Genomic DNA, 53,365 nt, shown 5'->3' with positions numbered 1-53,365 from the left:
GGCATTTTCGCCTTGTTTGTCTCTAGCTCGCGAGCCTTTGAACAGGCTCTAAGGGTCAAGCGTTCGTTGAGCCCTATTCAACGCCTTTTGAATTAGCCTCACAAGGCTGATCCTTCCGACTTGGCGTTCCCGCCTGGAGCTTTCCATGACTGAAACCCTACGCATCCTGGGTATCGATACCCCCGTTTCCCGCATCGCCCTTGGCACCTGGGCCATCGGTGGCTGGATGTGGGGCGGTACCGACGAAGCCCGCTCCATCGAGACTATCCGTGGCGCCGTGCAGGGCGGCATCAACCTGATCGACACGGCGCCGGTGTACGGCTTTGGCCGTTCCGAGGAAATCGTCGGCAAGGCCCTGGAAGGCATTCGCGACCAGGCGGTGATCGCCACCAAGGTGGCCCTGGAGTGGCCCAACGAAGAGGTGCGCCGCAATGCCAGCGCGGCCCGCATTCGCCAGGAGGTGGAAGACTCCCTGCGGCGTCTGCGTACCGATCGCATCGACCTCTATCAGGTGCACTGGCCCGATCCCCAGGTGCCCCACGAGGAAACCGCGCGCGAACTGGAGCGCCTGCGGCAGGCGGGCAAGATCCTCGCCATCGGTGTGAGCAATTATTCGCCCGAGCAACTGGAGGCCTTCCGCCAGTTCGCCAACCCCTCCACGGTGCAGCCGCCCTACAACCTCTTCGAACGCGCCATCGAGGCCGACGTGCTGCCCTACGCCCAGCGCCATGGCCTGGTGGTGCTAGCCTATGGCGCGCTGTGCCGCGGCCTGCTGTCCGGGCGCATGAATGCCCAGACGCGCTTCGACGGCGACGACCTGCGCCAGGGCGATCCCAAGTTCCAGGCGCCGCGCTTCGCCCAGTATCTGGCCGCGGTGGAGGCCCTGACCGCCTTTGCCCGCGAGCGCCATGGCAAGTCCATGCTGGCCCTGGCGGTGCGCTGGATCCTCGACCAGGGGCCGACCATCGCCCTCTGGGGCGCGCGCAAGCCTGAGCAACTGCAGGGCCTCGACGAAGCCTTCGGTTGGCAGCTGTCCGCCGAGGACCTGACCGCCATCGACGCCATCCTCGCCGAGCACGTCAAGGATCCGGTGGGGCCGGAATTCATGGCGCCGCCCCTGCGGTGATCGGTGCGGGCAGGGCACCCTGGCCCCACCCCGTTGCCTAATGTACTCAGCCACAAGAGGTGAGCATCATGGCCAAGCGCGACGATCTCGACCACAAGCCGGAAAACGCCGGCAAGGTCGGCGAGACCCACAAGGAACTCAATCAGGGCGGTGAAGAACAGCGCCCGCAGAACGACAAGCGCCCCGAGCAACCCAAGGAAAATCCCGATCCGGGTTACTGACAGGGGCACAAAAAGCAAAGGCGCCCGGGTGCAGACCCGGGCGCCTTTGCTGTCTATGGCCGGGGTCATCGGATGACCCCGGCAGTCTTGCCAGTCAGAAGCTGCGTGGTGGGGTGGCCATGCCGCTCTCGTCACCTACCGCTCCAGGGGTGCTGCCTGTGGCCGCGGTACGGCCGACATTCATGCCCGCGGTCGCCTGGGTGGACCCCAGGGTACTGCCAGTGCCTGCGGCGGGTGAGCCGGCCATCGACTCGACCCCGGCATCGGGATCGTTACCCAGGTTGCTGGACGAAACCCCTGCACCGCCTTGCTGGCGCCTCTCGGGACTGGCCTGGTGCGCCTCCTTCGCCACGTCCTGTCCCGCCGCCTTGAACTGCTCGTAGCCACTGCTGGCCGCCTGCTTGGCCTTGGTGGTGAGCTTGTCGCTGTGCTTGCCCAGCGCGCGATCCTCGGTCTCGGTACGCGGCAGCGAGGCCCCCAGCAGGGCGCCAAGGGCGATGCCCAGCGCACCGACCACCAGTGGCTGTTCGCGTAGCAGGGTCTCGAAGGTACCCTTGAGCTGTTGCGCCTGGTCGGCCAGGGCGTCCTTGGCGTGAGCCGCGCTATCGCTCAGCCGCTCCCCTGTCTCGGAGGCCTTGGCCGATACGCTCTCGCCCAGGCCAGTCACCTTGTCGCGCACGTCGTGACTGCCACGATTCAGGGAATCGCGGGTATGGCCCGCGCTATTGGCGACCGAGTCCAGCGCACCGGACAGCTTGTCCTTGAGCGGGGTGCCCGTGGTGGCCGGCGCCGGTGTGCGATTCTGCCCCAGCGCCAGCCACAGCAGGCCTACGGAGGTCAGCACCGCCGGAACCGGATTGGCCTTGAGGGTGTTGCTCAGGTTGTGGGCGAATTCACCGCCATGGCCCTTGGTGTAGGACAGCGCCTGGTCGAACAGCTGGCCGGGTGACAATTGGCTTTCCAGGGCCCCTACCAGGTTTTCGATGCGCTCGCGCTTTTGGTCGATCTCGCGTTCGAGCTCGTCGGGATTCTTTCTGGATTCTTGATCGATCTGATCGGTGATGCTCATTGTGCGGCCCTCCGTACGGCGTCCTTGTCCTTCTGCAGGCTGTTGACGGTGCGATCAGGGGTGAAATGGGACGGCTCGAACTGCTTCTTGCCCGACTGCAGCATGATGAAGCCGATCACCATGACCACGGCGCCCACCAGCAGGGCGGCGGCCCAGGGGGTAAGGTACTGGGAGAGGAAATAGACGATGCCCATGAGCAGCACGATGAAGCCGGCCAGCAGCACGATGGCGCCGGCCGCGACTCCGGCCACACCGGCCTTGGTGGTGCGCAGCGACTCGCCCAGCTCGGCCTTGGCCAGCGCCAGTTCCTTGGTGAACAGCGCCGGTACCTCGTGGACCAGCTGCTTGACCAGGCCGACGACCGAGGTATCGCCCTCGGCGGGACGCGGAGTGGGATTCTCATTGATCATGGCTGCTTGTCTCCGCTCAGGGTGGGACGGTCCAGATGGCTGGACGAGATGCCGGTGTTCAGGCTGCTGTCGGTACGCGCCGGGTTGATCGCCGCACCGCCGAGGGGATCGCCACTGCCGGTGGTGGTCGGCGCATGGAGGTCGGGACCCTTGGGAATGTTGTTGGTGTGGATGACGTCGGCTCCGGCCGCCGGCTCCACCAGTTCGTTTTCCGCCGCGACCGCGGGCGTGGTCAGCGAGGGCATCTCGTCGGGGCCGCTGACGCGGGAATGGCTGCCGGTGTCCGGCTGGGTGGAGGCCTTGAGAAAACGCGACAGGCCGAAGCCGATGGCGATGCTGCCGGTCAGGAACAGGGCCGGATTGTCGCGCGCCAGGGTGCCGGCCTGGTGCAGCAACTGCTCGGCGCTTTTGCCACGCAGATCCTCGGCCAGGCCGGTCAGGCTCTGCGCCATGTCGCTGACATAGTGCGCCAGGCCCAGGGTGTCCTTGTCTTCCAGTTCGTCTGCGGCCGCCTGGGCGCTTTGCGCAAGGGCACCGAGCTGGTCGGCAGCGGTGTCCCGATAGTGTTCGAAGTGGGCAGCGCCTTCTTGCTTGGCGTCTTGCACCGTGTCCTTGGCGACCTCCTTGAGGTCGTGCAGATGGGTCTCTGCCGAGTTGCCGTCCTTGGTCTGCGAGGATTGTCCCTGAGCGGGATTGAGGGGCGTCGTCATACGCGGGTACCTGTGTGCAGAACCTTGTCGTGGCCGGCAGAGAGTTCTCGGCGACCGTTCGTGTGCCTTGCCTTTTAGGTGACCGGGCGCAATGAGCAGCAGTTCTCACGCGGCGTCGGTTTGGCGGCAAAGCAGACAAACGGTTTTACCTACAGGGGTAGCTACAAGCGCAACGGCCGCGGCAGGAGAAGGCCTCTGGGGCGGGCAATGAAACGCAGTCGCAACAGGGGCAACCATTCGTCATGCCCAGGGTGGCGATAGGCAAATTCGATGAACGATTTTTCGTCCGGTGCGGTCGATTTCTGCAGACGTTGATGTTCGCGACAACCAGGCGAACCCCTTTTTCTCTTCACGTCCTGACAGGAGATCTCTCATGGCCGTTGCCAATGCCAAGCAAGAACTCAAGACCGTTTCCAGCGTCAAGCAGAAGGCCCACCAGGGCGAAGACGCCACCCTGCAGAACCAGCAGGCCGTAGGCGAAGCCCTGGCCGTGCTGCTGTCCGATGTCTTCGCGCTGTACATCAAGACTAAGAACTACCACTGGCACATGAAGGGTTCGCATTTCCGCGACTACCACCTGCTGCTGGACGAGCAGGCTGCCCAGCTGTACGGCATCACCGACCTGATCGCCGAGCGTGCCCGTAAGATCGGCCAGCCCACCGTGCGCTCCCTGGAGCAGATGGTGCAACTCAAGCGCCTGGCCAGCAGCGATGCCACCGATCTGTCGGCGGACCAGATGCTGACCGAGCTGCACGACGACAACCAGTCGCTGGCCGCCTACATGCGTACCACCCACACCCTGACCGACGACGCCAATGACGTCTCCACCACCAGCCTGCTGGAAGAGTGGATCGACCAGGCCGAAGAACGCGCCTGGTTCCTGGGTCAGACCGTCGGCAAATAAGCCGCGGCCGCTACCTGAAAGCCCGTCTCCGGACGGGCTTTTTCATGGGCGCTCACCAGGGGTTTGGGATCTGACTGGTACTGCCGTGGCGTGCAGCCGAACTCCCGGCGAAACACCGCGTGCAGGTACTGCGCCGAGGTGAAACCGCAACGTCGGGCGACCTCGGCCAGGCTCGGGGCCTCTTCCTGCAGCGCCACGGCCGCGGCGGCCAGCTTGAAGCCGAGAATCTCGTCGTGGACGCTGCGCCCCAGTTCGCGGCGAAAGGACGTCTCCAGGGCCGAGCGGGAGATGCCGACATAGCTGGCCACCTGCTCGGTCTTGATGCCCTGGCAGGCGTACTGGCGGATGAAGTGCAGGGCGCGCATCACCTGGGGATGCCGCACCGGCTGGTGGCGACTGGAGGCCTGGACGTTGATGCCCTCCGGCGGGATCAGCACCCGAGGCGCCCCCAGTTCGACGCCGTGCAGGCGCTGGTGCAGCAGTCGCGCCGCCTCCCGGCCGATGGCCTCGGTCCCCTGGATCACCGAGGTCAGGGGGACGCGGGTCAGGGTGCGCGCCAGTGGATCGTTGTCGATGCCCACCAGCGCCACCTGTTCCGGCACCGGGATGCCGGCCGTGAAGCAGGCCTGCAGGAGTTGCCGCGCCCGGGCGTCGGTGACGGCGAGGATGCCCACCGGTTTGGGCAGGGCTTCCAGCCAGGCGATCAGCTGTTCCACCGCCGTATCCCACAGCGGCGCGCTGGTCTCTAGGCCGCGATAGATCTCCACCGGCAGGCCGTCGCGGCGAAGCAGGGCGGCAAAGGCCGCCTCGCGCTCGCCGGCCCAGCGATTGGTGTCGGCGGCGGGCAGGCTGAAGCAGGCGAAGCGGGTCAGCCCGGATTCGATCAGGTGGTCATAGGCCAGGCGCACCAGGGCGGCGTTGTCGGTGGCCACGTAGGGAATGCCGGGCGGGTAGTCGGTCGGGGCCGCGTAGGAGCCGCCGACGGCCACCACCGGCAGCGCGCTGTGGGTCAGGGCGGCGCTCACCGCCGGGTCGTCGAAGTCGGCGATGATGCCGTCGCCCTGCCAGCGCTCGATGCCCTTGAGCCGACAGAGGAAGTCCTCTTCGAGGAACAGATCCCAGCGCGCCCGGGTGCCGCTCAGGTAGTTGCCGATGCCGGTGAGGATGCCTCTGTCGTAGATCTTGCTGCCGTTGAACAGCAGGGCGACGCGGTGGACGGGCGGCTGGCTGGGCATGGCGGGGTTCCGGCAGGAGGCGCGGGCGGGGCTCCAGACTACGACCGGCGAGCCCACCTCTCAAGCGGCAAAATCGCACCTGGCTCTGGTGATTTTCACAATAGGCAGCCCGGGTGGCGGCGCTACCATCGACGCAAACCGGTACGCCGTATCGGGTGCGACAGATAAGAACAAGGACAACGCCATGGCTTATTTCCCCAATGTCGAGAAGGTCCGCTACGCCGGGCCCGACAGCGATTCTCCGCTTGCCTTCCGCCACTACGAAGCCGACCGACTGGTCATGGGCAAGCCCATGCGCGAGCACCTGCGCATGGCGGTCTGCTACTGGCACACCTTCGTCTGGCCGGGTAGCGATGTCTTCGGTCAGGGCACCTTCCAGCGGCCCTGGCAGGCAGCGGGTTCGCCCCTGGAGCAGGCCCGCGCCAAGGCCACCGCCGCCTTCGAGTTCTTCAGCAAGCTGGGCGTGGACTACTACTGCTTCCACGACACCGACGTCGCCCCCGAAGGCGCCAATTTCACCGAGTACCGCGAGAACTTCGCCCGCCTGGTGGACGATCTGGAACGCCACCAGAGCGAGTCCGGCCTCAAGCTGCTGTGGGGCACCGCCAACTGCTTCAGCCACCCGCGCTATGCCGCCGGCGCCGCCAGCAACCCCGATCCGGAAGTCTTCGCCTGCGCCGCCACCCAGGTCTGCACGGCGATGAACGCCACCCACCGCCTGGGCGGCGAGAATTATGTGCTGTGGGGCGGCCGCGAAGGCTACGAGACCCTGCTCAACACCGACCTTAAGCGCGAGCGCGAGCAACTCGGCCGCTTCATGCGCATGGTGGTGGAGCACAAGCACCGCATCGGCTTCCAGGGCGATCTGCTGATCGAGCCCAAGCCCCAGGAGCCCACCAAGCACCAGTACGACTATGACGTGGCCACCGTCTTCGGCTTCCTGCAGCAGTTTGGGCTGGAGAAGGAGATCAAGGTCAACATCGAGGCCAACCACGCGACCCTCGCCGGGCACAGCTTCCAGCACGAGATCGCCAGCGCCGTGGCCCTCGCCGTGTTCGGCAGCATCGACGCCAACCGCGGCGATCCGCAGAACGGCTGGGACACCGACCAGTTCCCCAACAGCGTCGAGGAGATGACCCTGGCGATCTACGAGATCCTCAAGGGCGGCGGCTTTACCCGCGGCGGCTTCAACTTCGACGCCAAGGTGCGGCGCCAGAGCCTGGACGACGTCGACCTGTTCCATGGCCACGTGGCGGCCATGGACGCCCTGGCGCTGTCGCTGGAACGCGCCGCGGCGCTCTTGCAGGACGATCCCCTGGGCAAGTTCAAGGCCGAGCGTTATGCCGGCTGGGATCAGACCCTGGGTCAGCGCATCCTCGGTGGCCAGCTGAGCCTGGAACAACTGGCCGAACACACCTTCAGCCAGGGTCTGGCGCCCCAGCCGGTGAGCGGTCGCCAGGAGCTGCTCGAAGGCGTGGTCAACCGTTACCTGTACCGCTAGCGATCGCGAGCGGGTCGGCAGAAAAGCCCGCCCGACCCGCTTGTGCAAGTGCGCTGAATCGTTACACTCAAATCCGTTCTCTCGCTCCACAACAACAATAACCAAGGACGCCACCATGACTTTCAAGACGACCCTGCTCGCCGGTCTGCTCGCCCTGTGCACCACCGGTTTCGCCCAGGCCGACGCCCAGCATCCCAAGATCGGTTTCTCCATCGACGACCTGCGCCTGGAGCGCTGGGCCCGTGACCGCGACTACTTCGTCGCCGCCGCCGAGCAACTTGGCGCCAAGGTCTATGTGCAATCCGCCGACGCCAACGAGCAGCGCCAGCTGTCGCAGATCGAGAACCTGATCTCCCGCGGCGTGGATGCCATCGTCATCGTGCCGTTCAACGCCACGGTGCTGAACAACGTGGTGGCCGAGGCCAAGAAGGCCGGGGTCAAGGTGATCTCCTACGACCGGCTGATCCTCAACGCCGACATCGACGCCTATATCTCCTTCGATAACGAGAAGGTCGGCGAGATGCAGGCCGGTGGCGTGCTCAAGGCCCAGCCCAAGGGCAACTTCTTCCTGCTCGGCGGCGCGCCCACCGACAACAACGCCAAGATCCTTCGCCAGGGCCAGATGAAGGTCCTGCAGCCGGCCATCGACAAGGGCGACGTCAAGATCGTCGGCCAGCAGTGGGTCAAGGAGTGGAACCCGACCGAGGCCCTGGCCATCGTCGAGAACGCCCTGACCGCCAACGACAACAAGATCGACGGCATCGTCGCCTCCAACGACGCCACCGCCGGCGGCGCCATCCAGGCCCTGGCCGCGCAGAAGCTGGCCGGCAAGGTCGCCGTGTCCGGTCAGGACGCCGACCTCGCCGCCATCAAGCGGGTGATCGCCGGGACCCAGACCATGACCGTCTACAAGCCGCTCAAGCTGATCGCCTCCGAGGCGGCCAAGCTGTCGGTGCAACTGGTGCGCAACGAGAAGCCGGCCTTCAACTCCAGCTACGACAACGGCACCAAGAAGGTCGACACCCTGCTGCTCACCCCCACCGAGCTGACCAAGGCCAACGTCGACCTGCTGGTCAAGGACGGCTTCTACACCCAGGCCCAGATCGACGGCAAATAACCACTGGCCACCGGCTGGCCGTCTGACGCCTGGCGTCGGGCGGCCCCTGGGCAAGGAGCGGCCATGGCCGACTATCTGCTGGAAATGCACGGCATCGCCAAGAGCTTTGGCGGGGTGCGGGCGCTGGACGGCATCGATCTCAAGGTGCGTCCGGGCGAATGCGTAGGGCTGTGCGGCGAGAACGGCGCCGGCAAGTCCACCCTGATGAAGGTCCTGTCGGCGGTCTATCCCCACGGCACCTGGGAAGGCGAGATCCGCTGGGACGGGCGTCCGCTGGAAGCCCAGTCCATCGCCGAATCCGAGGCGGCCGGCATCGTCATCATCCACCAGGAACTGACCCTGGTACCCGATCTGTCCGTGGCCGAGAACATCTTCATGGGCCACGAACCGCGCCGCTTCGGCGGGCGGCTGGACTACCCGACCATGCTGCAGCGCTCGGCCGAGCTGATGCGCCGGCTCAAGGTGCCGGACATGAACGTGGCCCTGCCGGTGTCCCAGTACGGCGGCGGTCTGCAGCAACTGGTGGAGATCGCCAAGGCGCTGAACAAGAACGCCCGGCTACTGATCCTCGACGAACCGACCTCGGCGCTCACCACCTCCGAGATCGCCGTGCTGCTGGACATCATCCGCGACCTCAAGGCCCAGGGCGTGGCCTGCGTCTACATCTCGCACAAGCTCGACGAGGTGGCGGCCATCTGCGACACCATCACGGTGATCCGCGACGGCAAGCACATCGCCACCACCCCCATGGCCGAGATGGACATCGACCGCATCATCACCCAGATGGTCGGCCGCGCCATGACCAATCTCTATCCGCAGATCCCCCACCAGATCGGCGAGGTGATCTTCGAGGCGCGCCGCTTCACCTGCCTGGACGTCGACAATCCCCAGCGCAAGCGCGTCGACGACGTCTCCTTCGCCGTGCGCGCCGGCGAGATCCTCGGCATCGCCGGGCTAGTGGGCGCCGGGCGCACCGAACTGGTCTCGGCCATCTTCGGTGCCTACGACGGCCGCTACGAGGGCGAGGTCTGGCTCAATGGCCAGCGCATCGACACCCGCACCCCGCTGAAATCCATCCGCGCCGGCCTCTGCCTGGTACCGGAGGATCGCAAGCGCCAGGGCATCATCCCCGACCTGGGCGTGGGCTCGAACATCACCCTCACGGTGCTGGACAGATTCGCCCACCTGAGTCGCATCGACAGCGAGGCGGAACTGTCCTGCATCGACACCGAGATTGCCCGGCTGCAACTCAAGACCAGCAGCCCCTTCCTGCCCATCACCGGCCTCTCCGGCGGCAACCAGCAGAAGGCGGTGCTCGCCAAGATGCTGCTGGCGCGACCCAAGGTGCTGATCCTCGACGAGCCCACCCGCGGCGTCGACGTCGGCGCCAAGTTCGAGATCTACCGGCTGATCGGCCTGCTCGCGGCGGAGGGCGTGGCCATCGTCATGGTCTCCTCGGAGCTGGCCGAGGTGCTCGGCGTCTCCGACCGGGTACTGGTGCTCGGCGAAGGCCGGCTGCGCGGCGATTTCCCCAATGAGAATCTGACCCAGGAGCGGGTACTGGCCGCGGCCCTGGGCACCACCGAACGGGCGGTCGCCCAAGCCCGGGAGCACTTCTGATGCACGCCGTGAAACAGCTGTTCACCCGTTACAAGATGCTCGCCCTGCTGATCGCCGTGGCCCTGATCTGGCTGTTCTTCAGCTGGCAGACCGAAGGCGGCTTCGTTACCCCGCGCAACCTCTCCAACCTGCTGCGGCAGATGTCCATCACCGGCATTCTCGCCTGCGGCATGGTGCTGGTGATCATCGCCGGCGAGATCGACCTCTCGGTGGGCTCGCAACTCGGCCTGCTCGGCGGGGTGGCGGCGATCCTCGACGTCACCTACCACGTGCCCCTGCCGATCACCCTGCTGGCGGTGGCCGCCGGCGGTCTGCTGATCGGCCTGATCAACGGCTACCTCAGTGCCTATCGGGGGATACCGTCGTTCATCGTCGGCCTCGGCGGCATGCTGGCCTTTCGCGGGGTGCTGCTCGGTCTCACCGGCGGCGTCACCGTGGCCCCGGTGTCGCCGGAGCTGGTCTACCTCGGCCAGGGCTATCTGCCGCCGGTGGTGGGCAGCGTCCTGGGCGTGCTGCTGTTCGCGGTGGCCGTGGTGCTGACCTGGCGCCAGCGCAGCAAGCGCAAGACCCTCGGCCTCGCCCTGGCGCCGCTGTGGCGCGACGTGCTGCGGGTGGTGGTGATCGGCGTGGTGCTGGTGGCCTTCATCCAGACCCTCAACCGCTACGATGGCATCCCGGTGCCGGTGCTGATCCTGCTGGTGCTGCTCGGGGTGTTCAGCTACATCACCAGCCAGACGGTATTCGGCCGGCGCATCTATGCGGTGGGCAGCAACCTGGAAGCCACGCGGCTGTCGGGTATCAACGTCCAGGCGATCAAGCTCGGCATCTTCGGCCTGATGGGCGTGATGTGCGCCCTGGCCGGTCTGGTCAACACCGCCCGCCTGGCCGCCGGCTCGCCCTCGGCCGGCACCATGGGCGAACTGGACGCCATCGCCGCCTGCTTCATCGGTGGCACCTCCATGCGCGGCGGCTCGGGCACCGTCTACGGCGCCCTGCTCGGCGCCCTGGTGATCGCCAGCCTGGACAACGGCATGTCCATGCTCGACGTGGACAGCTACTGGCAGATGATCGTCAAGGGCAGCATCCTGGTCCTGGCGGTCTGGGTCGACGTCAGCACCCGCACCAGCCGGCGCTGAGCGGCATGGCCAGGGGTGGATGAGATTGCGCCGTCATCCACCCCTGGCCAGAGCCCCCACCTTACTCCGAGTGACCCCCTCTCCCTCTGGGAGAGGGCCGGGGTGAGGGCGACTCAGCCAACGCTCAATCCCCCTGGCCAACTCCTCTCAGCTCTCGAACCGCTGCACCCGCGGACCCCGCTGGCGCAGGTCGGCGAGGCTTGCCGGGCTGAGGGTGCCGAGCGCCCGGTCGAGATCGCGCTGCAGATCCTTGATCACCGTGGCCAGGGTGGCCGTGCATTCCAGGCTGCACAGGGGAATCGCCTTGGTGACCGTGACCGCGCGGGCCGTGTCGGTGACGGTGAACAGCAGGGTGCGATCGGCGCGCCGCGGGACGGCCAGGCAGGAGTGCGGACTGAAGGCGGTGATCAACATGTCGATGGCGTCTTGCATGGGCCGTTCATCCTTGGCGTGACCGGAGAAGCGTCCGCGTCAGACGCCCCCGGGCGCTGAAAGGTTCATTCCAGAGCGCTGGCGTGGGTATGAAGCTGTCCTGCGCGCGGGATCGCTCGGCGGCGGAACGCCTGCCGGCTGTCCCTCGGCCGCGACCGGCAGTCCCCACCGGGAGGATTCCAGGCGCAGCCCGGCCCGGCTGCTGTGGACACGCGGGACGCCGCGCCATCCATCCCGCGCCTTTGACGCCCGCGCCGGGCTGCGGCAGAGTGCGCGCCCTTTTGGTGGTGCGGAGTCGGCGATGAATGCGGTGGTGGTGGCGGTAGGACTCATGCTGATGCTGAGTCTGGCCCGGGTGCATGTGGTGGTGGCGATGATCGCCGGGGCGGTGGCCGGTGGCCTGGTCGGCGGCCTGGGCCTGGAAGGCACCCTGCTGGCCTTCAACGCCGGCCTGGGCAATGGCGCCAAGGTGGCGCTCTCCTATGCGCTGCTGGGCGCCTTCGCCGTGGCCATCAGCCAGTCGGGGCTGGCGCACATGCTGGCCGATCGCGCCCTGGCGCTGATGGAGCGGCAGGCCAGCCAGGGCGGCCGCTCGCTGCGCTGGGCGCTGCTCGGCCTGCTGCTGGCGGTGTCCATCGCCTCGCAGAACATCCTGCCCATCCACATCGCCTTCATCCCGCTGCTGGTGCCGCCGCTGCTCTATGTGCTGACGCGCCTGGAGCTGGATCGCCGGCGGCTGTCCTGCGTCATGACCTTCGGCTTGATCGCCCCCTACATGTTCCTGCCGGTGGGCTTCGGCAGCCTCTATCTGCACGACATCCTGCTGGCCAGCGTGGCCCGCGCTGGCGTCGACGTCAGCGGCGTGGACCCCAGTCGCGCCATGCTGCTGCCGGCCCTGGGCATGGTGGTCGGCCTGCTGCTGGCGGTCTCTGTCAGTTATCGCCGGCCGCGCCGCTACGACCTCAACCTGGTGGCGCGCACCGAGCGGGCCGACCGCCCCTACAACGGCCGCACCCTGCTGGTGGCGCTGGTCGCCGTGATCGCCGCCTTTGGCGTGCAGCTCTGGCTGGACTCCATGATCCTCGGTGCCCTGGTCGGCTTCGTGGTCTTCACCGCCACCGGCGTGGTGCGCTGGCGCGAGGCGGACGACCTGTTCAGCGAAGGCGCGAAGATGATGGCGGTGATCGGCTTCATCATGCTCACCGCCGGCGGCTTCGCCGAGGTGCTGACCGCCACCGGCCAGATCAAGGACCTGGCCGCCACCGCCGCCGGCCTGATCGGTGACAACCGCGCCCTGGGCGCGCTGCTGCTCCTGTTGCTGGGCATGCTGGTGACCCTGGGCATCGGCTCGTCCTTTTCCAGCGTGCCCATCCTCGCCGCCATCCTGGGGCCGCTGTGCCTGCACCTGGGCTTTTCGCCGCTGGCCATCGTCTGCCTGATCGGCACCGCCGGCGCCCTGGGCGACTCGGGTTCGCCAGCCTCGGATTCCACCCTGGGCCCCACCTCGGGGCTCAACGTGGACGGCCAGCACAGCCATATCTGGGACACCGTGGTGCCGTCCTTCCTGCATTTCAGCCTGCCGATGCTGCTGTTCGGCTGGGCGGCGGTGCTGCTGCTGTAACCGGCGATTGCCGGCCGGGCGCAAAGCCCCGGCCGGGCGGGTCCAAGGCCTACAGCCCAGGAGCCGCCCCATGTCCAGCCCCACCTTCAGTGTCGAACCCCTCACCGCCGCCGACCTGCCGGCCACCACCGAGGTGGTGCGCCTGGCGTTCGCCACCTGGATGGGCGCCGCCGAACCGGGCGAATTCTGGAATGACCGCGACTATGTGCGCAGTCGCTTCGCCGCGCCCCACACCGCCTGGTTCAAGGCCCTCGACGGCGAGCGCCTGGTCGGCGCCGTCTGCGTCACCCGCTGGGGGCGTCACGGCATCCTCGGGCCGCTGGCGGTGCACCCGGACTACTGGGACGCCAAGGTGGCCAAGGCGCTGATGGGCGCCGCGGTCGAGCAGCTCGACGCCTGGCAGCTGGTGCATGCCGGACTCTTCACCTTTCCCGACAGTCCGCGGCACCTGGGGCTCTACCAGGGCTTCGGCTTCTGGCCGCAGACCCTGACCGCGGTGATGGGGCGGCCGCTGCAGGCGCAGCCGGCGACGCCGGCGCTGCGCCTTTCCCTGGCGGCCGAGCCCGACCGGCTGCTGGCCGCCTGCGCCGAACTGGGCCGGGCCAATGCGCCAGGGCTGGATGTCTCCGCCGAGATGGCCGCGGTACGTGAACAGCAGCTCGGCGAGAGTCTGCTGCTGCAGGACGCGCAGGGCCGGGCGGAGGGCTTCGCCGTCTGCCATTTCGGGCCCCACAGCGAGGCGGGCACCGGGGTCTGCTATGTGAAGTGCGCGGCGGTCCTGCCCGGTACGGGGGCGGAGGCGCGCTTCGCCCGGCTGATCGCCGCCTGCGATGTCCTGGCCCGGGACCATGGCCAGCAGCGCCTGCTGGCCGGCGTCAACACCGCCCGCCTGGGGGCCTACCGCTGGCTGCTGGCGGAAGGGTTTCGCAGCGAGATCCTGGGCATCACCCTGCACCGGGGCGAAGCCCATTACGATCATCCCGAGGTCTGGCTGCTGGACGACTGGCGCTAGCCGAACGGCAGCGCGGCGGTCGTGAAAAAAGGCTCTGGGCTGGGCTAAAGAGCGAAGCGGCGAGGCCGATACAGGGACTCGGATCGCGCGCAGCCCTTGCCGCGGCTGCTCCCTCTGAGGATTCGATCATGGCCTTGCTCAAGCACTACTCGATCATGCGCGCGCTGGATGTCCTGGCCGCGGCGACGGAGACCGCCACCCCTCTGGCCGAGAGCGGCAGCTTCCAGGGCGATCCTGCCCTGGCACGCCTGGCCAAGGGGCTGCAGGCGCTGCTGATACAGCAGCGGGAATTGCAGCAGCAGGTGCAGACGCTGAGTCAGGACAATGCCACCCTGACAGCGCGCATGGCCGAAAGCGAGACGCTGGCCAAGCGCCTGGGGACCCGCTTCGAGCTGGTCAGCCAGGGTTCCAGCGAAGGCCTCTGGGACATGGAGGTGGTGGCCGGCGATCCGGTCAATCCGCGCAACGCCTTCTGGTGGTCGGATCAGTTCCGCGCCATGCTCGGCTTTCGCGATGAACGCGATTTTCCCAGCGAACTCGGCAGCTGGGCCAAGCGCCTGCATCCGGAGGACAGCGCCTGGGTGCTGGACGCCTTTGCCGCCCACATGAAGGATCGCAGCGGTCAGACCCCCTTCGACGTCCAGTACCGCATCGCCCTGAAGTCCGGCGAATACCGCTGGATGCGCGCCACCGGCGCCACCCTGCGCGACGAGCGCGGCGTACCGCTGCGGGTGGCTGGCTCCCTGCGCGACATCCATGACCAGCGCCTGCGCGATCAGGAACTGGACGTCACACTGACCCGTTTCGAGTTGGCGCGGGAGATGCTCAACGACGGCCTCTGGGACATGGAGGTGATCGCCGGCGATCCGCTCAATCCCAGGAATCCCTTCTGGTGGTCGCCGCAATTTCGCCACCTACTCGGTTACGAGACCGTCCAGGAATTTCCCGATGTGCTGGACAGCTGGGCCTCGCGCCTCTACCCGGAAGACCGCGAGCGGGTACTGGAGGCCTTCGGTGCCCACATCAATGACCGCAGCGGCCGCACCGGCTTCGATATCACCTATCGCCTGGTGCTGAAGAACAACGAGGTGCGCTGGTTCCGCGCCCGTGGCCAGACCCGGCGCACCGCCGATGGCACCCCGCTGCGGGTTGTGGGGGCATTGGCCGATGTCCATGCCCTGCACGAGCAGGAATCCCTACGCGGCAACCAGGAAGACCAGCACCGCACCATGGAAGAGAACCTGCAGAAGGTGACTGAGATCGTCGGCTCCATCCAGGGCATCGCCGCCCAGACCAACCTGCTGGCGCTCAATGCCGCCATCGAGGCCGCCCGCGCCGGTGAAGCCGGCCGTGGCTTCGCCGTGGTGGCGGACGAGGTACGCAAGCTGGCCACGCGCACCTCGGAGGCCACCCAGCGGGCGGCCGACATGATCCGCAAGTAAGAGCGCCTGGCTTCAGGCGTCGCCCGCGGTCGCCTTCTTGCGCGACCGGCTGCACGGCTTGGGGGCCGGCGGGGCGACGCTGCTCTGGAGGCCGCCGACCTGGTTCAGGTTGTCGTCGGGCTGGTCTTCCAGTTCCCGGTTGGCCTGAAACCAGTGCTCGAAATCCTGGCCATGGGGACGACCTTCGCGCTCCCAGATTTCATAGGCGCGCTGGCGGATGCGTTCTTCCAGTGTCATACCGGTAACTCCAAAGGGGCAGGGGAGAGCGGCCGGCAGCTCCGGCGCTCTTCCTGACTAGGCCCGGGGCGACCGCGAAAAGTTTCTCCGGCGCTCCGGTCAGCCAGGCCTCGTTACCGCTTGCAGGGCTCTGGCACGCCGCTTCGGCGGCTGGGACCGTTCGTCGGTGTCCGGCTAGCCGTGCCAGGCGCGGCGATAGGCACCCGGTGCCACCCCGTAGGCCTGCTTGAGCTGGCGCGTGAGATGGCTCTGGTCGGCGAAGCCCAGTTGCAGGGCCACTTCCAGCGGGGCCCAGCCGGCCCGCAGCAGGCCCTGGGCACGGGTCAGGCGCTGCTGCTTGAGCCAGGCGTGGGGCGGCAGGCCCGTCGCCCGGCGGAACACCCGCAGGAAATGAAAGGGCGACAGCCCCACGGCCTGGGCCAGTTCTTCGAGGCTGGGCGGTTGCTGCAACCGCTGGCCGAGCAGTTCGCGGGCGCGCTGCACCGCCGGGGGTTCGCGGCCCGGCTGCGGGATGGCTCCCAGGCAGGCGTGGCGGCCGAACAGCAACAGCAGCGCCTCACGCCAGGCGGTCTGCTGCTCCAGCGCCTCGGCGCCATGGTCGGCCAACCGATGCAGCTGGCTGAAGGCCGCACCTACCTGGGGATCATGCAGCACGCTGGTGGCGAAGGCCGGAGTAGCGTCCAGCGGGCGTCCCAGTTCGGCGAAGACCGGCGTCAGCTGCGCCAGCGTCGGATAGAAGCCGCGGTACTGCCAGCCTTCCTCGACCGCCGTCGCGCCGGTGTGCAACTCGTCCGGATTGATCAGCACCATGCTGCCGGCCGCGGCGAGGTGCTCGGCACCGCGGTGGCGAAAGCGCTGGGCGCCGCGCTCGATCACGGTGAACACATAGCCTTCGTGCACATGGGGCGCGAAGCGCTGGCGGCGATAGCGGGCGTGCAGCAGCTCGACGCCGCCCAGCCCGCGGGCCGACCAGAGGCGGGCATTTTCCTGTTGTCCGTTCATGGCTCTCTCGTGGCACCGATCGGGTCCACCCTGGCGCTAGAGGAGCCAGCGTAGCAGGTAGAACACGCCCATGCTGAGGATCACCGTGGTCAGCACCCGCCGCGTCCAGAGCATCAGCCCCACGGCGGTCAGGGCCGCCAGCGGGTAGGGATCGACCAGGGTGGCGGCCAGCGAGGTTTCGCCGGAGAACAGGATGGGGCCGCAGATGGCGGTGAGCATCCCGGGCACGGCGAATTCCAGGAAGGTGCGCAGATTGCGTCCCAGGCGCAGCGGCAGGCGCGGTTCGAGAAAGAGATAGCGATTGCAGAAGACCAGGACGGCCATGCCGAGCACGGTGGCAAGGATCATGGCAGGCGCTCCCGCAGGCGGCGCACCCCGAAGCCCACACTCATTCCCGCCAGGCCGCCCAGCACCAGGGCGCCCTGCCATTGCAGGTGATGCAGCCATACCGACACCAGCAGCGCGATGAGCACGCAGGCCACGGTGGCCAGGTCGCGTACCAGGGGCACCACCAGGGCAATGAAGGTGGCGGCGATGGAGAAGTCCAGGCCCAGGGCGCCCAGATTGGGCAGCACCCGCCCCAGCAGCAGCCCGGCCAGGGTAAAGAGATTCCACAGCAGATAGAAACTCAGGCCCATGCCCAGGGCACGCCAGCGGTCGAAGCCGGCCGGTTGCTCGGCATGGTTCAGGGCGAAGAATTCGTCGGTGAGCAGAAAGCCGAAACCCAGCCGCCAGGGTAGCGGCTGAGGCGCCAGGACACGTCTCAGGTGCAGGCCATAGAGCAGGTGCTGGGAGGTCAGCAGCAGGGTGGTCAGCAGGATGGCGGCGAGACCCGCGCCGGCCTTGAGCATGCCCAGGGCCACCAGTTGCGCCGCCCCGGCGAACACCAGCAGGGAAAAGGCCTGGCCTTCCAGCACGCTGAGTCCGGTCTCGATGGCCAGGGCGCCGACCAGGATGCCCCAGGGCGCGCAGGCCAGCGACAGCGGCATGATCTGCCAGGCGCCCTGGAGAAAGGCGCGGCGGCGGGAAGCGGTCATCGGCAGGGCTCCGGAAGGCAGGGGATGCCCAGGGTGCCGCACCGCGTCGCCGCCGTCTTGAACGTTCTTGCGCTGTGGCGCCCTCAGCCTTCCAGCAGGGCGAACAGCTCCAGATACTGCCGGGTCAGCTTGTGGCCTGGGTCGAGATGGATCAGCGGACGATGCTGCTGGTGGGATTCGCGCATCTTCACCGAAGACATCAGCGGCGCCGCCAGCACCGGCAGGTCGCGCGCCTGGAGTTCCTCGATCAGCTGGCGCGGGGTGCTGGCCTGGGCGTGGTACTGGTTGATGATGATGCCCTCGACCGTGAGCTTCTCGTTGTAGTCCTCGCGGATCTCCTCCAGCTCCTCGATCAGGTCGTACAGCGCCTGCTGGGCGAAGACATCGCAGTCGAAGGGGATCAGGCAGCGGTCGGCGGCGATCAGCGCCGAGATGCTGTAGAAGTTCAGCGCCGGCGGGGTATCCAGGTAGATGCGGTCATAGTCTTCGCCGAGCTTGTCGAGGTACTTGGCGAGCTTCTGGATCTTGTACTTGGCTTCGAGCTTGAACTGCAGCTCGCTTAGCTCGCCGGAGGCGGCGATCAGGTCCAGATTCGGCCAGGCGGTGGCGTGGATGTTGGCCTGGGCCTTCTTGCCGCCACTCAGGGTCTGCTTGAAGAAGTCGGCGATGCCGTGGGGCAGGTCGTCGCCCACCTGACCGGTGAGGTACTGGCTGGAGTTGGCCTGGGGATCGAGGTCCACCAGCAGGGTGCGATAGCCCTCGTGGGCGCTGATGGCCGCCAGGTTGCAGGCGATGCTGGACTTGCCGACACCGCCCTTCTTGTTGAAGACCACGCGGCGCAGGGCATGACCAGAGGGAGAGCTGTGTGCGTTCATTGAGTCGTCCCGACAGAGAGAAGAGGCCAGAGGTGCAAAGGTGTGGCTGTGGCGTTTCGCTTATACCGAAAGGCCAGGCGCGGACGATGACGAATTTATGGCCGTTGCATGACATTCATATGACGAGCCTAGCGCAGCGGTGGAACCTTGGCGTCTGCCCGGCCTTCGAACTCGGCAAGCTCCCGTCGAGAATCCGCCATGAATGCCCGCCAACTCCCTGCCTTGATGCTGCTCGCCTGCGCCCTGCTGACCCAGGCCGCCAACGACACCCGGTCGCCGGTCCCGGTGCCGGGAGCCCCCGCTCAGACCGATACCCGGGTGCTCGAAGCCGGCGCCGACGTGCTGCAGCGCAAGCCGCCCATCGCCGCCCTCAACACCTATCTGGACGGCTTCCATTTCTACAACGGCCACCCCGCTAGCCAGATGGAAGCTCACCACTATTGCAGCGTCCTGGGCGAAGAGATGTTCCAGTGCGTGATCTACGACGGCAATGTCGCCGATGCCAAGCTGATGGGCGTCGAGTACATCATCAGCGAACGGCTGTTCAAGACCCTGCCCGCGGCCGAGCAGGCGCTCTGGCACAGCCATGTGCACGAGGTGAAATCGGGTCAGCTGGTCGCGCCCGGCGTGCCCCAGGTGGCCGAGCACCGGCTGATGGACAAGCTGGTGCATACCTACGGCAAGACCTGGCACACCTGGCATACCGATCAGGACCTGCAGCTGCCGCTGGGCGTGCCCCAGCTGATGATGGGCTTCACCGCCGATGGCCAGCTCGATCCCAAGCTGCTCGCCGAGCGTGACCGCCGCCTGGGTGTCTCCTCCACCGAGACCAAGGCCGCCCGCGCCGATCTGCCCACGCCCACGGTCGTCCCCGGCGCCGATGCCTGGCAGCAGGGCAGGGTCATCCAGCTGCAGGACCCCACCGGCCAGCTGCACAAGCACGCCGGCGAGCACACCGAGAAAGGCGTCAACGCCAGTTCGAACAAGCCCTGAGGCCCGCCATCAGGGCGCGCCCGCCAGACGCTCGGGCCCACGCGCTGCCGTCCCACAGGCATGGCAGAAGTGCGCGAAGGCACTCTTGCGGGTCTGGCAGGCGCCGCAGTGGTCGTGCAGGCCGATGCCGCAATGGGGGCAGAAGTCGATCCCCGGGTCCTTGAGGTCCACCGGTCGCTCGCAACCCGGACAGACGCCCTTGGCCAGCCGCGCCAGGGCGGTGTCGTAGTGCAGCTCTTCGCGTCTGACGGTGTCCGGCTGGGCTTCCTTGAGCGCCAGACGGGCGCGATAGTCCTGCAGGGCACGGATGGCGTAGCGTCCACCCAGTACGGTCAGCAGGATACCAACCAGATAGCGCACATAGCCGCCATAGCTGGGTAGATAGGGCACCAGCTCGACGAAGAAGGCGAACAGCGCGAAGAAGATGAAGCCCCAGACGAAGGGCCACCAGGTGCTCTTGCGTTGGCGGACGAACAGCCAGGCTGCCACCGCCAGCAGGGGCAGGGTCAGCGCCAGGCGATAGAGGAAGACCCGCAGCTCGGCCTGCTGGCGCGCCTCCAGCCAGGCCGACTGCGCCGACTCACCGAGGGTGGCCAGGCTGCGCTGCGCATCGTCGGCGCGCTGCTCGGCATCCAGCAGCGCCTGCTGCTGGCGTTCCACCTCCTGCTCCGCCACCCGCTCGCCGGCCTTGAGTTCGTCCAGGGCGCGGCTGCGGGCGATCAGTTCGGCATCCTGCTCGGGGCGCTGGGTGGTCTGGCGGGTCGCCAGCCAGTTGTCGAAGGTTTCACGATTGGCCTGGTAGCTGCTCGCGGCCGCGGTCTGCCGCAGTTGCGCCTGTTCCAGAGCGTCGCTGGCCTGACGACTGGCCAGCTGGGCCTGGCGCTGGTCTTCCCGGGCCGCGGCGGTGGCGGCGGGGTCCATGAAGTCTTCCAGACGCTGCTGCTGCTCCACCTGGGGCAGATCGCCGACCAGGGTGCCGCCCAGGCCGATGAGAAAGCCGGCGAATACCAGCGCCAGCAGCCAGAGGCCGCGGTTGAACCATTTTTCCGAGAGTCGCAGCGATTTGCCCATGGGTCCGTCCTGGTCGAAAGAAGGCTCAGCTTAGCCGCTCCCGCGGCGCTCCGTTCAGGCCAGCTTGATCGCCACCACCCCGGCGACGATGGCCAGGCCGGCGCAGATGCGGCCCAGCGGCAGGCTTTCATGCAGCCAGAAGACCCCAATCAGCAGGGCGAACAGCACGCTGGTCTCGCGCAGCGCCGAGACCAGGCCGATGGGCGCCTGGGTGGTGGCGACGATTACCAGGCTGTAGGCCAGCATCGACATGACCCCGCCCGCCAGCCCGGCGCGCCAGTGCGGACCGAGCCCGGCGAAGGCCGCGGCGCCGCGGCTCAGCCGCAGGACCAGCGCCGCCACCACGCCGTTGACCGCGAACAGCCAGAGGGCATAGGCCACGGCATTGCCACTGGCGCGGGCGCCGAGGGCATCGGCCAGGGTGTAGGCGGCGATGAAGCTGCCGGTGGTGAAGGCGCAGACCAGCAGCGCCAGGCTGGGTGGCGTGCCGCGCCGAGCGCCGAGCAGCGCCATCAGGGCGAGCCCGGTCACCAGCAGGCCGAGGCCGAGCAGGGCGGGTGGCGAAAGCCTTTCGCCGAGGGCGAGAAAGGCCACCAGGCTGACCAGCAACGGCGCGCTGCCGCGAGAGAGGGGATAGACCTGGCCGAGATCGCCATAGCGATAGGCGCGGGCGAGAAAGACGTTGTAGCCGATGTGCAGCAGGGCGGAGAGGGCGATCCAGGGCCAGGCCGCGGCGGGCGGCAAGGCGACGAAGGGCAGCGCCAGCAGGGCGGCAAGGCCGGCGCCGATCTGGATCAGACTGGCAGTGAGAAAGCGATCGAGGCCGATCTTGAGCAGGGCGTTCCAGCCGGCGTGCAACAGGGCGGCGAGCAATACCAGGGCGAACAGGGGCGTGGTCACGAGGCCTCCGGCCAGGCGGGTCCATCAGTCTAGCCCAGGGCGCCTTCTGGGGCGCTGCCCTTGGCGTCGGGCCGCCGTACGCCGCACACTGATGGCCGTCTCTTTTCGCTCAGCCAGGATGGCTGCCATGCCTACTGCTTCCTCACTTCCATCGACCGCTTTGCCGGTAACACCACGGCATGGCGCGGTCGGCCTGGCGCTGGTCGCCGGTCTGTCGCTGCTGGCCGGCATGACCGATGCCATCGGCTTTCTCGCCACCGGCGACTTCGTTTCCTTCATGAGCGGCAATACCACCCGTATGGCTGCCGATGTGGCGGCAGGCCGCTGGGCTGCCGCGGGGCACCTGGCGCTGGCCATCGGCACCTTCGTGCTGGGCAATGCCGGCGGTGTGCTGTTGCAGCGGCTGACCCGCCAGCGCGCCTGCCTGCTGCTCGGCCTGCTGGCCCTGCTGCTGGCGCTGGCGGCCAGCCTGCCCCTGGGCCACCTGGCGCTGCTGACCGGGGTGTTCGCCATGGGCATGGTCAATGCGGTGGTGGAGCAGGTCTATGGCCTGCCCATCGGCCTCACCTATGTCACCGGCGCCCTGTCGCGTTTCGGACGCGGCCTGGGTCACTGGCTGCTGGGCGAACGCCGCCGCGGCTGGCGCATCCAGCTGGTGCCCTGGCTGGGCATGCTGCTCGGCGGGGTGCTCGGTGCTGCGCTGGAGGCGGGACTGGGCCTGGCGGCCTGGTACGCCAGCGCGGCCCTGGCCGCCATCCTGGCGGTGATCTTTCGCCTGATCCCGCGAGCCTGGCAACGGGGTTATCTGGCGTCATGAGCGCCGCGACCCAGACCCTGGGCGTCAGCCCCCGCGATCCCGAACTCGGTCAGGCCAAGGTGCGCCTGGCCTTCATCCTGCCCGCCTCGGCCTACATCATCGGCGCCTGGGCCTGGGGGCTGTTCGACACGTCCATCCTGCTGGCCAACCTGCTGTGCTACGCCCTGTTCGCCGTGGCGGCCGTCGGCCTGTTCCTCGAGATCCGCCGGCGACCGGGAGTGAGGCCCTGGCGGCGCCTGCTGGCCATGAGCCTGGACTTCAGCGCCATCACCTTTTCCTCCATCACCAGCGGCGAGGCCCTGCTGCCACTGTTCGGCGTGCTGCTCTGGGTCACGGTGGGCAACGGCCTGCGCTATGGGCGCGGCTACCTGCTGCTGGCCACCGGGCTATCGCTGACCGCCCTGACCGCCATCATCGCCGGGATGCTCTTCCTGCAGCGCTATCCCACGGTGGCCCTGATGATGCTGGTGACCGCGCTGCTGGTGCCCGGGTACGTGTATTTTCTGCTGACCCGCATCCAGGATTCGCTGCACGAGACCCAGGCGGCCAACCTGGCCAAGGCGCGCTTCCTGGCCCAGGCCAGCCACGACCTGCGCCAGCCGATCCATTCCATCGGCCTGTTCACCGCCTGCCTGCGCGATGGCCAGCTGAGCGCCGATCAGGAGCGGCTGGTCGACAACATCGACCGCTCGCTGCTCGGCGTCGAGCAGCTGTTCCGTTCGCTGCTGGACATCTACACCCTCGATCAGAAGCAGGTCAGTCCGCGGCGCACGGTGGTCGATCTGGATACCCTGTTCGGCGATCTGGTGCGGCAGAACGCCGAGGCGGCGCGCTGGGCCGGGGTGGATATCCGCTGGCGCGCCTGTGGCCTGCAGGTCTACAGCGACCCGGCGCTGCTGCTCACCTCGCTGCAGAATCTGCTGTCCAACGCCCTCAAGTACGCGCCCGGCAAGCCCCTGCTGCTGGCGGTGCGCCGCCAGCAGGGCCGGCTCGCCCTGGTGGTCTACGACCAGGGGCCGGGCATCGCCGCCGAGCACCTGCCGCACCTGTTCGAGGAATTCTATCGGGTGCGCGAGACGCGCGATCGCGATATCGAGGGCGTCGGCCTGGGGCTGTCCATCGTGCAACGCATCGCCACCCTGCTCGAGTTGCGGCTGACCATCCGTTCGTACCCCGGCCGCGGTACCGCGGTCGCGCTCCAGGACCTGCCGCTGGCCACCCTGCCGCTGGAGGCGCGCCCACGGCCGGTGAGCGGCCCCCAGCACCTGCTCGCCGGCTGGCGGATCCTGCTCATCGAAGACGACGCCAACGTGCTGCTGGCCACCGCGACCCTGTTGCGCAGCTGGGGCTGCGAGGTCACCACTGCCACCAGCATCCCCTCCGGCGCCGTGAGTTGCGACTTGGTGATCACCGATTTCGATCTGGATCGCAGCGCCTCGGGTGCCGATTGCATCGCCTATCTCAATCGGCTGCAGGGTCGGCGCATCCCGGCCATCGTGGTGACCGGCCATGACATTCCCCAGGTCCAGCAGGCGCTGGGCGACGCCGAGATCCCGGTGCTGGCCAAGCCGGTGCGACCGGCGGAATTGCGCGCCCTGCTACTGGCTTTTCGCGTCGCGGCTAGCTGAGTGAGCGCTGGGCGCCGAGGCCGGCTTTGGCGCCGAAGGCGGCCGCCGCTGCGCGGCTGCTGACGCCCAGGGTGCGCAGCAGGGCGGAGACATGGATGCGCACGGTAAAGGGCGAGATGACCAGGATCCGGGCGATCTCCTTGTTGCTCAGGCCCTGGGTGATCAGGCCGAGCACCTCCAGTTGCCGCGGCGTCAGCGCCTGCACCCGGTTATCAGGCGTCAGGTTGACCGGGGCCAGGCTCGGCATGGCATAGCGCACCACAGGTTGTCCGGCAAGGCAGTCGGCGATCGCCTCGGCCATGGCCGCCGGCGGTAGCGCCTTGCCGATGAAGCCGTCCACGCCCGCCGCCAGGATATGTTCGATCACCGTGGCGTCTTCCAGCATCGAGACCACGATCAGGGTGCTGCGCTTGAATTCCTGGCGCAGGGCGCGCAGCGAAAAGCTCAGGTCCTGGCCAGGATAGAGCAGGTCCAGCAGCAGCCCGCTTGGCGGCTCGCCCTGGCGCGCCAGTTCCAGGACCTGTTGCAGGCTGTCGGCCTGATCCACCCGCGCCTGAGGCTGCAGCTGGCGCAGGATGCGCACCAGGCCTTCACGAAACAGCGGATGGTCGTCGGCGACGATGAAACGTTGCATCTCTGGCTATCCTGGGGCCCGGAACACCGGTCGCAACGCCGGGTTGGCCCAAAGCCTTTAGTCTAGCGCAGCGGTCAGAAGTGGACCACTTGGTAAAACGCTTGCGCCGCCGCGGCGCTCAGCCGTTTTGCGCCAGGCCGCGCCGCGCGGCCAGCGGCTCCGGCGCAGCCTCCGCAGCGCCCGCGCCCAGCTGCTACCGCATCAGCCACTCGAAGGCACCGGTCAGCAGCAGCGCCGCACAGGCCAGTCCGAATGCCAGGCCCCACCATACGCCCTGGGGGCCAATACCCAGCTGCAGGCCCAGCAGCCAGGCACCACTGGCGCCGATCAGGCAGTAGCAGAGCAATCCGCCGTAGAAGCCCAGACGTGCCTGGCGGATACCCCGCAGCGCACCCTGGGCGATGCTCTGGGTACCATCGAAGAGGACGAACACCGCCGCGATCAGCACCAGCTGGCGTGCCAGTTCCGCCACCGGGCTCTGCGCATCCGCCAGGAACAGCCTTACCAGCCAGCCGGGAAAGCTCCAGAACAGCAGGGCGATGCCCAGCATCACCAGGGCGCCGCCGCCAATAGCCAGTCGCCCCACCAGCAGGGCCTCGCGCGGCCGCCCGGCGCCCTGGTGCTGGCCGATGCGGATGCTGGTGGCGTAGGAGAGGCCGGCGGGCAACATGAACACCAGGTACACCAGCTGATTGGCGATCTGATGGGCCGCCAGGGCGGTGGCGCCCAGGGCGCCCATGCACAGCGCCGCCGACAGGAACAGGCAGGCTTCCACCGCGTAGGTGCCACTGATCGCCAGGCCCTGGCCGAGGGTATCGATCAGGGCACGACGATCCGGACGGTGCAGATAGCGACGCAGAGGATAGGCGGCGTAGGACGGATGGCGGGCGATATACAACGCCAGGCCCAGGGCCGCGCCATTCATCACCACCGCCGTCACCGCGCCGATGCCTGGCAGCCCGGGTTGCGGCAGGCCGCCCCAGCCGTGCAGCAGCGCCAGGTTGAAGAGGGCATTGAGCAGCGCCGCGCCGAGCACGATGGTCAGCACCGGTCCGGGGCGGTCCAGAGCACTGGTGAAGCCGCGCAGGGTCATGAACAGCAGATGGCCGGGCAGGGCGAAGGCCAGGCAGCGCAGGAAGATGCCGGCCGCCTGACGACTTTCTTCCGGCTGGCCGGCCAGGGCCAGCAGCGGTTCGATATGCCACAGCAGGGTGCCGGCCAGCAGCGCCAGCACCCCGGCGATCCAGATCCCGGCCGCGGTGACTGCTGCCACCCCTGCGGTATCCCCCGCACCCCGGCGCAAGGCCGCCAGATTGGCCACCGCGGTGATCACGCCCACGCAGATTACCGAGACGAAGGAGTAGACCGCCGCTCCCAGGCCGCCACCGGCCAGGGCTGCCGGGCCCAGGCGGCCCATCATCAGGGTGTCGGTAAAGACCATGGCCACATAGGCCAGCTGCGCACCGATCAGGGGCAGGGCGAGACGCAACAGCGCGAGCAGTTCGTGACGCGGCAGGGACATGGATGAATCTCGCTGAGCAGGTGGCCGATGTTTGACAAGAACTCATTGTTGGATGCAGGCGCGCCGCCCACAATCGGAAAATAGCCATGCCATCCATGAGTCAGAGTCATGCCCGACGTCTCCTCGCGGCTGCCGCCGCTGTATGCCCTGCGCGCCTTCGAGGCCGCCGCTCGCCATGGCTCCTTCACCCGCGCGGCCCAGGAGTTGTCACTGACCCAGAGTGCGGTCAGTCGCCATGTACGGACGCTGGAAGAGACCTTTGGCTGCCGCCTGTTCGAGCGCGCCGGGCGTCAGCTGGCGCTGACCGAGCCCGGCAAGCTGCTCTTGCCGGGGCTGAGCGAGGGCTTCGAGGCCCTGGCGCGGGCCTGTGGCAATCTCGCCGTGGCCGAGGGCACCCTGAGACTCAAGGCGCCCACCACCCTGTCGCTGCGCTGGCTGCTGGCGCGTCTGGCGCGCTTTCGCCAGCTCAGTCCGCAACTGGACATCCAGCTCACCAGTGTCTGGATGGCCAGCGACCGGGTCGACTTCGTCCATGAGCCCTTCGACTGTGCGGTGCTGCTTGGCGACGGCCGCTTCCCGGCGGACTGGGAGGTGGTGCCGCTGTTCGAGGAGTGGCTGGTGCCGGTCTGCTCGCCGGCTGCCGCCCGCGAGGGCGTCTGGGACCTGGCGCGGCTGCAAGGGGAAGAGCTGCTGCATCCTACCTTCGACCGCCGCGACTGGCGCCGCTGGCTGCAGGCCATGGGCCTGATCCAGGCGGTGCCCCTGAGTGGTGGCCAGGTGTTCGACACCCTGGAGCTGGGCATGGCCGCGGCGGCGCGTGGCTACGGGGTTTCCATCGGCGATCTGGTGATGCTCGCCGAAGACGTGGCGGCCGGGCTCATCGCCTTGCCCTGGCCCGAGGCGGTGGCCAGCGGCGATGCCTATTACCTGGTCTGGCCACGCAATCGCCGGGGGCAGGCGCGCCTGCGCCAGCTGGCTGACTTCCTGCAGCGGGAAGTGGCGTCCCAGAGCCTTCCCGAGGTCGTTCGCCATAAATAAGGCGCCAGACTGCTGTCATTCGCTTTAGTTCATCGTACCTCTGCCGATAAAATAAAAGTTAACCGCTAAGAAGACCGCCCTAGAGCGGTCGGTCCCTGATACCGCCCCTTGCCCTCAAATTCGTACTGCCCTACAGGGATGTAGGCGCTTTGGAGCCCCCTATGGTCATTTCCCCGCGTCGTAGTATCGCCCGACAACTTGCCTTGGCCCTCAGTCTGGTACTGATTGTCGTGATCGCCGGCAGCTGTCTGTTCGCCCTGCATGCCTTGAGCGTGTCCATCGAAGGCACCCAGCGCAAGCACCTGGGCAGCGAGGCCCGGCTGCTCGCCGATCAGCAGCAGACCTTTCTCAGCACCCTGAAGATCAGTACCCAGCGGCTGGCCAACCTGTTCGAGCGCCGCTTCGATGGCGGCCTGAGCCTGGCCGGCGAGCGCCTGCCCCTGGGCAGCGCCACGGCCCCCGCCCTGCTGTTCGCCGGTCAGGCACTGAACAGCGACTTCAGCCAGGTCGACGACTTCACCCGGCTGACCGGTGGCGTCGCCACCATCTTCGTCCGCGATGGCGACGACTTTACCCGGATCACCACCTCGCTGAAGAAGCAGGACGGCAGCCGCGCCATCGGTACCCAGCTCGATCGCAAGCACCCGGCCTATTCCGGATTGCTGCAGGGTCAGAACTACGTCGGGCGCGCCCAGCTGTTCGGACGCTCCTACATGACCCAGTACACCCCGGTCCGCGACGGCGCCGGCAAGGTCATCGCCGTGCTCTTCGTCGGCTTCGATTACACCGACGCCCAGGCCCAGCAACTGGCCCAGCTGACCCAGCTGCGCATCGGCGAAACCGGCTCCCTGGCCCTGCTCGACGAGCAGGGCAACTGGCTGGTGCCGCCGGCCAATGCGAAAAAGAATGACGAACTGCTCGCCGCGCTCAAGAGCGATCCCCAGCAGCGCGAGCACAGCTGGCAGGACGGCAATGAAGACTTCCTCAGCGTCAGCGCGCCGGTCGCCGGCGAAGGCTGGACCGTGGTCGCCACCCTGCCCAAGGCCGAGCTGGACGCCCCGGTGCACGCCGTCGGCCTGCGCCTGGCCATCGGCAGCCTGATCGCTCTGGTGCTGGCGGTGGTCGCCTCGGTCGTGCTGCTGCGACACAAGCTGAGGCCGCTGGGCCAACTGGTGGAGCGGGCCCAGGCCCTGGGTCGCGGGCAGCTCAGCGTGCGCGTCGAGGCGCGTAGCCAGGACGAGATCGGCGAACTCGCCCAGAGCTTCAACCAGATGGCCGATGCCCTGGCCTCCACCGTCGAGCAGGTCCGTGGCTCTTCGCGCGCGGTCACCGAGCGGTCCCAGCAACTGAGCCAGCTCTCCGACCAGACCCTGAGACGCTCCGCCGAGCAGTCCAGCCAGATCGACAGCATGGCTAGCGCCGTGGAGGAATTCAGCGCCACCGCCCAGAACATCGCCGACGGCATGCAGCGCACCGAGCGCCTGGTGCAGGAAAACGCCCAGCAGACTCGCACCGGGACCCAGGCCATGCAGGGCGCCTCGGGCGCCCTGGAACAGATCGCCGATTCCCTGGCCAGCACCGCCGAACTCATCAAGGGCCTGGACGGCCGCTCCCAGCAGATTGGCGGCATCATCGGCGTCATCAGCGGGATCGCCGAACAGACCAACCTGCTGGCGCTCAACGCGGCCATCGAAGCGGCCCGGGCCGGCGAGCAGGGCCGCGGCTTCGCCGTGGTCGCCGACGAAGTCCGGCAACTGGCCGGTCGCACCAGCGAGGCCACCCGCGAGATCTCGCAGATGATCGGCGCGGTGCAGGGCGAGACTCAGCGTGCCATGGGCGCCATCGACGAAGGCAATCGCCTGATGGAGCAGGGTCTGGCGCGCAACGCCGACGTGGCCCAGGCACTGCGCAGCATCGACCAGCAGGTCGCCGAGGCGGTGGAGCAATTCTCCGGCATCGCCCAGGCCACCGCCGAGCAGAGCACCACCGCCACCGCCCTGAGTCGCAACATCCAGGCGATCGCCGTGGACAACGCCGCCCAGCGCGATGCCGCCGAGGTGCTGGCCGGTACCGCTGGCGAGCTGCGTCATCTGGCGGAAGACCTGAGTGCCGAGGTCGGTCGGTTCAGCTGACCGGCGCGTTCCGGCAGCAGCGAAAGGGAGGCTCAGGCCTCCCTTTTTCATTCCTGCGCACCTTGGCCCTTGCCTGGCTGCAATACTCTGACTACTGTATGCAAATACAGTATAAGAGGAGGGGTGTCATGGGCGTATCCAACGAGGCGGTGCAGGCCGTCGAACGCATGCTGACCACGCTGCGGGCGGAGCGGGACGATTATCGCGAGCTGGCCCACCAGTGGCGGGCCATGTGCTTCGAGCTGGCCCAGGAAAACCAGGCGCTGCGAGATCGCCTGCAGGAGCCGCCGCGACACTACGGCCCGCCTGCCGGCGTCTAGTGACTCGCCCGATACTGCAGCGCTTCCGCCAGCTGCGGCCGCTGGATCTCGGCCTGGCCGGCGAGATCGGCCAGGGTGCGGGCTACCTTGATCACCCGGTGCAGGGCGCGCAGGGACAGATTCAGGCGTTCGCCCGCGCCTTCCAGCCAGCGCTGATCGGCCTCGCTCAGGGCGCAGACCTGGTGCAGTTGATCCAGGCCGAGCAGGGCGTTGGGTTGCCCCGGGCGCGCCAGCTGGAGGGCCCGGGCTTCGGCCACCTGGCGCGCGGCCTCCGCCGTGGTGAGTTCACTGGCCGCTGAGGCGCCCAGCCGCAGGTGCTCGCGGGCTACCGTCAGGTGCAGGTCGATACGGTCCAGCAGCGGACCGGACAGCTTGCCGCGATAGCGCTGGATCTGCTCCGGGCTGCAGCGACAGCGGCCGCTGGGATCACCCAGGTAGCCGCAGGGACAGGGATTCATCGCCGCCACCAGCTGGAAGCGGGCCGGAAAGCGCACCCGTTCCCGCGCCCGGGCGATGACGATTTCGCCGCTCTCCAGGGGCTCGCGCAGCACCTCCAGCACCTTGCGATCGAATTCCGGCAACTCGTCGAGAAACAGCACGCCGCGGTGGGCCAGGGTGATCTCGCCTGGACCGGGTCGGCTGCCGCCGCCCACCAGCGCCGGCCCGGACGCCGAATGATGCGGCTGGCGAAAGGGTCGCTGCGGCCAGTGTTCCAGCGGCTCGGGGCCGGCCACCGAATGGATGGCGGCCACCTGCAGCGCCTCTTCTTCGTCCAGCGGTGGCAGCAGTCCCGGCAGGCGGCTGGCGAGCAGGGTCTTGCCGGTTCCCGGCGGACCGGCCAGCAGGAGGTTGTGGGCACCCGCCGCGGCCACCACCAGGGCGCGCTTGGCCGCCTGCTGGCCCTGGACCTCGGCGAGATCGGGATAGGGCAACGGGGTGCGCAGCAGGCCGCTGGGCTGGTAGGGGGCCAGCACGGCCTGGCCACTCAGGTGACCGGCGAATTCCAGCAGGTGATCGACCGCCAGCACCCTGAGGCCACTGGCCAGGCAGGCTTCCTCGGCATTGGCGCGGGGTACCACCAGGATGCGGCCGGCGGCTCGGGCCGCCAGCGCTGCAGGCAGCACGCCGCGCACCGGCCGTACCGCGCCCGACAGGGCCAGCTCACCCAGGCATTCATAGCCGTCGAGGCCCGGCGTCGGTAGCTGTCCGCTGGCGGCGAGGATGCCGATGGCCAGGGCGAGGTCGAAGCGGCCGCCGTCCTTAGGCAGGTCGGCGGGCGCGAGATTGAGGGTGATGCGGCGACTGGGGAATTCGAAGCCGGCATTGAGGATGGCGCTGCGCACCCGATCCTTGGCTTCGCGGACGGCGGTTTCCGGCAGGCCGACCAGGGTGAGGGCGGGCAGGCCATTGGCCAGGTGCGCCTCGACCAATACCGGCGGCGCTTCCACACCCACCTGGGCGCGGGTATGAACGAGGGCAAGCGACATGATCTCTCCTTGATCGTGATTCGCCGGACTCAGGGCTGCACCATCCTGGCGCGCCCTTGGGGATCAATCGGCGGGCGCGACGTCCGTGGCCGGAGTGACCGGCGGCTTGACCTCGGCGGTCTGCGGCTTTTCCAGCTCGGTCAGGCGTGCCTCGAGGGCCTCCAGGCGCGCACGGGTGCGGGCCAGCACGGCCATCTGGGCGTCGAATTCGTCACGGCTGACCACATCGAGCTTGCTCAGGGCGCCCTGCAGCAGTGCCTTGAACTGACTTTCGATCTCGGCCTTGGGCAGCGGCGAGTCCTGACCGAACAGCCGGCTGGCCTGCTGAGTCAGGGAATCGAACAGCGAACGGGTGGTAGACATGGTTTATCCCCTGCAATGGATCACGGCCCGAGTGTAGCACAGCGGGTGTGCCGCCCCCGGTCGCGCCTCTGCACCGCTTTGGTGCCAGTCCCGGGCCAGAGCTGTTCGCTGTTGGTGCAAAGTCTTGCCCGCAGGACTGGGCGTTGCCCCTTCAGGAGGCGCGCCAGGCGGGCTGGCGCTCGAAATCCGTACGCCTTCACAAACCTGGCAAGCTTTCTGCTACTGCCGATGCAGAGACGGGCGTCAGAGGGCGCCTGGGGTGGAGGCGCCCTCTGGCCGCTTCTGCCGTGACCGCGGCGATTACCACGCCAACGGTTAAACAGACGGTCACTGCGCTAGACTTGGACCGGGGTTTGTTTTCCTGGGGCCAGTCAACTCAATCGGGAGAAGTTCATGAAACTAGTCACCGCCATCATCAAGCCGTTCAAGCTCGACGACGTGCGTGAGTCGCTGTCCGAGATCGGTGTGCAAGGCATCACCGTTACCGAGGTCAAGGGCTTTGGCCGTCAGAAAGGCCATACCGAGCTCTATCGCGGCGCCGAATACGTCGTCGACTTCCTGCCCAAGGTCAAGATCGACGTCGCCATCGCCGACGACCAACTCGACCGCGTCATCGAGGCCATCACCAAGGCCGCCAACACCGGCAAGATCGGTGACGGCAAGATCTTCGTGGTGAATCTCGAGCAAGCCATCCGCATCCGCACCGGCGAAACCGACACAGACGCCATCTGACGCGCTAACCGACCGCCCAACCCCACACGAGCCCCAGGAGAAACAACGATGACTCTGCGCACCTACGCAGGGCTAGGAGCCCTCATGTCTTTCGTAGCGCTGCCGGGCCTGGCAATGGCCCAGGAAGCGGCTGCGGCACCAGCCATCAACAGCGGGGATACGGCCTGGATGCTGGTCTCGACGGCCCTGGTGCTGTTCATGACCATCCCGGGTCTCGCGCTGTTCTATGGCGGCATGGTGCGTGCCAAGAACGTCCTCTCGGTGATGATGCAGTGCTTCGCCATCACCGGTCTCATCAGCATCCTGTGGATGGTCTACGGCTACAGCCTGGCCTTCGACACCACCGGCATGGAGAAGGGCGTCACCAACTTCAATTCCTTCATCGGCGGTCTGGGCAAGGCCTTCCTGTCCAGTCTGCAGCATGATGCCGTGACCTCGGCCACCGCCCTGTTCCCGGAAAGCGTCTTCGTCACCTTCCAGATGACCTTCGCCATCATCACCCCGGCGCTGATCGTCGGTGCCTTCGCCGAGCGCATGAAGTTCTCCGCCATGCTGGTCTTCACCGGCCTGTGGTTCACCTTCGTCTACGCGCCCATCGCCCACATGGTCTGGAGCGGTGACGGCGGCCTGATGTGGGACTGGGGCGTACTGGACTTCGCGGGCGGCACCGTGGTGCACATCAACGCCGGTGTGGCCGGTCTGGTCGCGGCCCTGGTCCTGGGCAAGCGCAAGGGCTATCCCACCACTCCCATGGCTCCGCACAACCTGGGCTATACCCTGGTCGGTGCCGCCATGCTGTGGGTCGGCTGGTTCGGCTTCAACGCCGGTTCCGCCGCCGCTGCCAACGGCACCGCCGGCATGGCCATGCTGACCACCCAGATCGCCACCGCCGCTGCCGCCCTGGGCTGGATGTTCGCCGAGTGGATCACCCACGGTAAGCCGAGCGCCCTGGGCATCGCCTCCGGCGTGGTCGCCGGTCTGGTCGCCATCACCCCGGCCGCCGGTACCGCCGGTCCCATGGGCGCCCTGATCATCGGCCTGGCCGCTGGCGTGATCTGCTTCTTCACCGCCACCAGCCTCAAGCGCAAGCTGGGCTACGACGACTCCCTGGACGCCTTCGGTGTGCACGGCATCGGCGGCATCGTCGGCGCCCTGCTGACCGGTGTCTTCGCCGCCCCGTCCCTGGGTGGCTTCGGCACCGTCACCGATATCGGCGCCCAGCTGTTCATCCAGTTCAAGGGCGTGGCCTTCACCATCGTCTACACCGGTATCGTCACCTTCGTGATCCTCAAGGTGCTGGACGTGGTCATGGGTCTGAGAGTCAACGAGGAAGAGGAAACCGTGGGTCTGGACCTCACCCTGCACAACGAGCGTGGCTACAACCTGTAAGCCGCCGCTCTGGAAAAAGGCGCCGCGAGGCGCCTTTTTCATGTCCGCCATACGGCTGGAACAACCGCCATCCTGCTGTGTCTAGACTGCACGCCAGCGGTGTGCAATCACCGCTTTGCTTTTCCGATCGTCGCGCTAGAATGCGCGCCCAGTCAGTCGGCGGGGGTTGTTCATGTGGCTGCAGCGGAGCTTTTCCCTGCGCGCGCGGGCGCGTGGTTTCCATCTCGTCACCGCTGAGGTGCTGGAGCAACTGCCCGAGCTTGGCGAGTGCCGGATCGGCCTGCTGCACCTCTGGCTGCAGCACACCTCGGCCTCGCTGACCATCAATGAGAATGCCGATGGAGCGGTGCGGCGCGACTTCGAGCGGTTCTTCAATCAGCTGGTGCCCCAGGGGCAGGCCGGTTATGAACACGACTACGAAGGGCCGGACGACCTGCCCGCGCATTTCAAGAGCAGTCTGCTCGGCTGCAGCCTGAGTCTACCGGTCCAGGCGGGGCGCCTGGCCTTGGGACCCTGGCAGGGCATCTATCTGGGCGAGCATCGTGACCAGGGTGGCGCACGGCGCCTGATCGCGACACTGCAAGGGGAATAGCCAGGAATTTTTTTTAGGAGACCGCGTCAAAACGCGCGGTCCGATTTTGCCAAAGTCTGTGGAGGCGGTTTATGAGCGACGAAGATATGGAGCAGGACGACCTGGAGACAGGCGCGGAAGAAGAGGGCGATAACGAAGACTTCGCTGCCGCAACCGACGACGCCGAGCAAGAGGAGAGCGGGGAAAGCGAAGCGCCCGCGTCCGGGAGCAAGGCCAAGAAGAAGCGTGAAGTCGAGCCCGAGGAACTGCCTTCGGTGGAAGCCAAGCAGCGCGAGCGGGATGCGTTGGAAAAGGCCATGCAGGACTTCCTGGCCCGTGGTGGCCGGGTCCAGGAGATCGACGCCAATGTAGTCGCCGATCCGCCCAAGAAGCCCGACAGCAAATATGGCAGTCGTCCTATCTAGGACCTTGCCATACCGCCTTCGAAACCCCGCCCCGGCGGGGTTTCGTCTATCTGGCGATTACAGCAGGACCATCACCATGATGAAGCCGGTGAAGGCCGCAGCCATGGTCGCAAGGCAAGCCATGCAGATTACATCATCTCTCTCATACATGTTGGCAGCGCCCTAAAGCCTAATGGGTGATGGCATTCTGCTCCTATGGCAAACATCTCCCTGTGTGGCTCATCGCAAAAGGCCACCATCTCGCCACCGTGATGCCAAGCAGTTCACCAATGGCGGGGCGGGCCGTAATAGGGTCGGGGCTCATAGGCCGGCTGGTAGGGGTAGTAGCCCCGCGGTACCGGTCGCCAGTGGGGGGCGCCATAACCCGGTTGTGGGTAGGGCTGGTAATAGCTGTAGGGATAGCGATCCCTGCGGTAATAGGGGTGATGCCGGTGATGCCGCCGAAATTCGCCTGCCGGCAGAAATTCGCCGCCCTCGGCGACCATCACGGGGCGGCCCGTCCAGGGTTGCCCCTGGTCGGGACCCTCGTAGGCGGCTGCCAGGCCGCTGGCGGTCAGGGTGGCGGTCAACAGCAGAATCAGCGACGCTCGCGATGCCATGGTGCTCTCCTCGCGGCGCTCGATAGGCCGCGTCACCATGAAACACCTTTGGCGGTCAGCGGACGTCAGGCGAGGTAAAGGTCCGGTAAGGCCGACCGCCGGCTCAGGCCCAGTCCAGGCCCTGCATGCCCACGGCGACAATGAGCGCCATGGCCAAGAGACCGATGCCGCACATCAGGATGGTCAGCTCCAGCTGATCCAGACGCCGCTTCATCCCTGCCACCAGTGCCATAAGGTAAAGCCGATCAGCGCCATGACCAGGCCGAGAAACAAGCGGTTCAGCCAGAGGCTGACGCCGTTCAGGAGTCTGAGCCAGAAGGGTACGGCGGGTTCGGCGGCAAGCGGACCGGGCTGAGCGACGGCTTCCTGGGCGAGAACGCCCGGCAGGGTGGGAGCGACAAGGGGGATCGAGGGGATGGGCATGCAGTGAGCGCCTCCGTGCGCCTTATGCGAGGTCTGGCTGCGCCCGATGGCCAGCCAAGGTCGAGCGGCGTCCTGAACAGGCTGCCACTTCTGCGCTCGATCATCGCCGAAATCCTCTATCGCCGGGGGACGACCTGGTGAAAAGGTCGGGCGGATCGCACTCTTTACCGCAAATGGCAGAGCACCTGAGGCCATGATGGCGACTCCTGGGAGACGCAGATCCCTGCGAGACTTGAGCGCCTGATCGGACCGGCGCAGTCTGGACGACCTTAGCGCGCCCTGGCGCGAGGCCCAGCGAGAAAACGTCATGCTCAATCTGTTTCGCGACCTGCCCGATGCCTCCGCGGCGGAGGTGTTCACTTCCCTGCTGGAGCGACCTGGCTGCCGCATCGAGCGGATCGTCTCCCGGGGCCAGACGACGCCGGCGGAGGCGCCCTGGCGGCAGGCCCATGAAGAATGGGTGCTGCTGCTGAAGGGCACTGCCCGGGTCGCTCTGGAGGGGCGAGAGGTGGTGCTCGAACCGGGCGACACGCTGTTCATCCCGGCTGATACCGAGCACTGGGTGACCTATACCGATCCTGCGGTCGCCACGGTGTGGCTGGCGATCCATCTTGGCGCGGTGGACGGGACCCCGGCACCGGCTTGAGCAAGGCGGCGCCCAAGTGCTCTGGCTGCCGGCGGACAACTATCGCAGGCACAAAAAAACCGGCGCTAGGCCGGTTTCTCTGATTTCCAGATCCTGCAGGATCCGGAAGCTTGTCTTGGTGCCAGGGACGGAATCGAAAAAAGGTCTCTAGTTGCCGAATTATCAAGCCTAAAGGGCAGCGAGAAAGCTAGCGTACCCCTATTCGTACCCCTAAAAATCAAACCACCCCAATGCCTGCGGCTTAGTGATTTCAAGTGAGGTCGAGCGAACTACCATCTGTCGGCATATGCGGTTCTGATCGTCCTCGAAATGTAGCTGTTCAATCCACGGCCACTCAGCGCTCGGCTCTTAAGTTCCTGGACTGCCGCTGCCCCTGGTCGAACGCTGTTATACAGATAGTAGAGGTGGCGACCGCTCCTGAATTTGACCGTTATAGAGTCCGGCCCGATCTCAAACGCCTCTACTCCCGATTCGCCGCTCAGATTTTGATATGCCTGGAACGCCATTACCTTCTCCTTGGTAGATCGGCTTTTGCCGACTGGATCACGCTACGATTTGGCTCCCAGCGCGTCCAAAAGGCTGAGGATAAGCGGCGTTAAAAGCCTGACTTTTGGCGTGACATGTCATGTTTCGCTTATCAGTGCCGCGCCTCGCCTAACATCTCGCCGTTTGCGGCCGTCTCGAATGTGCCGCGCCATTTCTCCACAAGCACCGGCTGCGGCTCAGGGGCCCAGCGCACGAGGTCAATCACGACAGGGTGATGCCCACCTACAGCACGGATCAGGTCAGCAGGCTGCAAGCCCAGACCGGCGCAGAAGTCAGTCCAGGCCCGGGCGGCCGCGGCGGCTTCTGCTCGTACCTGCTGGGCGGACTCTGGGTTGCCCGCACATAGGTGGTGCCAAGTCAGGGCTAGGCCACGCAGCTCCAGCTCGTACTGGCTGGCAATGCGCAGCACCATCCGGGAGAGGTTCAGGTACTCAGGATCGGCGCTGGTTGTTGTGCGCCTGGGCGCCAAGTCGATCAGATGGCGAACTTCGACGAAGCTGCCAACGGCCGTAGCCTTGACCGTGCGCTGCATCCGCTCCATCGGTGTGAGAAGGGAATAGTCTTTGGGACTGATCATGCCTTGTCCTCCGCATAGATGCCGTCGCTCAGTACAGCACTACTGACGATCATCTGGCCATAGAGCAGCGGCACCGGATTGCCTTGCGCCCGGGTATTTACCGGGGCCATTAAAGCTGTAGCTAGGCGAGTTGTCGGCGCTATCGCTATTGCTCAAGCCGGTGGGCTGCTTGGTCACCATCTGGGGGATGCCACCGATCGCTAGCGAGATGCCGACCGTGCCGACAGCTGCCCAGGCCGCACCACCAGCATAGCCCGCTGTGCCGAACAGGCTTCCCGATCCGGCAGCGCCAGCCGCCAGACCTCTGGAGAAATAGGACGCGGCAGCGATGAGCGCCACGCCGATTACCGTCTGCAGGCCGCCAGAGCGCTTTTTGCCTTCGATCACAGGCGCGATGCAGATCTCCGCGCGACCTGGCGGGTGCCCGAGTTCGTCCTGGCCGATGTTTTCGCCGGCCGTGGAAGATGGCGAAGACCATGCCTTGATCCCGGGCGCCGTAGAAGAACTGCTCAAAGGCTAGCAACTGGACAGATAACGCTCGAATCGCCTCGGCCGCGCTATTCACGACTAGGCGATGCACACGGCCAAACCTGGCGCCGAGGGTGCCATATAGCCGGATAACGCGAATGCGCCCAACGGTTTGATACATTGAGATCTCCTTGCCGGCACTGCTGGTCGTTCTCATTTTTCGCGGGTAGCGTGCAGACAAAATCTGTAATTTCGCGGGCGCGAAAAAACGATGGAGCGGACGGTGTCCTAAAGGCGGCGCCAAAGGTTTCGCTATGCCCCCTCCCATATCGACGTTCGTCTACCTCAAGAGCATACCGATCGTTGCCGATAAGGAGAGAACGCATCCAGGGAGGAACCACCATGCGCGCTCAGCTTCTCGCCATCGCCTTCTCACTCTCCGCGCTGGCAGCTCCAGCCTTCGCCCTACAGGGTGTCGTCAGCGACGATCAGGTCGCCCAGCAGATCATTAAAGAGTCGATCGCCAACTATCCAGGGCCGTGCGCCTGCCCGTACAACCACGCACGCAACGGGAGCAGTTGCGGCCGTCGTAGCGCCTATAGTCGAGCTGGCGGCTATGACACGGTGTGCTATCGGGAGGACGTGAGCGCAGATGACATCGCGGCTTACCGAGAGCAGCACGGTCTTGCCGCAAAGCAGGTGGCCAAGAAGCGCAGCCAATGAGCGGACCAGAACACCAGGGGAATGACTCGGAGGTTATGCTCCTGCTCTCCCAGGCGAAGGTGCTCGCCAGGCGTTACAAGGAGCTAACAGGTAAGCCGCTGGGGATTACTGGCGAGGTTGCCGAGTACGAGGCAGCCCGGCTACTAGGAGTCGAGCTGCATTTGGCTCGTCAGGCCGGCTATGACGCAACGGAGATCCGTGACGGTTCTCCTACGCGCATCCAGATCAAAGGGCGCCAGGTCACGCCGGGCAACCGCAGGGCGGGACGGTTAGGCTCCATCGATCTACGCCAGAACTTTGATTCAGTGCTGCTGGTGCTGCTGGATGACGACTTCAGTGCTTATGAGATGCATGAGGCCATCAGAGATGACGTAGAGGCCGCGCTAGCTCGCCCTGGCTCCAAAGCACGCAATGAGCGTGGATCTCTTGCTATCGCGCAGTTCAAGGCTATCTCGATCCTGCGCTGGTGCAGATAGCAGGTCAGCTCAACCAGCGCCATGCAGCTCGCCAGCGGCCCATCGGTGTTCGAAATCCCGCTTCGCCCTGATGACCTTGTTTTGACACTCCACCATGTGGCGATCGTCACGCCAAACGTCACAGTCCTGCGACTGGTGGAAGAACGCACTCCAAGCAGCTTCCTTCTTCTGCCATTCCTCAGTGCGGCGCATGGAGTCCGCAGCTCGGCGGTCAGCCTCCTCGCGCCTGAACTGAGCTTGAGCCTGGCTTGCTGCCTGCAACTGTGCCTGCTGTTAAAGTGACTGCTGCTGAACTTGGGCCATGGTCTTTTGCACCTGCGCTAGCTGATGCTGGGTAAAGTCCTCGACCACCATTATGCGAAGCTTGTAGACCACAAGCGCCGTTATTGCAGCGCCTACCAAACCGAGGGCCCAGGATCGAAAGGTGCGGGGGCGGCGTCGTGCCATGTGTTTTTCCCTTTGTGTCAGACATCGATTGAAGTGGCGCCGACCAGCTTAGCCATATAAGCAAGCGCAGTAATTGCGCATAGCGCGAAAAACAGGTTGCGGACGGTGAACATCCTTAACAAGGTTTTCCGCTGCTTAGATGTGCCAGTGAACATACCGTCGAAATCCGGACTGTCGTGAGTTGAGCTTTGAATCGAACAAAGCGGGTCAGCAAGTGGCTGGCAGATTATTGCTTTCCCTAGCTGCGCTGACAGGATGGAGAGGAAGGCCGCGACCAATGGCGCAGTTACGGCCTCAGGCGGCATTGCGCTGGGATGCAGGGTGTGAAGTCTCTGCCGATACTGAAAGGACCTGCAACCCAAAGGATGGAACCATGGAGTTTGAAGAGAAGTTGGCTAGCCTAGCCGCCAAAATTCGGCAACAGAAAGCGGCGATTCAGACAGAGGAAGCGACTAAGACGGCCTTCGTCATGCCGTTCATTCAAAGTGTTCTTGGTTATGATGTGTTCGATCCGCTCGAAGTCGTACCTGAGTTCATTTGTGACGTTGGCACAAAGAAAGGCGAAAAAATCGACTATGCCATCTTCAAAGATGGACAAGTACAAATTCTTATCGAGAGCAAGAAGGTCGGCGAGCCTCTTAATATCAATCATGCTAGTCAGCTCTTTCGCTATTTTCATGTAACAACCGCGAGAATCTCGATACTGACTAACGGTCAGGTTTATCGATTTTTCACCGATCTCGAAGCCGCGAACAAAATGGACGATAAGCCGTTCCTCGAGTTCGACATGCTAGATATCGACGATCATGTGGTACCCGAACTCCAAAAGCTTACCAAGTCAGCGTTTGACGTAGAGTCAATTATCAGTGCCGCTGGCGAGCTGAAGTACGTCGGCCAAATCAAACGTGAGCTTCAGGCGCAGTTTCAACAGCCGGATGAGGATTTCGTCCGCTTCTTTGCCTCACGCGTGTATGAAGGCACCATCACCCAGAAAGTAAGGGAGCAATTTGCTCAGCTAACGCGCAAAGCTACCGTGCAGTTTCTAAGTGATCAGGTGAATGATCGGCTCAAATCGGCGATCACTGGGAGTGCTCAGCCGGTAATAGTTAGTCAAGTGGTAGCTGCCGGCGTCACTCCAGGGAGTGAGTCCCAAGTCGACGTGGTGGAGAAAGACTTGGTTGTTACAACTGCAGATGAGATCGAAGGCTTTAACGTAGTGAAAGCCATCATTAGGTCTGTCGTTGACGTGAAACGAATCACTGCCCGAGATACACAAAGTTATTTTGGTATCTTGCTCGATGATAACAATCGGAAGCCAATAGCACGGCTTCATTTCAATCGGCCCCAGAAGTACATTGGTACTTTTGATGAGGCGAAGAAAGAAACGCGTCATCCGATTGAGTCTGTGGACGATATATTTGAGCTGGCAGATTTGCTCAAAGCTACCGCCTTGACTTACGCCGGCTAGACCGTTGGCAGAAGGAGCGTCTTATGAGGCTCCTTTTTTATTAGTAGTCTTCAGGGTCTTTAATCATTTGCGGCAGCGTCTGCCTTGTACTCGCTAAAGGCTTTAGGTAAATCTCGACAGAATGCTGAGGGCGATGCGGTGCCGCGAAACGCGGCAGGCTTTCAAGGCCTAACGCATCGCTATGGTGGCCTGGCGCGGTGATGATCCCAGCGCCTATCTAGGGGCGGCCGCGAGGCCAGTATCGACGAGCGAGGCCCCGCCTGGCTGGAACAGGACAGGGCCTCATGCCTGCCACCGACTCTGCTGCTGTGGAGGTCTGAGCCGCGCAAACTGTCGGGGTTGGTTCGATGCACTTCCGTGAGGGGCACTCGCCGACTAATCCCCCTACCTGATTACCTCGCTACAGGTTGGGTCAGGCACCCTCCATGAAGTTAGCACGGGTACGGATCAGCTTCAGCAGCAGTTAACGCAGCCACCATTGCCACGGCAAATGATTAGGGCATGCCCTAGACCCCCGTCTTGGGTCCTTCCCACTCCCTCGGCCCGGTTGGGGGTAATTCGGGCCCCGACACATACCTACGTGTGACCATTTTTCAGAGGTTGGTTGTTGTTTTATCGTCCGGCTGTAACCCGCATGGCTGCTAGGTTCTTTGCTGGAAATACACCAGCCCGAACAGTTGACCGATCGGCCCACTAGGCGCAGGACGATCCTGCCGCTAAAGATCCTTTTGCGGAGACCGATGTAGAGCTTATTCACCCAGAGGCATTTCGGCTGTGCAAGAAGACTATCAAGCGTTACAGGTCGCTTATCGACTACTGCAGGAGAACAGTGAAGCCATCAGGGCGATTTCAGCTAGATCGCCTGGCACTGCTCCCCTAAATGACCAATTGCTGACACTCAATGAGGCATTGTCTGAGCTCCTTGCCGAGATGGCGTTTCTTCTAGAGCGAGGCTCATTAAGCGTAGATGCGTTTGCTGAACAAGTTGGAAAGATACTCGGGCCACTGGCTGAAGCTAATCGGGCTTACTCGGCATTACGGCCACCAACTGAGAAATGATACCAGCGCCTCCTCGGCAGGAATGGATGATAGGTCCAGTAGGCCGAGGATAATCCCATCGCCACCGGGTACCGCTTCCGGTTGGCACTGGGAGCGAAGGCCTGTGCTGGCGCGGGTTTACGCCCAAAGCGGAACCGGAACCGGAAGTGCTCGGAAAAGGCTCGTGAATAGCGAAAGGATGGGGCCCGAATCACCCCCAACGGGCCCTGCCCCAGGAAGGACCCGTTGGGGGGGTACCCTGGCGCTTGAGGCGGTCAGGTCCGTCTTGGATGACCCGCTACAGCATCAACCAGAGCAGATCTGATACCAATGATCGAGCAGGATGGAGACAGTATGGCCAGTAGCAACATCGAGCGATTCGACCAACTCGTCGGCGAAGTTTTTGCCTCTCTGTACGACTCGTTTCCGGTTAGCAAAAAGCTTCATGCCGCAGACTTCGCAAGAGCAATAGCGGGCTCAAGTGACAGCGATGATGAAGAGCTGGACAGAGTATTCGAGATTGATGATTTCTTCGAAGCATCGATAAGCTGGCTTCGTCAGAGCGGCTATATCTACTTCGATGGTCAGCAATCGTGTCCCACGGCCTTCTATGGATGTGTGTTGACTGCCAAAACGCTTGCTGTATTGAAAAAGGAGCCAAGTAGCTTGGCAGCGGGTACCAGCCTAGGTTCCGCGCTCAAAAAGGCCACTACGGATGGAGTCTCTGCCACGATAAAGACATTGACGTCTGAAGCGCTCGAAAGGGGAGCCCGCCTGGCATACGCAAGTGTTGTGGCCTGGGCGGGCTCGTAGAGTATGGCTTAGGCAGTGAGCTCAATCGCCAGCAGACCCGCCCAGCAGGTTGAGCAGCACTGCGTCCACATCGGGCAGACGATAGTCCCCGTGCTGCTGGACTAAGTAGAGCAGCACGGCCTTGGCCTCCTCGCGGTTGCGCGGGCGGATCTCGCCCAGCAGGTCGCGGACGAACCATTCCCTAGCGGTGCTCTCGAACGGGCCGTCGCCCCAATCGATGACGGCGTGTCGCAGCCAGTACAGGCGGGACCAGAAGTCCAGCTCGTGCAGGCAGTCGGTCAGGGTGTAGGGCATCAGCTCCGGCCTGGACCGGAATCGGCCGGAAACCTCGGCCTTGTCGTACTTCACCATGTCGCCGGTGATGCCGTGCAGGGCCTCCTCACAGAACTGCTCAGCGTCGGTCAGGGCCTCGACCTGATCGCCGAACCTGGCGCGGGCCTCAAGCTGCTTCGCCCGGCGATCCTTGGCGGTGCGGGCCAGGCCGTCCAGATTGGCAAAGTTGAACGACGACAGAGCAGCGAACAGGTTGCCCGGGTGGGTGCGCTGCAACCAGGCGGTGTAGCGCTGCTCTATTTCGGCAAGCGGGGTAGCAATGCAGGTCGCCGCTTCTAGCGCTCGATCGATCAGCGCCGGCTCGCCCGTGTTGATGACCTCGCGCAGCCACAGCAGGGCGTCGACCTCGGTGTCACCCGTCACCCGCTGCTGCCTGGGCATCTCCGGCACCATAGGCAGCGTCTCCCGGCTCTCCTGCATAGGCGGCAGGGTGAATAGCGTCCGGTGCCGTTCATTGTCGCGGAAGGCACCCGAGCGAGATACCAGCGTCTTGACCGTGCCCAGGGGCAGGCCGGTCAGGTCTGCCACCTGGCGCAGCGAGTGACGCCGGCGCAGATCGAGCACCTGGGCACGCTGCTCATCTGAAACCCGTTGTTTCGTCATGGCCGCACCTCCGCGCCCGGCCAGCGAGCGCTAGCATCGGCCAGCGCCTCGGCATGGGTGATCGGCTCGCCAATCATGGTGAAAGGTCGGTAGCCAGGTACCAGCACCGTCCAGGCGCAGCGGCGCTCCACCCCATCGTTTGCCGCCAGTTCGGCCAGCAGCGCCAGCCGATGGGTCTTCACGTACTTGCGAACGTCGTCGGTGATCATGGCTTTGGGGCCAATGACGACCCTCATGCCCACCCGGCGAACGCTCAGCCCTTGATCGCGGAGGTAATCGACTGCTGCCATCACAGCCCCTCCTCATCGTCGGTGATGGGGCGCTGGCCGGCGGCGCTATCCATTGCGAAGGCCGCCAAGTTTTCACGAAGACCGCCGTCCATTTCGCTGGCGGCCTTCGGAGATTCTTGGCGGTCTTCAGGGCTGCTCACTCGTGCCCCATTTTCTAACTCGTGCCCATTTTTCTTACTCGTGCCCACGCCTAGGGATGGGCACGAGTAAGGTTCGGCGGGCACGAGTAAACTTTCGGGCACGAACGATTGGCTGCTGATTGCCGTGTCTTCAATTTGCTCAGCGCCTCCGAAGGTGCTCAACTTTTCTCGAAGATGCTCACTCTTTCCCCTGAGCACCTTCGGTGGCTCCTTGAGCGCCTTCGGGGGTTCGTGAGCAACTTCGGTCCCGAGCTGCCACACCCAGGGTATCGACCGGGCCTTGCTGCAAGCGCTTGAGGGAGCGGCGACGCTGAGCGCCATTGCTGGTATCGTGCAGGTGCGAATTGTTGGGGCTGCTCTCTTGGGGGTGGCCTTTTTTTTCGTCCATTAGGCGGCCACTCCCTGCGCTGCATCGCGTTCGGCGACCTTACGCTGCAACCAGGCCTCCACCTCGGCCACGACGTAATAGGCGGCTGCCTGGCGGCTGTCGCTGTCTTTGATGGGCTTGGGAAAGGAGGGGTCGCGCTTCTTGAGCTTGTCCAGGCCGCCCGAGGTAATCCCAAGCTGCTGGCAGAGCTTCACCTTACGGATAAGGCCCTGGGTAAGGATTGATTCGTGGTGCATGTGTATGGCTCCGATTGGGTGCGGAGCCAAGGCTATGCAGTCGAAACTACTGGGTGAATATCCATGTGCGGGCAGACGGTACAGGCTACGCGCAGGAGGTACACCCTGCCGGCAGAAGGCTTATCCTTCGCTGATCCACTTGTTGAGCGTCCTTTCGGTCACGCTGTACCGGCGATGATTGGCCCGAGCAAATGCGGCCTTACTGCTGTACTTGGCAGAGTTCGCTTTCCAATCTGCTATTGCGTTGCGCTTTGATTTGTTCGTCTCTTGATGCCTAGCGGCCGCAGCCCGTTTTGCGTAATCACTTCTTAGCTCTGTCTCTGATGACATCAGTAGGCGGTTGGCCTGTTGTAGTTGGTCATTTTGCTGTTGCAAATACGTAGCCGTGGCTTCCGCTTTAAGGCCCATTGTCGCTAGCTGATGCTGGCTTTCCCTGAGAAACCTATAAGCCTCATCTCTTCGCTCTTGCTCAATATGGAAATTGATTCGCGAAACAATCTCCATTGCATCAATGGATGCGCAGACCAATAGATGCATTTTTGACAAGTCATCTATCGAATCACACTCTTCGTGGTACCAGTGCTCGGCGATTTGAAGCTCAGAAATAGCGAGCGCTGCTAGCAGCTCGACAGTCGTGGTCTCTATTGGGAATGCCTTCGGCAGGAATATCTCAATTGCCGCTTCAAGAGCTTCAAGTGACGTGGTTGTCTCTCGTGTCGGAAACTGTATCTGATCCCTTATTTTGTCGGGCAGGTCAGAATCAATGAGCGTCGAGAGCTGCGCATACGTTTCTGGCCCATCGCCGACTAGATTCAATATCTCTTTCTTGTCTGATATTGCTTCGTATATCCAGTCTTCTCGAGATCTCGCAAAATAATCACTCAGCATTAAGTCGACCTTCTGAATGATCGCTTCCTGCTCCTCATTCGACCTTCCTGATAAGTGGGCTGTGGCCCTCTTATGTATCTCTTTCATCCGCCAAATCGGAAGTGTATCGGGGAGCTCATCCCACGCCAGATCAAGAGGTGAAGTCATTGTGCCGCCCTCCGCAATCCCACGATGTTCTCCCCGGCCGGTCTGGCGTACTCGAACGGCGTCACTGGCGCTGCCCGGTTAGCGTCCATGAAATTGCCCCACCAGTTCAGCATCAGCCGGCGCTCTTCCAGGTGTTCAGCCCGGTGGATGTAGGCAGCCCGCACGCTGTTGCGCTCCTTGTGGCTCATCTGGCGCTCTACGGCGTCCTCAGACCATAGGCCCGACTCCACCAGGGCAGAGCAGGCCATCGTGCGGAAGCCATGGCCGCACACGTCGTTCTGGGTGTCGTAGCCCATGCGCCGGAGGGCGGCGTTAACCGTGTTCTCGCTCATCGGCTTGCTGGCGTAGGCGTCACTGGGAAAGACCAGCTCGCCTTGGCCGGTTATGGCGTGGATCTGCTCCAGCGTGGCGATCGCTTGGGGCGAGAGCGGCACCAGGTGGTCGTCCCGCATCTTGCTTCCTCGGGTGGAGTGCTTGACACCCTCTAGGGCCTCCCGCTCGCCTGGGATGATCCACAGCGCCCGCTTGAGGTCGAACTCCGCCCAGCGGGCAAAGCGCAGCTCGCTCGACCGGACGAACACCTGCAGGGTGAGCAGCAGCGCCAGGCGGGTCAGTGGCCTGCCAGAGTACTGCTCAATGCGGCCTGCTAGCTCGCCCAGGCGATCCAGGGGCAGGGCGGGGCGATGCTTCGTCTTGCGCGTGGAGATAGTTCCGCCGAGGTCCTGGGCCGGGTTGTCATCGAGCTTGCCGGTCTGGGTGGCGTGACGCATCACAGAACACAGCCGTTGCTTGAGGCGGGCGGCCATGTCCAAGGCGTCGCGGGCCTCGATGGCGTGTAGGGGCGCCAGCAGGTCGCGGGTCTTCAGCTGCTCGATAGGGCGTTTGCCCAGCATGGGGAACAGATCCGCCTGCATTTCGCGTAGCACGCGCTCTGCATGGCCGGCAGACCACTTGCCGCGCTTTACTTGGGAGGCGTGCCACTCGCGGGCGATTACCTCGAAGGTGGTCGCGTTCTGCGACTTGGCTTCCTCGAGCTTGGCGTGCTCGGCAGGGTCGACGCTCTGGGCGAGGAGGTTGCGGGCGTCCTGGCGGGCCTGCCGGGCCTTTGCCAGGGTGATGCCCTTGCGACCGTACTCGCCCACGGTGAGCGTGTTCTCCTGGCCGTTAGGGCGGTTGTACTTGATCCGCCAGACCTTGCTACCGGAAGGGCGCACCAGCAGGTAAAGACCTTGGCCATCGGCCAGCTTGTAAGGCTTGTCTTTGGCCTTGGCGGCCTCGCACTTGGAATCGCTCAGAGGCGTGATGGGGCGTGCCATAGCGTCACTTTTAGGGGTACGGGCTAAATCGAATCGGGTCGTACCCCCATTCATACCCCTAAAGCCCGGGTTTGTATATCGCTATACGGAACCATACGGGCACAAAAAAACCGGCTCAAGGGCCGGTTTCTCTGGGTTCCGAGGTCATATGGGACCATTCGGATTTGTGTTCTTGGTGCCCAGGGACGGAATCGAACCGCCGACACGGGGATTTTCAATCCCCTGCTCTACCAACTGAGCTACCTGGGCAACGGGGCGCATTAAAAGCGTTTCTCGGCCTTGTGTCAACAGTGAGCCCGAAAATATTTAGATTTTTCGGGCGCTTAGGCCTGTTCAACACCTCGCGAGCTAGCCACAAACAAGGCGAAGGTGGCTGAGGAAGCGGATCGGACTCGCGTTCGGGTTTACAGAGGGTAAATGAGGATTCCGACCGGGCTGGCGACCCAGGTGATCTTCAACGCCGCTTGGCCGACGCGCAGCAGGCTTTGAATAGGCTCCAGGTCGTCGACTCAGGCGCTGGGAGGTACGTAACCCTCGGCCTGGGCGTAGTCTTCACCGGACAGGAACTTGTCCATCTCGGCCTGCAGGAACTTGCGATCCTCGGCGTTCATCATGTTCAACCGGCGCTCGTTGATGAGCATGGTCTGGTGCTTCTGCCACTCTTCCCAGGCCTGCTTGGAGACGTGCTGATAGATGTCTTCGCCCTTGGCGCCGGGATAGGGCGGGCGATCGAGGGCGGGCAGCTCCTCCTTGTGCTTGCGGCACATCACGGTGCGGGTCATGCGGGTTCTCCTTTGAGCGCCTGCTCGGCGCGCTTGAGCAGTTTCTGCACCGGGGCGGCAAGGCCCAGGCGCGGCGGGGAGGCGAGGTTATACCAAAGCCAGTCGCCCTCGGCCACGCGGTGCTGGCGGTGGTCCACCTGGACCAGCCAGGGTTCGATGGCCAGCTGGAAGTGGCTGAAGGTGTGCACCAGGCCGGGCAGCGCCTGACGTTCGTCGATGACCAGGCCCTGGCGCTCGGCGAGGGCTTCGAGTTCGGCCGCATCGGTCACCTCCGGCGGACCCCAGAGACCGCCCCAGAGACCGGTCGAGGGGCGGCGCTGCAGGAGCACGGCATTGGCGTCGTTGACGAACAGTGGCATCAGCGTCTGTCGTTGTGGCAGGGTCTTGCGCGGCTTGGGCGTGGGAAAGGCGGTTTCCTGGCCCAGCAGATGGGCGCGGCAGCCCGGCTTGACCGGACACAGCAGGCAGCTGGGCTTGCTGCGGGTGCAGAGGGTGGCGCCCAGGTCCATCATCGCCTGGGTATAGGGGCCGACCCGTTCGCGAGGCATCAGGCGGTCGGCCACTTCCCACAGGCGGCGGGCCACGGCGGGTTCGCCGGGATAGCCGGCGATGGCGGTGTAGCGGGCCAGGACGCGTTTGACGTTGCCGTCGAGGATCGGCGCGCGGATGTTCATGCTCAGGCTGGCGATGGCGCCGGCGGTGGAGCGCCCGATGCCGGGCAACTCGGCCAGGGCTTCGACGCTACGGGGGAATTCGCCGCCATGGCGCTCCACCACGGTCTTGGCCGCCTTGTGCAGGTTGCGCGCGCGGCTGTAGTAGCCGAGCCCGGTCCAGAGATGCAGGACCTCGTCTTCCGGTGCGGCAGCCAGGGCCTCGACGGTGGGCAGCGCCTGCATGAAGCGATCGAAATAGCCCAGGACGGTGGCGACCTGGGTCTGCTGGAGCATGATCTCCGAGACCCAGACGCGATAGGGCGTCACGCCCTGTTGCCAGGGCAGGTCCTTGCGACCGTGCAGGTCGTACCAGGCCAGCACGGCGGTACCAAAGTCGTCATCAGTCATCGACGTTGCAGCAGCCCTCGGATGGCGTTCTGGATGTCGGGGCTGATCTTATCACCGAGCTTCTCTTCGATTTTTTCGTTCAGACGATTGCCAGCGGCGCGGGCGACGATCTGGCCCATGGCCTCGCGATCCAGGCGACAGGCCTTGGCGCCCAGCTCCAGGGGACCGCGGCACTGCAGCGGCCACTCGATATCCGCATAGCGCTCGCCGACCTGGCAGCCAGGGTCGGAAGCGGCGTTGGTGTCGCCCTGCACGGTGATGCCCAGCCGGTAGTCCAGGCCGAGGGTGCGCAGGTCGATGTCACCCGCGCCCTTCACCGCAAGGCCGGGCACGCTGACGCTGAGGTCCTGGTTGCGGGCCACGCCGTTGACGATGCTGAGGCTGCCGCTCAACTGGCGGAAGGGGGTGTTCTGGCCGCCGTGGGGCAGCTCCAGCGGCTTGCGGTTGAGCAGGGCGATGCCCTGGCACAGCTGGCTTTCGACATTGGCGTCGATCAGCTGGCCGTTGCGCAGGGCGAAGCGTGCGGTACCGCCCAGGTTGTCGATCAGGGTGCGCTGGCTGGCGCCCGAGCTGCGCAGGTCGGCGTCCAGATCGAGCTGGCCTTCCACCGGCGGCTTCTGGCCCTGGGCCTGGAGGATGCGCTCCACCGGTACGCCCTTGATGCGCTCGCGGGCGGTCAGTTGCGGCTGGGCGCCGCGCACGTCGAGGGCACCGCCGGCTTCGAAGCGACCACCGAACAGCTCGCCTTCCAGGGCACTGAGTTGCAGTTGGCCGTCAGCGGCCCTGGCCTTGAGGCTGGCGCCCTCGAAGGGCAGGCGATTGAGGGTCAGGTGCTGCAGGCCGAGGTCGACCTCGGCGTCCAGGCTGCGCAGGCGCTCAACCGGCAGTAGGGTTTCCTGGCTCCAGGCGTGCTGGGTCGGCGCCTCGGGCAGTGGCGAGTTGCCCTGGGTGGCGATGGCATCGACCTGGGCGACCTCTTCCTGGCGTGCGCCATTGGCCTGGCGGGCCGCGGCGGCCTTGGCCGGCAGGTAGCGATCCAGGTCCAGGCGATCGCCGCTGAGCTGGACGCGCAAGGCGCGGCGGGCGATGTCGGCGATGGCGACGCGGCCCTTGAGGATGCTGTCGTCCAGCTGGAAGTTGAAGTCGTCCAGCGCCAGGGCGTTGCGGCTGGCCTGCACCTGGGCATTCATCTCGAAGCGCTGCAGGGTCTTGGCATCGGCCATGGCCGGCAATTCGATGCCGATACTGTCGAGGAAGGCGCGCAGGTCGAGGCGAGCGATGGAGACGCGCCCGGCCAGCTGCGGATCGCTCTCCAGGCCGGTCAGCTTGAGATCGCCCAGAGCCTTGAGGTCGTTGGCGGTGAGCTTGAGGCTGGTCCACTCGGCGGTCTGGGCGCGGCGGTCGACGGCCAGCTGGCCGCTGGCGGAATAGTTGACCAGCTTGCCGTTGAAGGGCTCGCCACTGGCGTCGCCGGTCAGCTGGAGATTGTCCAGGGCGTACTGCTGGCTGGCCGGATCGAAGCGGAAATCGCCCTTGAGCTGCACGGTGGCGTTGACCGGCGGCTGGGTGGTGCTGGCGGCGCCGGCCAGCTTGATGGGAATGGGCGTGCCGGCGTAGATGGCCCCGGTCTCCAGGTCGATACCCTCGAAGGCATAGCGGGCGCCGTTGCGGGCATCGCTGTATTCGATCCGGGAATTGCGCACGGTCAGGCTCTCGACATTGAGCTTGAGCGGCTGGCGTCCCGTGGTCGACTCGCCCGGGGTGCCCGTGGCGGTATCAGCCGGCGCGGCGCCCGGGTCCGCCTTGGGCGTCGGGCGGCCGATCTCGGCCCAGTTGGTGCGGCCCTGGTCATCGCGGCTGGCGGTGAGGTCCAGGCCGTCGATCTTGATGTCGCTCATCTCCAGGTCGCGACGCAGCAGCAGCGGCAGCAGGCGGACCGAGAGAATCAGCCGCTGCACCTGCGCCAGCTGGCGATCGGGGGTGGCGGCGCTGGCCAGGGTGGCATCGTGCAGTTCGACGCCCAGCCAGGGGAACAGACTCCAGCCGATATCTCCCTTGAGCTGCAGGTCGACGTTGGCCTTGTCGCGCGCCAGCTGGCGGATCTCGTCCTTGTAGTCGTTGGGATCGACCAGGTGGGTGAGGGCAAAGCCTACGGCGACCAGCAGCAACAGCAGGCCGACGAGGACGATACCCAGCACTTTGGCGAAAGCTTTCATGACGAGGAAATTCCTGTTCCGAGGGGCGATGGCGCGACTGGCCAGTATAGGGGCTCGGTCGCGCCCGATGACATCGAGGTGTCGGCGCTGTGACAGCCGTGGTACTCGCCCGTTTCGTCGGATGGCTGATGCCGCCCGTACCCTGGCAAATGAGCAGGGCTGGCAGTTGGCTGGGGTGCGCTTTAATGTCGCGCACCTCTGGTCGGTTGGCGCCGTTTCTTTGACTCGTTTACGGGGAAGCGTGCAGGGAATGTCCACCGGCCTGGACGCAATACACTAGAAAAGGGCTGAACCCATGAGCACTACTCTCACTGCTGGCGGTGTCGCTTCGGCACGTCCGGCTTTCCTTTCCAAGGAGCGCATCGTCGCCCGGCCCGGTTTCAACCGCTGGCTGGTCCCGCCGGCCGCCCTGGCCATCCACCTGTGCATCGGCATGGCCTACGGCTTCTCGGTCTTCTGGCTGCCGCTGTCCAAGGCGATCGGCATCACCGCCGCCGTGGCCTGCCCGGTCGAGATGGGCTTCTTCGAGCAGATCTTCAGTGCCACCTGTGACTGGAAGATCTCTCAGCTCGGCTGGATCTATACCCTGTTCTTCATCTTCCTTGGCTGCTCGGCCGCCGTGTTCGGTGGCTGGCTGGAACACGCCGGTCCGCGCAAGGCCGGGGTCGTCTCGGCCCTGTGCTGGTGCGGTGGTCTGCTGATCTCCGCACTGGGCATCTACACCCACCAGATCTGGATGCTGTGGCTGGGTTCGGGCGTGATCGGCGGTATCGGCCTGGGCCTGGGCTACATTTCGCCAGTGTCGACCCTGATCAAGTGGTTCCCGGACAAGCGCGGCATGGCGACCGGCATGGCCATCATGGGCTTCGGTGGTGGCGCCATGGTGGGTGCACCCCTGGCCGACGCCCTCATGCGTCACTTCGCGTCGGCCACCGAAATCGGTGTCTGGCAGACCTTCCTGGTCATGGCGGTGATCTACTTCGTGTTCATGCTGAGCGGCGCCCTGGGCTACCGCGTACCGCCGACCGGCTGGAAGCCCGCGGGCTGGACGCCGTCCACCAAGAAGGCCGGCAGCAACATGATCACCAATCGCCACGTCCACGTGAGCAAGATCTGGGGCATCCCGCAATTCTGGCTGGTCTGGGCCGTGCTCTGCCTGAACGTGACCGCCGGCATCGGCATCATCGGCATGGCCTCGCCGCTGCTGCAGGAAGTCTTCGGTGGCCGTTTGCTGGGCAATGGCCTGACCTATGGTGAACTCAGCGCCGATCAGCTCAAGCAGATCGCCGCCATCGCCGCCGGCTTCACCGGTCTGCTGAGCCTGTTCAACATCGGTGGTCGCTTCTTCTGGGCATCCTTCTCCGATTACATCGGCCGCAAGATGACCTACTTCGTCTTCTTCACCCTGGGCTTCGTGCTCTATGCCATCGTGCCCTGGACCGGTCACCTGGGCAGCGTGGCGCTGTTCGTCTTCGCCTTCTGCCTGATCCTGTCCATGTACGGCGGCGGTTTCGCCACCGTGCCGGCCTACCTCGCCGACCTGTTCGGTACCCAGATGGTCGGTGCCATCCACGGTCGCCTGCTCACCGCCTGGGCTGCCGCCGGCGTCTTCGGTCCGGTGCTGGTTAACTATCTGCGCGAGTACCAGCTGAGCATGGGCATCCCCCGCGCCCAGGTGTACGACATCACCCTGTACATCCTGGCCGGTCTGCTGGTGCTGGGCTTCATCTGCAACCTGCTGGTGCGTCCGGTCGCCGACAAGCACTTCATGACCGAGGCCGAACTCGCCGTCGAGCGCGCCAATGGCCACGACAGCAACGCCGGCAGCGCCCAGGTGCTGGAGTGGAGCGCCGATCCCAAGACCAAGCCGCTGGCCATCGCCGCCTGGCTGGCCGTGGGCCTCCCGCTGGCCTGGGGCATCTGGATCACCCTGCAAAAGACCGCCGCCCTGTTCAGCTGAGTCGCAGCCGAACCAGGCGCTAACCGGGCGTCCCCAGGCGGGCGCCCCGCGC

General features: G+C 65.4%; 56 protein-coding genes, 1 tRNA gene and 1 pseudogene. 27 read left to right on the top strand and 31 right to left on the bottom strand.

Annotated elements, in window-relative coordinates:
• The first annotated feature begins 145 nt into the window (after positions 1 to 145).
• On the top strand, positions 146 to 1,126 hold the full coding sequence (locus GSQ95_RS18360; RefSeq protein WP_158890579.1) for an aldo/keto reductase: 981 nt from the start codon (positions 146 to 148) through the stop codon (positions 1,124 to 1,126).
• Between the two features lie 68 nt (positions 1,127 to 1,194).
• Positions 1,195 to 1,347: a hypothetical protein gene (locus GSQ95_RS26170; RefSeq protein WP_017639863.1), complete on the top strand. Its 153-nt coding sequence runs from the start codon at positions 1,195 to 1,197 to the stop codon at positions 1,345 to 1,347.
• A 94-nt stretch (positions 1,348 to 1,441) separates the two neighbouring features.
• Here GSQ95_RS26170 and GSQ95_RS18355 read toward each other — a convergent pair whose 3' ends face one another.
• Genes GSQ95_RS18355 through GSQ95_RS18345 form a run of 3 tightly spaced genes read right to left on the bottom strand, consistent with a single transcriptional unit; the run spans position 1,442 to position 3,536 of the window.
• The gene (locus GSQ95_RS18355; protein ID WP_158890581.1) at positions 1,442 to 2,416 is read right to left on the bottom strand and encodes a DUF3618 domain-containing protein; all 975 of its coding nucleotides are present in this window, start codon (positions 2,414 to 2,416) and stop codon (positions 1,442 to 1,444) included.
• A complete protein-coding gene (locus tag GSQ95_RS18350) occupies positions 2,413 to 2,826 on the bottom strand; it encodes a phage holin family protein (RefSeq protein ID WP_158890583.1) in 414 nt (137 codons plus the stop codon). Before GSQ95_RS18350 ends, GSQ95_RS18355 begins: the two co-directional genes overlap by 4 nt.
• A complete protein-coding gene (locus GSQ95_RS18345; RefSeq protein WP_256664643.1) occupies positions 2,823 to 3,536 on the bottom strand; it encodes a hypothetical protein in 714 nt (237 codons plus the stop codon). Before GSQ95_RS18345 ends, GSQ95_RS18350 begins: the two co-directional genes overlap by 4 nt.
• Before the next feature lie 373 nt (positions 3,537 to 3,909).
• Here GSQ95_RS18345 and GSQ95_RS18340 point away from each other — a divergent pair, with 373 nt between their 5' ends.
• Entirely contained in the window at positions 3,910 to 4,440 is a 531-nt protein-coding gene (locus tag GSQ95_RS18340) for a Dps family protein (protein WP_158890586.1), read from the top strand.
• Here the strand turns inward: GSQ95_RS18340 and GSQ95_RS18335 are convergent.
• Entirely contained in the window at positions 4,422 to 5,675 is a 1,254-nt protein-coding gene (locus GSQ95_RS18335) for a DNA-binding transcriptional regulator (protein WP_158890588.1), read from the bottom strand. The two genes, GSQ95_RS18340 and GSQ95_RS18335, sit on opposite strands and share 19 nt — an antisense overlap.
• 184 nt (positions 5,676 to 5,859) lie before the next feature.
• Between GSQ95_RS18335 and xylA the strand changes: the two genes are divergently transcribed.
• The 4 genes from xylA to GSQ95_RS18315 all read left to right on the top strand — a co-directional run bounded on the left by xylA (position 5,860) and on the right by GSQ95_RS18315 (position 11,049).
• Positions 5,860 to 7,176: a xylose isomerase gene (gene xylA / locus GSQ95_RS18330; RefSeq protein ID WP_158890590.1), complete on the top strand. Its 1,317-nt coding sequence runs from the start codon at positions 5,860 to 5,862 to the stop codon at positions 7,174 to 7,176.
• Positions 7,177 to 7,291: 115 nt separating this feature from the next.
• On the top strand, positions 7,292 to 8,293 hold the full coding sequence (gene xylF, locus GSQ95_RS18325) for a D-xylose ABC transporter substrate-binding protein (protein WP_058790933.1): 1,002 nt from the start codon (positions 7,292 to 7,294) through the stop codon (positions 8,291 to 8,293).
• 63 nt (positions 8,294 to 8,356) lie between these two features.
• Positions 8,357 to 9,913, top strand: a complete 1,557-nt coding sequence (xylG, locus tag GSQ95_RS18320) for a D-xylose ABC transporter ATP-binding protein (protein ID WP_158890592.1) — start codon at positions 8,357 to 8,359, stop codon at positions 9,911 to 9,913.
• Positions 9,913 to 11,049 (top strand): sugar ABC transporter permease, encoded by a 1,137-nt coding sequence (locus tag GSQ95_RS18315; RefSeq protein WP_059313241.1) that lies wholly within the window; start codon positions 9,913 to 9,915, stop codon positions 11,047 to 11,049. Before xylG ends, GSQ95_RS18315 begins: the two co-directional genes overlap by 1 nt.
• 147 nt (positions 11,050 to 11,196) lie before the next feature.
• On the opposite strand, the gene GSQ95_RS18310 is transcribed toward GSQ95_RS18315, so the two are convergent.
• The gene (locus GSQ95_RS18310) at positions 11,197 to 11,481 is read right to left on the bottom strand and encodes a hypothetical protein (protein WP_133862013.1); all 285 of its coding nucleotides are present in this window, start codon (positions 11,479 to 11,481) and stop codon (positions 11,197 to 11,199) included.
• Positions 11,482 to 11,782: 301 nt separating this feature from the next.
• Here GSQ95_RS18310 and GSQ95_RS18305 point away from each other — a divergent pair, with 301 nt between their 5' ends.
• From GSQ95_RS18305 to GSQ95_RS26895, 3 genes are all read left to right on the top strand, one after another.
• Positions 11,783 to 13,102, top strand: a complete 1,320-nt coding sequence (locus GSQ95_RS18305) for a Na+/H+ antiporter family protein (protein ID WP_158890594.1) — start codon at positions 11,783 to 11,785, stop codon at positions 13,100 to 13,102.
• 70 nt (positions 13,103 to 13,172) lie between these two features.
• Positions 13,173 to 14,114: a GNAT family N-acetyltransferase gene (locus GSQ95_RS18300; protein ID WP_158890596.1), complete on the top strand. Its 942-nt coding sequence runs from the start codon at positions 13,173 to 13,175 to the stop codon at positions 14,112 to 14,114.
• A 128-nt stretch (positions 14,115 to 14,242) separates the two neighbouring features.
• Positions 14,243 to 15,556, top strand: a complete 1,314-nt coding sequence (locus GSQ95_RS26895) for a PAS domain-containing protein (RefSeq protein WP_158890598.1) — start codon at positions 14,243 to 14,245, stop codon at positions 15,554 to 15,556.
• 12 nt (positions 15,557 to 15,568) lie between these two features.
• Here GSQ95_RS26895 and GSQ95_RS18290 read toward each other — a convergent pair whose 3' ends face one another.
• The 5 genes from GSQ95_RS18290 to GSQ95_RS18270 all read right to left on the bottom strand — a co-directional run bounded on the left by GSQ95_RS18290 (position 15,569) and on the right by GSQ95_RS18270 (position 18,674).
• The gene (locus GSQ95_RS18290) at positions 15,569 to 15,793 is read right to left on the bottom strand and encodes a DUF2934 domain-containing protein (protein ID WP_158890600.1); all 225 of its coding nucleotides are present in this window, start codon (positions 15,791 to 15,793) and stop codon (positions 15,569 to 15,571) included.
• 174 nt (positions 15,794 to 15,967) lie between these two features.
• The gene (locus tag GSQ95_RS18285) at positions 15,968 to 16,795 is read right to left on the bottom strand and encodes an AraC family transcriptional regulator (RefSeq protein ID WP_158890602.1); all 828 of its coding nucleotides are present in this window, start codon (positions 16,793 to 16,795) and stop codon (positions 15,968 to 15,970) included.
• A gap of 36 nt (positions 16,796 to 16,831) precedes the next feature.
• The gene (locus GSQ95_RS18280) at positions 16,832 to 17,143 is read right to left on the bottom strand and encodes an AzlD domain-containing protein (RefSeq protein ID WP_158890604.1); all 312 of its coding nucleotides are present in this window, start codon (positions 17,141 to 17,143) and stop codon (positions 16,832 to 16,834) included.
• Complete coding sequence (locus tag GSQ95_RS18275) at positions 17,140 to 17,832, bottom strand: AzlC family ABC transporter permease (RefSeq protein WP_158890606.1); 693 nt, start codon at positions 17,830 to 17,832, stop codon at positions 17,140 to 17,142. The genes GSQ95_RS18280 and GSQ95_RS18275 overlap by 4 nt, the downstream gene beginning before the upstream one ends.
• Positions 17,833 to 17,915: 83 nt before the next feature.
• Entirely contained in the window at positions 17,916 to 18,674 is a 759-nt protein-coding gene (locus GSQ95_RS18270) for a ParA family protein (RefSeq protein WP_133862059.1), read from the bottom strand.
• Between the two features lie 231 nt (positions 18,675 to 18,905).
• On the opposite strand from GSQ95_RS18270, the gene GSQ95_RS18265 reads away from it, so the two are divergent.
• Complete coding sequence (locus GSQ95_RS18265) at positions 18,906 to 19,700, top strand: OBAP family protein (RefSeq protein WP_158890608.1); 795 nt, start codon at positions 18,906 to 18,908, stop codon at positions 19,698 to 19,700.
• Positions 19,701 to 19,709: 9 nt separating this feature from the next.
• Here GSQ95_RS18265 and GSQ95_RS18260 read toward each other — a convergent pair whose 3' ends face one another.
• Complete coding sequence (locus tag GSQ95_RS18260) at positions 19,710 to 20,771, bottom strand: serine endopeptidase (RefSeq protein WP_158890610.1); 1,062 nt, start codon at positions 20,769 to 20,771, stop codon at positions 19,710 to 19,712.
• 54 nt (positions 20,772 to 20,825) lie between these two features.
• The gene (locus GSQ95_RS18255) at positions 20,826 to 21,671 is read right to left on the bottom strand and encodes an EamA family transporter (RefSeq protein WP_158890612.1); all 846 of its coding nucleotides are present in this window, start codon (positions 21,669 to 21,671) and stop codon (positions 20,826 to 20,828) included.
• A gap of 127 nt (positions 21,672 to 21,798) precedes the next feature.
• Here GSQ95_RS18255 and GSQ95_RS18250 point away from each other — a divergent pair, with 127 nt between their 5' ends.
• On the top strand, positions 21,799 to 22,488 hold the full coding sequence (locus tag GSQ95_RS18250) for a YoaK family protein (protein WP_158890614.1): 690 nt from the start codon (positions 21,799 to 21,801) through the stop codon (positions 22,486 to 22,488).
• Positions 22,485 to 24,116, top strand: a complete 1,632-nt coding sequence (locus GSQ95_RS18245; RefSeq protein ID WP_158890616.1) for a hybrid sensor histidine kinase/response regulator — start codon at positions 22,485 to 22,487, stop codon at positions 24,114 to 24,116. The genes GSQ95_RS18250 and GSQ95_RS18245 overlap by 4 nt, the downstream gene beginning before the upstream one ends.
• On the opposite strand, the gene GSQ95_RS18240 is transcribed toward GSQ95_RS18245, so the two are convergent.
• Together GSQ95_RS18240 and GSQ95_RS18235 are read right to left on the bottom strand one after the other, a co-directional pair.
• Entirely contained in the window at positions 24,109 to 24,750 is a 642-nt protein-coding gene (locus GSQ95_RS18240; protein ID WP_158890618.1) for a response regulator transcription factor, read from the bottom strand. The genes GSQ95_RS18245 and GSQ95_RS18240 overlap by 8 nt on opposite strands.
• A 193-nt stretch (positions 24,751 to 24,943) precedes the next feature.
• Entirely contained in the window at positions 24,944 to 26,272 is a 1,329-nt protein-coding gene (locus GSQ95_RS18235; RefSeq protein ID WP_178118375.1) for a NorM family multidrug efflux MATE transporter, read from the bottom strand.
• Between the two features lie 108 nt (positions 26,273 to 26,380).
• On the opposite strand from GSQ95_RS18235, the gene GSQ95_RS18230 reads away from it, so the two are divergent.
• The 3 genes from GSQ95_RS18230 (at position 26,381) to GSQ95_RS18220 (ending at position 29,762) form a co-directional block, all read left to right on the top strand.
• Positions 26,381 to 27,310, top strand: a complete 930-nt coding sequence (locus tag GSQ95_RS18230) for a LysR substrate-binding domain-containing protein (protein ID WP_158890620.1) — start codon at positions 26,381 to 26,383, stop codon at positions 27,308 to 27,310.
• A 161-nt stretch (positions 27,311 to 27,471) separates the two neighbouring features.
• Positions 27,472 to 29,442 (top strand): methyl-accepting chemotaxis protein, encoded by a 1,971-nt coding sequence (locus tag GSQ95_RS18225; protein WP_158890622.1) that lies wholly within the window; start codon positions 27,472 to 27,474, stop codon positions 29,440 to 29,442.
• Between the two features lie 128 nt (positions 29,443 to 29,570).
• Positions 29,571 to 29,762, top strand: coding sequence for a hypothetical protein (locus tag GSQ95_RS18220; protein WP_017639578.1), 192 nt, complete (start codon positions 29,571 to 29,573; stop codon positions 29,760 to 29,762).
• On the opposite strand, the gene GSQ95_RS18215 is transcribed toward GSQ95_RS18220, so the two are convergent.
• Positions 29,759 to 31,249 carry a YifB family Mg chelatase-like AAA ATPase gene (locus GSQ95_RS18215; RefSeq protein WP_158890624.1) on the bottom strand — a complete coding sequence of 497 codons (1,491 nt, stop codon included), beginning with the start codon at positions 31,247 to 31,249 and terminating at the stop codon, positions 29,759 to 29,761. The two genes, GSQ95_RS18220 and GSQ95_RS18215, sit on opposite strands and share 4 nt — an antisense overlap.
• A 63-nt stretch (positions 31,250 to 31,312) precedes the next feature.
• Complete coding sequence (locus GSQ95_RS18210) at positions 31,313 to 31,612, bottom strand: accessory factor UbiK family protein (protein ID WP_027597470.1); 300 nt, start codon at positions 31,610 to 31,612, stop codon at positions 31,313 to 31,315.
• 393 nt (positions 31,613 to 32,005) lie between these two features.
• Between GSQ95_RS18210 and glnK the strand changes: the two genes are divergently transcribed.
• The 4 genes from glnK (at position 32,006) to sutA (ending at position 34,729) form a co-directional block, all read left to right on the top strand.
• A complete protein-coding gene (gene glnK, locus GSQ95_RS18205; RefSeq protein WP_003096476.1) occupies positions 32,006 to 32,344 on the top strand; it encodes a P-II family nitrogen regulator in 339 nt (112 codons plus the stop codon).
• A gap of 48 nt (positions 32,345 to 32,392) precedes the next feature.
• Entirely contained in the window at positions 32,393 to 33,733 is a 1,341-nt protein-coding gene (locus GSQ95_RS18200) for an ammonium transporter (protein WP_133861998.1), read from the top strand.
• A gap of 172 nt (positions 33,734 to 33,905) precedes the next feature.
• On the top strand, positions 33,906 to 34,325 hold the full coding sequence (locus GSQ95_RS18195) for a secondary thiamine-phosphate synthase enzyme YjbQ (protein WP_158890626.1): 420 nt from the start codon (positions 33,906 to 33,908) through the stop codon (positions 34,323 to 34,325).
• Between the two features lie 71 nt (positions 34,326 to 34,396).
• Positions 34,397 to 34,729 (top strand): transcriptional regulator SutA, encoded by a 333-nt coding sequence (gene sutA, locus GSQ95_RS18190; RefSeq protein ID WP_133861997.1) that lies wholly within the window; start codon positions 34,397 to 34,399, stop codon positions 34,727 to 34,729.
• A gap of 263 nt (positions 34,730 to 34,992) precedes the next feature.
• On the opposite strand, the gene GSQ95_RS18185 is transcribed toward sutA, so the two are convergent.
• Positions 34,993 to 35,328: a hypothetical protein gene (locus tag GSQ95_RS18185; protein ID WP_158890628.1), complete on the bottom strand. Its 336-nt coding sequence runs from the start codon at positions 35,326 to 35,328 to the stop codon at positions 34,993 to 34,995.
• A gap of 210 nt (positions 35,329 to 35,538) precedes the next feature.
• Positions 35,539 to 35,751 carry a hypothetical protein gene (locus GSQ95_RS18180; protein ID WP_158890630.1) on the bottom strand — a complete coding sequence of 71 codons (213 nt, stop codon included), beginning with the start codon at positions 35,749 to 35,751 and terminating at the stop codon, positions 35,539 to 35,541.
• Between the two features lie 307 nt (positions 35,752 to 36,058).
• Here GSQ95_RS18180 and GSQ95_RS18175 point away from each other — a divergent pair, with 307 nt between their 5' ends.
• A complete protein-coding gene (locus tag GSQ95_RS18175) occupies positions 36,059 to 36,397 on the top strand; it encodes a cupin domain-containing protein (RefSeq protein ID WP_158890632.1) in 339 nt (112 codons plus the stop codon).
• A gap of 637 nt (positions 36,398 to 37,034) precedes the next feature.
• Here the strand turns inward: GSQ95_RS18175 and GSQ95_RS18170 are convergent.
• The 3 genes and pseudogenes from GSQ95_RS18170 to GSQ95_RS26590 all read right to left on the bottom strand — a co-directional run.
• Positions 37,035 to 37,520 carry a hypothetical protein gene (locus tag GSQ95_RS18170; RefSeq protein ID WP_158890634.1) on the bottom strand — a complete coding sequence of 162 codons (486 nt, stop codon included), beginning with the start codon at positions 37,518 to 37,520 and terminating at the stop codon, positions 37,035 to 37,037.
• Between the two features lie 39 nt (positions 37,521 to 37,559).
• Positions 37,560 to 38,033, bottom strand: a complete 474-nt coding sequence (locus tag GSQ95_RS18165) for a hypothetical protein (RefSeq protein ID WP_256664644.1) — start codon at positions 38,031 to 38,033, stop codon at positions 37,560 to 37,562.
• Positions 38,034 to 38,064: 31 nt separating this feature from the next.
• Positions 38,065 to 38,169: pseudogene (locus GSQ95_RS26590) on the bottom strand (hypothetical protein); the annotation flags it as partial.
• A 221-nt stretch (positions 38,170 to 38,390) separates the two neighbouring features.
• Here GSQ95_RS26590 and GSQ95_RS18160 point away from each other — a divergent pair.
• From GSQ95_RS18160 to GSQ95_RS18140, 5 genes are all read left to right on the top strand, one after another.
• Positions 38,391 to 38,711, top strand: coding sequence for a hypothetical protein (locus GSQ95_RS18160; RefSeq protein WP_158890636.1), 321 nt, complete (start codon positions 38,391 to 38,393; stop codon positions 38,709 to 38,711).
• Between the two features lie 35 nt (positions 38,712 to 38,746).
• Positions 38,747 to 39,187: a hypothetical protein gene (locus GSQ95_RS18155; RefSeq protein WP_158890638.1), complete on the top strand. Its 441-nt coding sequence runs from the start codon at positions 38,747 to 38,749 to the stop codon at positions 39,185 to 39,187.
• A gap of 21 nt (positions 39,188 to 39,208) precedes the next feature.
• Positions 39,209 to 39,469: a hypothetical protein gene (locus GSQ95_RS18150; protein ID WP_158890640.1), complete on the top strand. Its 261-nt coding sequence runs from the start codon at positions 39,209 to 39,211 to the stop codon at positions 39,467 to 39,469.
• A gap of 538 nt (positions 39,470 to 40,007) precedes the next feature.
• Positions 40,008 to 41,102, top strand: a complete 1,095-nt coding sequence (locus GSQ95_RS18145; RefSeq protein ID WP_158890666.1) for a type I restriction endonuclease — start codon at positions 40,008 to 40,010, stop codon at positions 41,100 to 41,102.
• A gap of 1,392 nt (positions 41,103 to 42,494) precedes the next feature.
• Entirely contained in the window at positions 42,495 to 42,953 is a 459-nt protein-coding gene (locus GSQ95_RS18140; RefSeq protein WP_158890642.1) for a hypothetical protein, read from the top strand.
• Positions 42,954 to 42,974: 21 nt separating this feature from the next.
• Here GSQ95_RS18140 and GSQ95_RS18135 read toward each other — a convergent pair whose 3' ends face one another.
• From GSQ95_RS18135 to GSQ95_RS18090, 10 genes are all read right to left on the bottom strand, one after another.
• A complete protein-coding gene (locus GSQ95_RS18135; protein ID WP_158890644.1) occupies positions 42,975 to 43,889 on the bottom strand; it encodes a hypothetical protein in 915 nt (304 codons plus the stop codon).
• Positions 43,886 to 44,179: a hypothetical protein gene (locus tag GSQ95_RS18130; RefSeq protein ID WP_158890646.1), complete on the bottom strand. Its 294-nt coding sequence runs from the start codon at positions 44,177 to 44,179 to the stop codon at positions 43,886 to 43,888. Before GSQ95_RS18130 ends, GSQ95_RS18135 begins: the two co-directional genes overlap by 4 nt.
• On the bottom strand, positions 44,179 to 44,640 hold the full coding sequence (locus GSQ95_RS18125) for a hypothetical protein (protein ID WP_158890648.1): 462 nt from the start codon (positions 44,638 to 44,640) through the stop codon (positions 44,179 to 44,181). The genes GSQ95_RS18130 and GSQ95_RS18125 overlap by 1 nt, the downstream gene beginning before the upstream one ends.
• A 66-nt stretch (positions 44,641 to 44,706) precedes the next feature.
• Positions 44,707 to 44,943 (bottom strand): AlpA family transcriptional regulator, encoded by a 237-nt coding sequence (locus GSQ95_RS18120; protein WP_158890650.1) that lies wholly within the window; start codon positions 44,941 to 44,943, stop codon positions 44,707 to 44,709.
• Between the two features lie 120 nt (positions 44,944 to 45,063).
• On the bottom strand, positions 45,064 to 45,978 hold the full coding sequence (locus GSQ95_RS18115; RefSeq protein WP_158890652.1) for a hypothetical protein: 915 nt from the start codon (positions 45,976 to 45,978) through the stop codon (positions 45,064 to 45,066).
• Entirely contained in the window at positions 45,975 to 47,294 is a 1,320-nt protein-coding gene (locus GSQ95_RS18110; RefSeq protein WP_158890654.1) for an integrase arm-type DNA-binding domain-containing protein, read from the bottom strand. The genes GSQ95_RS18115 and GSQ95_RS18110 overlap by 4 nt, the downstream gene beginning before the upstream one ends.
• Before the next feature lie 173 nt (positions 47,295 to 47,467).
• Positions 47,468 to 47,543, bottom strand: a tRNA-Phe gene (locus tag GSQ95_RS18105).
• Positions 47,544 to 47,803: 260 nt separating this feature from the next.
• On the bottom strand, positions 47,804 to 48,076 hold the full coding sequence (locus tag GSQ95_RS18100; RefSeq protein WP_158890656.1) for an oxidative damage protection protein: 273 nt from the start codon (positions 48,074 to 48,076) through the stop codon (positions 47,804 to 47,806).
• Positions 48,073 to 49,137, bottom strand: a complete 1,065-nt coding sequence (gene mutY / locus GSQ95_RS18095; RefSeq protein ID WP_158890658.1) for an A/G-specific adenine glycosylase — start codon at positions 49,135 to 49,137, stop codon at positions 48,073 to 48,075. The genes GSQ95_RS18100 and mutY overlap by 4 nt, the downstream gene beginning before the upstream one ends.
• On the bottom strand, positions 49,134 to 51,353 hold the full coding sequence (locus tag GSQ95_RS18090; RefSeq protein WP_158890660.1) for an AsmA family protein: 2,220 nt from the start codon (positions 51,351 to 51,353) through the stop codon (positions 49,134 to 49,136). The genes mutY and GSQ95_RS18090 overlap by 4 nt, the downstream gene beginning before the upstream one ends.
• Before the next feature lie 295 nt (positions 51,354 to 51,648).
• Between GSQ95_RS18090 and GSQ95_RS18085 the strand changes: the two genes are divergently transcribed.
• Entirely contained in the window at positions 51,649 to 53,313 is a 1,665-nt protein-coding gene (locus GSQ95_RS18085; protein WP_158890662.1) for an OFA family MFS transporter, read from the top strand.
• The last annotated feature ends 52 nt before the right edge of the window (positions 53,314 to 53,365 follow it).

The sequence above is a fragment of the Pseudomonas sp. BAV 4579 genome (genome assembly GCF_009765395.1).
GTDB lineage: Bacteria > Pseudomonadota > Gammaproteobacteria > Pseudomonadales > Pseudomonadaceae > Chryseomonas > Chryseomonas aestiva.
Note: the sequence above shows the minus strand (reverse complement) of the source record. Positions and strands in the feature narration are given on the sequence as shown.

What these genes read in the sequence shown, in the direction of transcription:
- GSQ95_RS18360 (WP_158890579.1), top strand. Translation starts at nt 146, where the DNA reads ATGACTGAAACCCTACGCATCCTGGGTATCGATACCCCCGTTTCCCGC.
- GSQ95_RS26170 (WP_017639863.1), top strand. Translation starts at nt 1,195, where the DNA reads ATGGCCAAGCGCGACGATCTCGACCACAAGCCGGAAAACGCCGGCAAG.
- GSQ95_RS18355 (WP_158890581.1), bottom strand. Translation starts at nt 2,416, where the DNA reads ATGAGCATCACCGATCAGATCGATCAAGAATCCAGAAAGAATCCCGAC.
- GSQ95_RS18350 (WP_158890583.1), bottom strand. Translation starts at nt 2,826, where the DNA reads ATGATCAATGAGAATCCCACTCCGCGTCCCGCCGAGGGCGATACCTCG.
- GSQ95_RS18345 (WP_256664643.1), bottom strand. Translation starts at nt 3,536, where the DNA reads ATGACGACGCCCCTCAATCCCGCTCAGGGACAATCCTCGCAGACCAAG.
- GSQ95_RS18340 (WP_158890586.1), top strand. Translation starts at nt 3,910, where the DNA reads ATGGCCGTTGCCAATGCCAAGCAAGAACTCAAGACCGTTTCCAGCGTC.
- GSQ95_RS18335 (WP_158890588.1), bottom strand. Translation starts at nt 5,675, where the DNA reads ATGCCCAGCCAGCCGCCCGTCCACCGCGTCGCCCTGCTGTTCAACGGC.
- xylA (WP_158890590.1), top strand. Translation starts at nt 5,860, where the DNA reads ATGGCTTATTTCCCCAATGTCGAGAAGGTCCGCTACGCCGGGCCCGAC.
- xylF (WP_058790933.1), top strand. Translation starts at nt 7,292, where the DNA reads ATGACTTTCAAGACGACCCTGCTCGCCGGTCTGCTCGCCCTGTGCACC.
- xylG (WP_158890592.1), top strand. Translation starts at nt 8,357, where the DNA reads ATGGCCGACTATCTGCTGGAAATGCACGGCATCGCCAAGAGCTTTGGC.
- GSQ95_RS18315 (WP_059313241.1), top strand. Translation starts at nt 9,913, where the DNA reads ATGCACGCCGTGAAACAGCTGTTCACCCGTTACAAGATGCTCGCCCTG.
- GSQ95_RS18310 (WP_133862013.1), bottom strand. Translation starts at nt 11,481, where the DNA reads ATGCAAGACGCCATCGACATGTTGATCACCGCCTTCAGTCCGCACTCC.
- GSQ95_RS18305 (WP_158890594.1), top strand. Translation starts at nt 11,783, where the DNA reads ATGAATGCGGTGGTGGTGGCGGTAGGACTCATGCTGATGCTGAGTCTG.
- GSQ95_RS18300 (WP_158890596.1), top strand. Translation starts at nt 13,173, where the DNA reads ATGTCCAGCCCCACCTTCAGTGTCGAACCCCTCACCGCCGCCGACCTG.
- GSQ95_RS26895 (WP_158890598.1), top strand. Translation starts at nt 14,243, where the DNA reads ATGGCCTTGCTCAAGCACTACTCGATCATGCGCGCGCTGGATGTCCTG.
- GSQ95_RS18290 (WP_158890600.1), bottom strand. Translation starts at nt 15,793, where the DNA reads ATGACACTGGAAGAACGCATCCGCCAGCGCGCCTATGAAATCTGGGAG.
- GSQ95_RS18285 (WP_158890602.1), bottom strand. Translation starts at nt 16,795, where the DNA reads ATGAACGGACAACAGGAAAATGCCCGCCTCTGGTCGGCCCGCGGGCTG.
- GSQ95_RS18280 (WP_158890604.1), bottom strand. Translation starts at nt 17,143, where the DNA reads ATGATCCTTGCCACCGTGCTCGGCATGGCCGTCCTGGTCTTCTGCAAT.
- GSQ95_RS18275 (WP_158890606.1), bottom strand. Translation starts at nt 17,832, where the DNA reads ATGACCGCTTCCCGCCGCCGCGCCTTTCTCCAGGGCGCCTGGCAGATC.
- GSQ95_RS18265 (WP_158890608.1), top strand. Translation starts at nt 18,906, where the DNA reads ATGAATGCCCGCCAACTCCCTGCCTTGATGCTGCTCGCCTGCGCCCTG.
- GSQ95_RS18260 (WP_158890610.1), bottom strand. Translation starts at nt 20,771, where the DNA reads ATGGGCAAATCGCTGCGACTCTCGGAAAAATGGTTCAACCGCGGCCTC.
- GSQ95_RS18250 (WP_158890614.1), top strand. Translation starts at nt 21,799, where the DNA reads ATGCCTACTGCTTCCTCACTTCCATCGACCGCTTTGCCGGTAACACCA.
- GSQ95_RS18245 (WP_158890616.1), top strand. Translation starts at nt 22,485, where the DNA reads ATGAGCGCCGCGACCCAGACCCTGGGCGTCAGCCCCCGCGATCCCGAA.
- GSQ95_RS18240 (WP_158890618.1), bottom strand. Translation starts at nt 24,750, where the DNA reads ATGCAACGTTTCATCGTCGCCGACGACCATCCGCTGTTTCGTGAAGGC.
- GSQ95_RS18235 (WP_178118375.1), bottom strand. Translation starts at nt 26,272, where the DNA reads ATGTCCCTGCCGCGTCACGAACTGCTCGCGCTGTTGCGTCTCGCCCTG.
- GSQ95_RS18230 (WP_158890620.1), top strand. Translation starts at nt 26,381, where the DNA reads ATGCCCGACGTCTCCTCGCGGCTGCCGCCGCTGTATGCCCTGCGCGCC.
- GSQ95_RS18225 (WP_158890622.1), top strand. Translation starts at nt 27,472, where the DNA reads ATGGTCATTTCCCCGCGTCGTAGTATCGCCCGACAACTTGCCTTGGCC.
- GSQ95_RS18220 (WP_017639578.1), top strand. Translation starts at nt 29,571, where the DNA reads ATGGGCGTATCCAACGAGGCGGTGCAGGCCGTCGAACGCATGCTGACC.
- GSQ95_RS18215 (WP_158890624.1), bottom strand. Translation starts at nt 31,249, where the DNA reads ATGTCGCTTGCCCTCGTTCATACCCGCGCCCAGGTGGGTGTGGAAGCG.
- GSQ95_RS18210 (WP_027597470.1), bottom strand. Translation starts at nt 31,612, where the DNA reads ATGTCTACCACCCGTTCGCTGTTCGATTCCCTGACTCAGCAGGCCAGC.
- glnK (WP_003096476.1), top strand. Translation starts at nt 32,006, where the DNA reads ATGAAACTAGTCACCGCCATCATCAAGCCGTTCAAGCTCGACGACGTG.
- GSQ95_RS18200 (WP_133861998.1), top strand. Translation starts at nt 32,393, where the DNA reads ATGACTCTGCGCACCTACGCAGGGCTAGGAGCCCTCATGTCTTTCGTA.
- GSQ95_RS18195 (WP_158890626.1), top strand. Translation starts at nt 33,906, where the DNA reads ATGTGGCTGCAGCGGAGCTTTTCCCTGCGCGCGCGGGCGCGTGGTTTC.
- sutA (WP_133861997.1), top strand. Translation starts at nt 34,397, where the DNA reads ATGAGCGACGAAGATATGGAGCAGGACGACCTGGAGACAGGCGCGGAA.
- GSQ95_RS18185 (WP_158890628.1), bottom strand. Translation starts at nt 35,328, where the DNA reads ATGGCATCGCGAGCGTCGCTGATTCTGCTGTTGACCGCCACCCTGACC.
- GSQ95_RS18180 (WP_158890630.1), bottom strand. Translation starts at nt 35,751, where the DNA reads ATGCCCATCCCCTCGATCCCCCTTGTCGCTCCCACCCTGCCGGGCGTT.
- GSQ95_RS18175 (WP_158890632.1), top strand. Translation starts at nt 36,059, where the DNA reads ATGCTCAATCTGTTTCGCGACCTGCCCGATGCCTCCGCGGCGGAGGTG.
- GSQ95_RS18170 (WP_158890634.1), bottom strand. Translation starts at nt 37,520, where the DNA reads ATGATCAGTCCCAAAGACTATTCCCTTCTCACACCGATGGAGCGGATG.
- GSQ95_RS18160 (WP_158890636.1), top strand. Translation starts at nt 38,391, where the DNA reads ATGCGCGCTCAGCTTCTCGCCATCGCCTTCTCACTCTCCGCGCTGGCA.
- GSQ95_RS18155 (WP_158890638.1), top strand. Translation starts at nt 38,747, where the DNA reads ATGCTCCTGCTCTCCCAGGCGAAGGTGCTCGCCAGGCGTTACAAGGAG.
- GSQ95_RS18150 (WP_158890640.1), top strand. Translation starts at nt 39,209, where the DNA reads ATGCAGCTCGCCAGCGGCCCATCGGTGTTCGAAATCCCGCTTCGCCCT.
- GSQ95_RS18145 (WP_158890666.1), top strand. Translation starts at nt 40,008, where the DNA reads ATGGAGTTTGAAGAGAAGTTGGCTAGCCTAGCCGCCAAAATTCGGCAA.
- GSQ95_RS18140 (WP_158890642.1), top strand. Translation starts at nt 42,495, where the DNA reads ATGGCCAGTAGCAACATCGAGCGATTCGACCAACTCGTCGGCGAAGTT.
- GSQ95_RS18135 (WP_158890644.1), bottom strand. Translation starts at nt 43,889, where the DNA reads ATGACGAAACAACGGGTTTCAGATGAGCAGCGTGCCCAGGTGCTCGAT.
- GSQ95_RS18130 (WP_158890646.1), bottom strand. Translation starts at nt 44,179, where the DNA reads ATGGCAGCAGTCGATTACCTCCGCGATCAAGGGCTGAGCGTTCGCCGG.
- GSQ95_RS18125 (WP_158890648.1), bottom strand. Translation starts at nt 44,640, where the DNA reads ATGGCGCTCAGCGTCGCCGCTCCCTCAAGCGCTTGCAGCAAGGCCCGG.
- GSQ95_RS18120 (WP_158890650.1), bottom strand. Translation starts at nt 44,943, where the DNA reads ATGCACCACGAATCAATCCTTACCCAGGGCCTTATCCGTAAGGTGAAG.
- GSQ95_RS18115 (WP_158890652.1), bottom strand. Translation starts at nt 45,978, where the DNA reads ATGACTTCACCTCTTGATCTGGCGTGGGATGAGCTCCCCGATACACTT.
- GSQ95_RS18110 (WP_158890654.1), bottom strand. Translation starts at nt 47,294, where the DNA reads ATGGCACGCCCCATCACGCCTCTGAGCGATTCCAAGTGCGAGGCCGCC.
- GSQ95_RS18100 (WP_158890656.1), bottom strand. Translation starts at nt 48,076, where the DNA reads ATGACCCGCACCGTGATGTGCCGCAAGCACAAGGAGGAGCTGCCCGCC.
- mutY (WP_158890658.1), bottom strand. Translation starts at nt 49,137, where the DNA reads ATGACTGATGACGACTTTGGTACCGCCGTGCTGGCCTGGTACGACCTG.
- GSQ95_RS18090 (WP_158890660.1), bottom strand. Translation starts at nt 51,353, where the DNA reads ATGAAAGCTTTCGCCAAAGTGCTGGGTATCGTCCTCGTCGGCCTGCTG.
- GSQ95_RS18085 (WP_158890662.1), top strand. Translation starts at nt 51,649, where the DNA reads ATGAGCACTACTCTCACTGCTGGCGGTGTCGCTTCGGCACGTCCGGCT.